General features: G+C 64.6%; 50 protein-coding genes and 1 pseudogene (2 of these 51 cut by a window edge). 31 read left to right on the top strand and 20 right to left on the bottom strand.

Annotated elements, in window-relative coordinates:
* Positions 1-122, bottom strand: the beginning of a protein-coding gene (locus THL1_RS28645; protein WP_335721235.1) for a ferredoxin family protein. 193 nt of this gene lie to the left of the window's left edge; 122 of the gene's 315 nt are visible here — the first part of the coding sequence; its start codon is at positions 120-122; its stop codon lies off the left edge, out of view.
* A 361-nt stretch (positions 123-483) separates the two neighbouring features.
* On the opposite strand from THL1_RS28645, the gene THL1_RS02060 reads away from it, so the two are divergent.
* Together THL1_RS02060 and THL1_RS02065 are read left to right on the top strand one after the other, a co-directional pair.
* Positions 484-1,011, top strand: coding sequence for a glutathione S-transferase family protein (locus tag THL1_RS02060; RefSeq protein WP_237234757.1), 528 nt, complete (start codon positions 484-486; stop codon positions 1,009-1,011).
* A 317-nt stretch (positions 1,012-1,328) separates the two neighbouring features.
* Positions 1,329-2,006, top strand: a complete 678-nt coding sequence (locus THL1_RS02065) for a DUF2780 domain-containing protein (RefSeq protein ID WP_069081726.1) — start codon at positions 1,329-1,331, stop codon at positions 2,004-2,006.
* An 18-nt stretch (positions 2,007-2,024) separates the two neighbouring features.
* Here THL1_RS02065 and THL1_RS02070 read toward each other — a convergent pair whose 3' ends face one another.
* Positions 2,025-2,924 (bottom strand): acyltransferase, encoded by a 900-nt coding sequence (locus THL1_RS02070; RefSeq protein WP_069081727.1) that lies wholly within the window; start codon positions 2,922-2,924, stop codon positions 2,025-2,027.
* Between the two features lie 153 nt (positions 2,925-3,077).
* Here THL1_RS02070 and THL1_RS02075 point away from each other — a divergent pair, with 153 nt between their 5' ends.
* The 6 genes from THL1_RS02075 (at position 3,078) to creD (ending at position 9,278) form a co-directional block, all read left to right on the top strand.
* Positions 3,078-4,316, top strand: coding sequence for an HD-GYP domain-containing protein (locus THL1_RS02075; RefSeq protein ID WP_069081728.1), 1,239 nt, complete (start codon positions 3,078-3,080; stop codon positions 4,314-4,316).
* 62 nt (positions 4,317-4,378) lie between these two features.
* Positions 4,379-4,891: an ATP-dependent zinc protease gene (locus tag THL1_RS02080; protein ID WP_069081729.1), complete on the top strand. Its 513-nt coding sequence runs from the start codon at positions 4,379-4,381 to the stop codon at positions 4,889-4,891.
* Positions 4,892-4,950: 59 nt separating this feature from the next.
* Complete coding sequence (gene creB / locus THL1_RS02085; protein WP_069081730.1) at positions 4,951-5,637, top strand: two-component system response regulator CreB; 687 nt, start codon at positions 4,951-4,953, stop codon at positions 5,635-5,637.
* A complete protein-coding gene (gene creC, locus THL1_RS02090) occupies positions 5,637-7,067 on the top strand; it encodes a two-component system sensor histidine kinase CreC (protein WP_069081731.1) in 1,431 nt (476 codons plus the stop codon). Before creB ends, creC begins: the two co-directional genes overlap by 1 nt.
* Positions 7,068-7,253: 186 nt before the next feature.
* A complete protein-coding gene (locus THL1_RS02095) occupies positions 7,254-7,688 on the top strand; it encodes a CBS domain-containing protein (protein WP_069081732.1) in 435 nt (144 codons plus the stop codon).
* Between the two features lie 240 nt (positions 7,689-7,928).
* A complete protein-coding gene (gene creD / locus THL1_RS02100) occupies positions 7,929-9,278 on the top strand; it encodes a cell envelope integrity protein CreD (protein ID WP_069081733.1) in 1,350 nt (449 codons plus the stop codon).
* A 107-nt stretch (positions 9,279-9,385) separates the two neighbouring features.
* On the opposite strand, the gene THL1_RS02105 is transcribed toward creD, so the two are convergent.
* From THL1_RS02105 to THL1_RS02115, 3 genes are all read right to left on the bottom strand, one after another.
* The gene (locus THL1_RS02105; protein ID WP_069081734.1) at positions 9,386-10,009 is read right to left on the bottom strand and encodes a glutathione S-transferase family protein; all 624 of its coding nucleotides are present in this window, start codon (positions 10,007-10,009) and stop codon (positions 9,386-9,388) included.
* A gap of 96 nt (positions 10,010-10,105) precedes the next feature.
* Positions 10,106-10,810: a 3'-5' exonuclease gene (locus THL1_RS02110; protein ID WP_069081735.1), complete on the bottom strand. Its 705-nt coding sequence runs from the start codon at positions 10,808-10,810 to the stop codon at positions 10,106-10,108.
* Complete coding sequence (locus tag THL1_RS02115) at positions 10,807-12,741, bottom strand: putative nucleotidyltransferase substrate binding domain-containing protein (protein ID WP_069081736.1); 1,935 nt, start codon at positions 12,739-12,741, stop codon at positions 10,807-10,809. Before THL1_RS02115 ends, THL1_RS02110 begins: the two co-directional genes overlap by 4 nt.
* 245 nt (positions 12,742-12,986) lie before the next feature.
* On the opposite strand from THL1_RS02115, the pseudogene THL1_RS02120 reads away from it, so the two are divergent.
* Positions 12,987-13,427, top strand: a pseudogene (locus tag THL1_RS02120) (response regulator); the annotation flags it as partial.
* A gap of 188 nt (positions 13,428-13,615) precedes the next feature.
* Here the strand turns inward: THL1_RS02120 and THL1_RS02125 are convergent.
* On the bottom strand, positions 13,616-15,793 hold the full coding sequence (locus THL1_RS02125; protein ID WP_069081738.1) for a malate synthase G: 2,178 nt from the start codon (positions 15,791-15,793) through the stop codon (positions 13,616-13,618).
* A gap of 307 nt (positions 15,794-16,100) precedes the next feature.
* On the opposite strand from THL1_RS02125, the gene THL1_RS02130 reads away from it, so the two are divergent.
* A complete protein-coding gene (locus THL1_RS02130) occupies positions 16,101-16,547 on the top strand; it encodes a GNAT family N-acetyltransferase (protein WP_069081739.1) in 447 nt (148 codons plus the stop codon).
* A 35-nt stretch (positions 16,548-16,582) separates the two neighbouring features.
* Complete coding sequence (locus THL1_RS02135) at positions 16,583-17,101, top strand: glycine cleavage system protein R (RefSeq protein ID WP_069081740.1); 519 nt, start codon at positions 16,583-16,585, stop codon at positions 17,099-17,101.
* Positions 17,102-17,215: 114 nt separating this feature from the next.
* Here the strand turns inward: THL1_RS02135 and rarD are convergent, their stop codons facing one another.
* The 5 genes from rarD to THL1_RS02160 form a co-directional block, all read right to left on the bottom strand.
* Entirely contained in the window at positions 17,216-18,103 is an 888-nt protein-coding gene (gene rarD, locus THL1_RS02140) for an EamA family transporter RarD (protein ID WP_069081741.1), read from the bottom strand.
* A 202-nt stretch (positions 18,104-18,305) separates the two neighbouring features.
* Positions 18,306-19,280, bottom strand: a complete 975-nt coding sequence (locus THL1_RS02145) for a serine/threonine protein kinase (protein ID WP_069081742.1) — start codon at positions 19,278-19,280, stop codon at positions 18,306-18,308.
* A 75-nt stretch (positions 19,281-19,355) separates the two neighbouring features.
* Positions 19,356-20,120 (bottom strand): TOBE domain-containing protein, encoded by a 765-nt coding sequence (locus THL1_RS02150; RefSeq protein WP_069081743.1) that lies wholly within the window; start codon positions 20,118-20,120, stop codon positions 19,356-19,358.
* A 66-nt stretch (positions 20,121-20,186) separates the two neighbouring features.
* Positions 20,187-20,915: a ComF family protein gene (locus tag THL1_RS02155; RefSeq protein WP_069081744.1), complete on the bottom strand. Its 729-nt coding sequence runs from the start codon at positions 20,913-20,915 to the stop codon at positions 20,187-20,189.
* A gap of 35 nt (positions 20,916-20,950) precedes the next feature.
* Positions 20,951-21,244 (bottom strand): hypothetical protein, encoded by a 294-nt coding sequence (locus THL1_RS02160; RefSeq protein WP_069081745.1) that lies wholly within the window; start codon positions 21,242-21,244, stop codon positions 20,951-20,953.
* A gap of 226 nt (positions 21,245-21,470) precedes the next feature.
* Between THL1_RS02160 and bioB the strand changes: the two genes are divergently transcribed.
* From bioB to THL1_RS02210, 10 genes are all read left to right on the top strand, one after another.
* Positions 21,471-22,529, top strand: a complete 1,059-nt coding sequence (gene bioB, locus THL1_RS02165; protein ID WP_069081746.1) for a biotin synthase BioB — start codon at positions 21,471-21,473, stop codon at positions 22,527-22,529.
* A gap of 83 nt (positions 22,530-22,612) precedes the next feature.
* Positions 22,613-23,794: an 8-amino-7-oxononanoate synthase gene (gene bioF / locus THL1_RS02170; protein WP_069081747.1), complete on the top strand. Its 1,182-nt coding sequence runs from the start codon at positions 22,613-22,615 to the stop codon at positions 23,792-23,794.
* A complete protein-coding gene (locus THL1_RS02175; protein WP_069081748.1) occupies positions 23,787-24,512 on the top strand; it encodes an alpha/beta fold hydrolase in 726 nt (241 codons plus the stop codon). The genes bioF and THL1_RS02175 overlap by 8 nt, the downstream gene beginning before the upstream one ends.
* The gene (bioC, locus tag THL1_RS02180; RefSeq protein WP_069081749.1) at positions 24,505-25,320 is read left to right on the top strand and encodes a malonyl-ACP O-methyltransferase BioC; all 816 of its coding nucleotides are present in this window, start codon (positions 24,505-24,507) and stop codon (positions 25,318-25,320) included. The genes THL1_RS02175 and bioC overlap by 8 nt, the downstream gene beginning before the upstream one ends.
* 1 nt (position 25,321) lies before the next feature.
* Positions 25,322-26,017 carry a dethiobiotin synthase gene (bioD, locus tag THL1_RS02185; protein WP_069081750.1) on the top strand — a complete coding sequence of 232 codons (696 nt, stop codon included), beginning with the start codon at positions 25,322-25,324 and terminating at the stop codon, positions 26,015-26,017.
* Between the two features lie 63 nt (positions 26,018-26,080).
* Positions 26,081-26,332, top strand: a complete 252-nt coding sequence (locus THL1_RS02190; RefSeq protein WP_069081751.1) for a hypothetical protein — start codon at positions 26,081-26,083, stop codon at positions 26,330-26,332.
* 283 nt (positions 26,333-26,615) lie between these two features.
* Positions 26,616-28,421, top strand: coding sequence for a phenylacyl-CoA dehydrogenase (locus tag THL1_RS02195; RefSeq protein ID WP_069081752.1), 1,806 nt, complete (start codon positions 26,616-26,618; stop codon positions 28,419-28,421).
* 305 nt (positions 28,422-28,726) lie between these two features.
* Positions 28,727-30,019, top strand: coding sequence for a GGDEF domain-containing protein (locus tag THL1_RS02200; protein WP_069081753.1), 1,293 nt, complete (start codon positions 28,727-28,729; stop codon positions 30,017-30,019).
* 231 nt (positions 30,020-30,250) lie between these two features.
* Positions 30,251-32,047, top strand: coding sequence for an acyl-CoA dehydrogenase C-terminal domain-containing protein (locus THL1_RS02205; RefSeq protein WP_069081754.1), 1,797 nt, complete (start codon positions 30,251-30,253; stop codon positions 32,045-32,047).
* Between the two features lie 188 nt (positions 32,048-32,235).
* A complete protein-coding gene (locus THL1_RS02210) occupies positions 32,236-34,014 on the top strand; it encodes an acyl-CoA dehydrogenase C-terminal domain-containing protein (protein WP_069081755.1) in 1,779 nt (592 codons plus the stop codon).
* 609 nt (positions 34,015-34,623) lie between these two features.
* On the opposite strand, the gene THL1_RS02215 is transcribed toward THL1_RS02210, so the two are convergent.
* From THL1_RS02215 to THL1_RS02225, 3 genes are all read right to left on the bottom strand, one after another.
* Complete coding sequence (locus THL1_RS02215; RefSeq protein ID WP_069081756.1) at positions 34,624-35,418, bottom strand: carbon-nitrogen hydrolase family protein; 795 nt, start codon at positions 35,416-35,418, stop codon at positions 34,624-34,626.
* 14 nt (positions 35,419-35,432) lie between these two features.
* Positions 35,433-37,115: a flavin monoamine oxidase family protein gene (locus THL1_RS02220; protein WP_069081757.1), complete on the bottom strand. Its 1,683-nt coding sequence runs from the start codon at positions 37,113-37,115 to the stop codon at positions 35,433-35,435.
* A gap of 302 nt (positions 37,116-37,417) precedes the next feature.
* A complete protein-coding gene (locus tag THL1_RS02225) occupies positions 37,418-37,885 on the bottom strand; it encodes an Lrp/AsnC family transcriptional regulator (RefSeq protein WP_069081758.1) in 468 nt (155 codons plus the stop codon).
* 321 nt (positions 37,886-38,206) lie between these two features.
* Here THL1_RS02225 and THL1_RS02230 point away from each other — a divergent pair, with 321 nt between their 5' ends.
* Positions 38,207-38,659, top strand: a complete 453-nt coding sequence (locus tag THL1_RS02230) for a YMGG-like glycine zipper-containing protein (RefSeq protein ID WP_069081759.1) — start codon at positions 38,207-38,209, stop codon at positions 38,657-38,659.
* Position 38,660: 1 nt separating this feature from the next.
* On the opposite strand, the gene THL1_RS02235 is transcribed toward THL1_RS02230, so the two are convergent.
* Positions 38,661-39,773, bottom strand: a complete 1,113-nt coding sequence (locus tag THL1_RS02235) for a CapA family protein (RefSeq protein ID WP_069081760.1) — start codon at positions 39,771-39,773, stop codon at positions 38,661-38,663.
* A gap of 243 nt (positions 39,774-40,016) precedes the next feature.
* On the opposite strand from THL1_RS02235, the gene THL1_RS02240 reads away from it, so the two are divergent.
* The gene (locus tag THL1_RS02240) at positions 40,017-40,274 is read left to right on the top strand and encodes a DUF2790 domain-containing protein (RefSeq protein ID WP_069081761.1); all 258 of its coding nucleotides are present in this window, start codon (positions 40,017-40,019) and stop codon (positions 40,272-40,274) included.
* A gap of 204 nt (positions 40,275-40,478) precedes the next feature.
* Positions 40,479-42,605, top strand: coding sequence for a TonB-dependent receptor (locus tag THL1_RS02245; RefSeq protein ID WP_193791642.1), 2,127 nt, complete (start codon positions 40,479-40,481; stop codon positions 42,603-42,605).
* A gap of 205 nt (positions 42,606-42,810) precedes the next feature.
* Here the strand turns inward: THL1_RS02245 and THL1_RS02250 are convergent, their stop codons facing one another.
* Positions 42,811-43,377 carry a tetratricopeptide repeat protein gene (locus THL1_RS02250; RefSeq protein ID WP_069081762.1) on the bottom strand — a complete coding sequence of 189 codons (567 nt, stop codon included), beginning with the start codon at positions 43,375-43,377 and terminating at the stop codon, positions 42,811-42,813.
* A 146-nt stretch (positions 43,378-43,523) separates the two neighbouring features.
* On the opposite strand from THL1_RS02250, the gene THL1_RS02255 reads away from it, so the two are divergent.
* From THL1_RS02255 to THL1_RS02275, 5 genes are all read left to right on the top strand, one after another.
* Positions 43,524-44,432, top strand: a complete 909-nt coding sequence (locus tag THL1_RS02255) for a LysR substrate-binding domain-containing protein (protein WP_069081763.1) — start codon at positions 43,524-43,526, stop codon at positions 44,430-44,432.
* Positions 44,433-44,638: 206 nt separating this feature from the next.
* Entirely contained in the window at positions 44,639-45,613 is a 975-nt protein-coding gene (locus THL1_RS30050; RefSeq protein ID WP_069081764.1) for a fimbrial protein, read from the top strand.
* 325 nt (positions 45,614-45,938) lie between these two features.
* Positions 45,939-47,228 carry an NAD(P)/FAD-dependent oxidoreductase gene (locus THL1_RS02265; protein ID WP_069081765.1) on the top strand — a complete coding sequence of 430 codons (1,290 nt, stop codon included), beginning with the start codon at positions 45,939-45,941 and terminating at the stop codon, positions 47,226-47,228.
* Between the two features lie 33 nt (positions 47,229-47,261).
* Entirely contained in the window at positions 47,262-47,819 is a 558-nt protein-coding gene (locus THL1_RS02270) for a helix-turn-helix domain-containing protein (protein WP_069081766.1), read from the top strand.
* Between the two features lie 26 nt (positions 47,820-47,845).
* A complete protein-coding gene (locus THL1_RS02275) occupies positions 47,846-49,198 on the top strand; it encodes a glutamine synthetase family protein (RefSeq protein WP_069081767.1) in 1,353 nt (450 codons plus the stop codon).
* Positions 49,199-49,297: 99 nt separating this feature from the next.
* Here THL1_RS02275 and THL1_RS02280 read toward each other — a convergent pair whose 3' ends face one another.
* Positions 49,298-50,203 carry a LysR family transcriptional regulator gene (locus THL1_RS02280; RefSeq protein ID WP_069086386.1) on the bottom strand — a complete coding sequence of 302 codons (906 nt, stop codon included), beginning with the start codon at positions 50,201-50,203 and terminating at the stop codon, positions 49,298-49,300.
* Between the two features lie 111 nt (positions 50,204-50,314).
* Between THL1_RS02280 and THL1_RS02285 the strand changes: the two genes are divergently transcribed.
* On the top strand, positions 50,315-51,397 hold the full coding sequence (locus tag THL1_RS02285) for a polyamine ABC transporter substrate-binding protein (protein WP_069081768.1): 1,083 nt from the start codon (positions 50,315-50,317) through the stop codon (positions 51,395-51,397).
* Positions 51,398-51,460: 63 nt separating this feature from the next.
* Positions 51,461-52,423 carry an agmatinase gene (gene speB / locus THL1_RS02290; protein WP_069081769.1) on the top strand — a complete coding sequence of 321 codons (963 nt, stop codon included), beginning with the start codon at positions 51,461-51,463 and terminating at the stop codon, positions 52,421-52,423.
* Positions 52,424-52,643: 220 nt separating this feature from the next.
* Here the strand turns inward: speB and THL1_RS02295 are convergent, their stop codons facing one another.
* From THL1_RS02295 to THL1_RS02305, 3 genes are all read right to left on the bottom strand, one after another.
* Positions 52,644-54,200: an acyl CoA:acetate/3-ketoacid CoA transferase gene (locus tag THL1_RS02295; protein ID WP_069081770.1), complete on the bottom strand. Its 1,557-nt coding sequence runs from the start codon at positions 54,198-54,200 to the stop codon at positions 52,644-52,646.
* 155 nt (positions 54,201-54,355) lie between these two features.
* The gene (locus tag THL1_RS02300; protein ID WP_069081771.1) at positions 54,356-55,744 is read right to left on the bottom strand and encodes a GntP family permease; all 1,389 of its coding nucleotides are present in this window, start codon (positions 55,742-55,744) and stop codon (positions 54,356-54,358) included.
* A 277-nt stretch (positions 55,745-56,021) separates the two neighbouring features.
* Positions 56,022-56,492, bottom strand: partial view of a sigma-54 interaction domain-containing protein gene (locus THL1_RS02305; protein WP_069081772.1) — the 3' end only. 993 nt of this gene lie beyond the right edge of the window; only the last 471 of its 1,464 coding nucleotides appear in the window; the start codon falls outside the window, past its right edge — the gene reads right to left on this strand; its stop codon occupies positions 56,022-56,024.

The following is a 56,492-nucleotide window of genomic DNA, read 5'->3' on the forward strand; positions in this document are numbered from 1 at the left end:
GCATCGACGGGACATACATCGACACAGCGCGTGGATTTACACGATACGCATTCAGCGGCCACCACGTATGGCATAAGACGTTCCTTCGTCATGTCAGGATTCGGCACTGCCTGGTGCGTCATTCAAGGGGTGCCGGTGGACATATAGTTTCGTCGTGGCGGAAGTGTGTCACCTGTAGAAAGATATAGTTTCGTTATTGCATGGCGTATGGCGGCGCTTGAATGGGTCTATTGGTCCTTTATTTGGGTGCGAATATTCTGGTTAACTTGTCCGTGCTGTCGGACACTTACTTTCGCATTTCTATATAGAGCTGCTAATATTCGCCTCGGCAGGGATATCAAAAGGAACGCCTATGTACCGTCTTTACTACTCACCGGGTGCCTGTTCGCTGGCGGTCCATATTTTACTGGAAGAACTGGAGTTGCCCTTCGAACTGGAGTTGCGTTCTGCATTGAAAGGCGTCGGACCCAGACACCTGAGTACTTGTCGATCAACCCCAAAGGTCGAGTACCCGCTCTGCAATCAAGTTCAGGGAACATCGGTGGCGTCAGCGGTGTCCTGACCGAACTGCCGGCCATATTGCTTTTTCTTGCTTTTCAGCATCCCGAAAGCCATCTCGTTCCACGCGAGCCTGGAGCGCTGGCACGTTGCGTCGAGTGGTTGAACTGGTTGTCGGGTACCGTTCATACGCTGGCATACGGCCAGATCTGGAGACCTCAGCGAGTCATTGATGATCCGGCGTGCTTTACCGATGTCGTGGCCAAGGGAATGAAGAATGTCGCGCGGGACTACGCCTTCATCGAACACCAGTTGCAGGCAATGCCCCTCACTGAAACCTACACCATCGTTCATCCCGTGCTTCTGGTGTTCTGGCTTTGGGGCAAATGGATCAATCTGGATATGAACGGAGAGTATCCGGTGTGGGCCCAAACCATTCGTCTTGTCGTCGAGCGACCGGCTGTTCGACGAGCGTTGGCTACCGAAGGTATTGATCTGAGCCTGTTCGCTTGATCATTCAGCCGGGCTCTATGCGCTGGGGCCGATCGGTATTTTTGGGTGTGTGGCACGCGGGTCGGTCGGCGGACTTGTCGTAGGGGCCAATTCTCTTGCCAAGCGGACCGAAGGTCTGCCTTGTGGGGGCGAGTGGGGTTTGCCGTACCGGCCTTGGCGAACGAACGCGCTCCCTCCAGGCGGGTCTCAGGTCGACGTTGCGTCGAACCGACGGACTGCCGGGAACACCGACCCTGGTGCCGCAGTCATAACGCCGAGTCTCCGCTCACAGTCCGGTACGTAGTGTTCCGGCGCGGACTTTTCCTTGAGGTCGACCTATGCACATTCCCCGAAGCCTGACCCTGGCCGCCCTGCTCAGCCTGGCTGCCAGCCCGGTGTTCGCCGTTACTCTGGGCGATGTCGTCGCCGCCGCTGCTGCCAGTGGTGCGGGCAGCCGGGAGGAGCAGGCGCCGGGTATTGCGCCCGCGGAATCGGCGGCGTTGCTGGAGCAGTTGGGCGGCCAGTTGCAGATCACCCCGGAACAGGCCCTGGGCGGCGCGGCCGCGCTCTTCGGCCTGGCGCGCAACAACCTGCCTGCTGACCAGTTCGCGCAACTCGACCAGGCGGTGCCAGGCGTTGGTGTGCTCACCGACCCCAATACCCGGGGCCTGCTCAGCAGCATCGGCGGACTGCTTGGACAGCAGGCGGGCAATACGGGGGCGCTGGGCAGTTCGCCGGGCGTGCTGGCGGGGCAGCCGATGAACAGCATGGCCGACGTCGGTCAGGCATTCGGTTCGCTGGGCATGGATAGCGGTCTGATCGGGCAGTTTGCGCCGCTGATCCTGTCCTTCCTGGGCCAGCAGGGTCTGGCCAACAACCTGCTGGAAAGCCTGGGCAATCTGTGGAAGTGGACCATTCCGCCAGTGACTCCGGGATTGCAGCAGGCGCCCGTGCAGCAGACCCCGGTACAGCAGATGCCCGTGCAGCCGGCGCCGGTGAACGGCCTGTCGACCTGAGCCCCGTTCGAGGCCTGCTCAGCGGGCCTCGCCCAGTTCCCCGCGCAATTGGCTGATGCGCGCATCCTTCTCTTGCCAGAGCTGGCTGACCCAGGTCTGCACGTACTGGCGGAATTCCCCGTCGTTCTCGTAATCACCCTGCCACAGGGCCGGGTCCAGTTCGCGCGTGCGGATGTCCATGATCACCCGTGGCACCCGGCCGGACAGCAGCGCCCAGAAACCGGGCACGCCCTTGCCGGGGTAAACGAGGGTGACGTCGAGGATGGCATCCAGCTGTTCACCTAGCACTGCCAGCACGAAGGCCACGCCGCCGGCCTTGGGTTTCAGCAGGTGCCGGTAAGGCGAGCCCTGCCTGGCATGCTTGGCAGGGGTAAAGCGCGTGCCTTCGAGGTAGTTCACCACGGTCACCGGCAGGCGCTTGAACTTCTCACAGGCGGCCTTGGTGATCTCCAGGTCCTTGCCTTTCATCTCCGGGTGCTTTTCGAGGAAGGCCTTGCTGTGGCGCTTCATGAAGGGATAGTCGAGCGCCCAGAAGGCCAGGCCGAGGAACGGCACCCAGATCAGTTCCTTCTTCAGGAAGAACTTGAAGTAGGGCGCCTTGCGGTTGAAGGCCTGGACCAGCGCGGGAATGTCCACCCAGGTCTGGTGGTTGCTGATGACCAGGTAGGAGGTGTCGCTGCGCAGGCCCTCGCCGCCACGGATGTCCCAGTGGGTGGGGGTCAGCAGGGAGAAGACGCGCTTGCAGTTTTCCGCCCAGGTTTCGGCGATCCACATCACGCCACGCGAGCAGGCATCGCGCAGTGGCTGGCCGGGCAGGATGAACTTGAGTAGGGCGATGGCCAGCATCGGGCCGATCAGGATCAGGGTGTTGAGCAACAGCAGCAGGGTGGTGGCGATTCCGGTCAGCAGTGGCCGCATGGGTCTTCGGCTCCTCGTCCTCTGGTGTGCGGGTCATGATACTCAGTCACCGCCGATGCGACGAGCGGTCGGCCCGGGATACGGGCGCCTGTATGTGCCGTGCCGGGGTGGATTATGCTGTCGCCCTGATATCGCCTGCCTTGCGAACTTCTCGTGCTGAAACGAATAGCCGTCACTGATCTGCGGATCGGCATGTACATTCAGGAACTGTGCGGCTCCTGGATGGACCATCCGTTCTGGAAAACCAGCTTCCTCCTCGCCAGCGGCAAGGACCTGCAACGTATCCAGGACAGCGCCGTGGGCGAGGTCTGGATCGACACCGCCAAGGGGCTGGACGTGGACGCGGGGGAAAGCGCCGAGCAGGTCGATGCCCAGGCCGAGAGCCAGCTGCAGTCGGCGCAGCAGCAGCCCCTGGCCGAAAGAGTCGAGCCCGTCAGCCTGGACGAAGAAGTGGGCCGCGCCCTGCGCCTGTGCGCCCGCTCCAAGCAGGCGCTGGTGGCGATGTTCAACGACGCCCGGCTCGGCCACGCGGTGGAGGTGGCCCAGGCCGAAGCCCTGGTGGAGCAGATCACCGAATCGGTGATCCGCCATCCCAATGCCCTGATCAGCCTGGCGCGGCTGAAAACCAGTGACGAATACACCTACATGCACTCGGTAGCCGTCTGCGCCCTGATGGTTGCCCTGGCGCGCCAACTCAGGATGGATGAGGAGCAGGTGCGCGAGGCAGGTCTGGCAGGCCTGCTCCACGACATCGGCAAGATGGCCGTGCCGCTGGAGTTGCTGAACAAACCGGGCAAGCTCACCGACGGCGAGTTCATCGAGATGCGCAAGCACCCCACGGCCGGGGCTCGCATCCTGCTGGACAGCCGCCAGGTCAGCGCTGCCATATTGGACGTCTGCCTGCACCACCATGAGAAGTACGACGGCTCGGGCTACCCGCACCGTCTGGCGGGCGAGAAGATCAGCCTGCTGGCGCGCATGGGGGCGATCTGCGACGTGTACGACGCCATCACCTCTGACCGCCCCTACAAGAAGGGCTGGAGCCCTGCCGAAGCGCTGCGCAAGATGGCCGAATGGACCAAGGGCCACTTCGACCCCCTGCTGTTCCAAGCCTTCGTCAAATCCGTTGGCATCTACCCCACCGGCTCGCTGGTCCGTTTGGAGAGCGGCCGTCTCGGCGTGGTGCTGGAGCAGCACCCCTCCTCGTTGCTCACGCCCTGGGTGAAAGTGTTCTTTTCGGCGCTCTCCAGGGGGCCCATTCCCCAGGAGGTGGTCGACCTGTCCAGGGGCGACCGCATCCTGAGCCGCGAGTCTCCGGAGGAGTGGGGTTTCAAGCAACTCGATGAACTCTGGAGCGGCGTGACAACGGGGCGCGGCTCCATCTTCGACTGAATTCGAACCATTGGCCGTCAGGCCAGTCCCAGAACCGTACCCCTCAACCAGGAGATGCTGCGTTGAAACCCCTGATTGCCCTGCTTGCCCTGGTGGCACTGCCCGCGATGGCCGCCCAGGAACCCACCCTCTACGGCCGCTATGAATACGTGCGTCTGCCGGAGATCGGCCAGACCCTCAAGGCCAAGATGGACACCGGCGCCCTGACCGCCTCGCTCTCGGCCAAGGACATCGAACTGTTCAAGCGCGACGGCGAGGAATGGGTGCGCTTCCGCCTGGCCACCAAGAGTGCGGATGAGACGCTGTACGAGCACCGTCTGTCGCGCATCAGCAAGATCAAGAACCGCGCCGATGAGTTGGGCGAAGAAGACGAGGCCCCCTCGGCGGAGATTTCCAAGCGTCCGGTGGTGGACATGGAAATGTGCCTGGGCGGCGTCAAGCGTACGGTGGAGGTCAACCTCACCGACCGCTCCAGCTTCAACTACCCGCTGCTGATCGGCGCCAAGGCCCTGCGCGAGTTCAAGGCCGCCGTCTACGCTGGACGCAAGTTCACTGCCGGCAAGCCTCAGTGCTGATTGACGGGGAGAGGGCCCTGCGGCACTTTCCCCTGTCACCTCCATGAGCCGGGACGCCCATGCCGCACATCCTCATCGTCGAAGATGAATCCGCCATCGCCGACACCCTGGTCTACGCGCTCGAAGCCGACGGCAATGCCACCACCTGGCTGAGCCTTGGCGGTCCGGCGCTGGAGCTGTTGCGCCAGCAGCCGGTGGACCTGGTGATACTCGACGTCGGCCTTCCGGACACCAGCGGCTTCGAGCTGTGCAAGGCGCTGCGGCGTTTCTCCGAGGTGCCGGTGCTGTTCCTCACCGCACGCAATGCCGAGATCGACCGGGTGGTGGGTCTGGAGATAGGCGCGGATGACTACGTGGTGAAACCCTTCAGCCCCCGCGAAGTGGCCGCGCGGGTGCGTGCCATCCTCAAGCGCACGGCGCCCCGCGAGTCGGCACCTGTACCCGCCGCCAACGGGGTCTTCCAGGTCGACGCCGAGCGTGTACGCATCCTCTACCACGGCCAGCTCCTCGGTCTGACGCGCCACGAGTTCCGCCTGCTCCAGGCCCTGCTGGCGAAGCCCGAACGGGTGCTCAGCCGCGAACAATTGCTGGATGCCCTGGGCGTGGCCGCCGACGCCGGCTACGAGCGCAATATCGACAGCCACATCAAGAGCCTGCGCGCCAAGCTGCGCCAGGTGGCGCCGGCCGCCGAACCCATCCAGACCCATCGAGGCCTGGGCTACAGCTACTCACCGGGCCACGCCTGATGCCTCTGGGCATTCGCATCTTCCTGGTCTACTTCCTCTTCGTCGGGCTGGCCGGCTGGTTCGTGCTCAGCACGGTGATGGATGAAATCCGCCCCGGCGTGCGGCAGTCCACCGAGGAGACGCTGGTGGACACCGCCAACCTGCTGGCGGAAATCCTCCATGACGACGTGCGCGCCGGCACCCTGAACCAGGGCCGCCTGCCCGAGCTGCTGGGTGCCTACGGCGAGCGCCAGCCGGGGGCGGATATCTGGGGCGTGCGCAAGACGCGGGTCAACCACCGCATCTATGTCACTGATGCCCGTGGTGTGGTGCTGCTGGACTCCAGTGGCGCGGCGGTGGGCCAGGATTACTCGCGCTGGAACGACGTCTACCTGACGCTGCGCGGCCAGTACGGCGCCCGCTCCAGCCGGGAAGACCCGAATGACCCGGATTCCTCGGTCATGTACGTGGCCGCCCCCATTCGCGATGGCGACCGCATCATCGGCGTCGTCTCGGTAGCCAAGCCCAACGCCTCGCTGCAGCCCTACATCGAACGTTCGCAGCGGCGTCTGGCCTGGCTCGGTGCCGGGTTGATCGGCCTGGGTCTGCTGGTGGGCGGCTTGCTCTCCTGGTGGCTCAGCCGCTCGCTGCGTCGCCTTCGCGACTATGCCCAGGCGGTGAGCGAAGGCCAGCGCGCCGAGCTGCCAGGCATGAGCGGCGGCGAGCTGCGGCAACTGGCGATTGCGGTGGAGCGCATGCGTACCCAGCTGGAAGGCAAGGCCTACGTCGAGCGCTACGTACACACCCTGACCCACGAACTGAAGAGTCCGCTGGCAGCCATTCGTGGCGCCGCCGAGTTGCTGGAAGGCGAGATGCCGGCCGAACAGCGACAGCGTTTCGTGGCCAATATCGGCAACGAAGGTGCGCGCCTGCAGCAACTGATCGAGCGCCTGCTCAATCTGGCCCAGGTGGAACAGCGACAGGGCCTGGAAGAGCGTGTGGCGGTGCCGCTTCGTGAACTGGCCGAGGAGCTGCTGCAAGCACAGGCGGCGCGTATCGAGAGGACCGGCATCAATGTGGAGAACCGGATCGCACCAGGATCGTGCGCAGTCGGCGAGCGTTTCCTGCTCAGCCAGGCCCTGGCCAACCTGCTGGACAACGCCCTGGATTTCACCCCGCCCGGCGGCCTGCTGTGGCTGGACGCGGTGCGCGAAGGCAGCTGGCTGGAACTGCGCCTGTTCAACCGGGGCGAGCCCATCCCCGCGTTCGCCCTGCCGCGTCTTACTGAACGCTTCTACTCCCTGCCGCGCCCTGCAACGGGGCGCAAGAGCACGGGGCTCGGCCTCAATTTCGTGCAGGAGGTGGCCGGGCTCCATGGTGGACATCTGCAGGTGACCAATCGCGAAGGCGGCGTGGAAGCCTGTCTGCGACTTCCCTTCGTCGCGGATTGACATGCGGCCGCCGCCCGGCGACGCCGGCCGCACTGGCCTTCGGCTATAAATTGATCAGGACGGCGCCCTGACTTTTGGCGGGCGTCGCGACCCTGTAACCCGATTTTGGCTTGATTCTTGATGCGGCCCTTTTGCACAGCGCCGAGCTTCGACTACAAGAAACACAGGCCCTTCAGGAGCTGCCGGATGAAAACAGTCGCCGAGATTCTCAGAGCCAAATCCCACACCCAGCTGTTCAGCGTCGAGCCCACCACCACCGTTCTGGAAGCTGCCCTGTTGATGGCCGACAAGGATATTGGTGCGTTGGTGGTGATGCAGGGCGGGGAGCTGGTCGGCATCGTCACCGAGCGTGACTTCGTGCGCCGCGTCGCCGCACTGGAACGCTCCGCCTACGCCACCACCATCGAAGAGGTGATGACCTCCAACCTTTTCGTGGTGACCCCGCGTGATAGCAACCAGTACTGCATGCAGCTGATGACCGAGAAGAACCTGCGCCATTTGCCCGTGTTGCAGGACGGCAAGCTGGTGGGGCTGCTCTCCATCCGCGACCTGGTACGCGATATCACCGCCGAACAGGAAAGCCTGATCCATCATCTGGAGCAGTACATTCGCGGGGCGTAGGCAACGCTTCCCGATCAGGAAAAACCTGTGGGAGCGAATTCATTCGCGATGGCGGGCAAAGCCTGCCCTGATACATTTGGGGAAGCTGCGCATCCCTTTCGCGAATGAATTCGCTCCCACAAACAAGCCAATACTCTGAATCCGCTACCACCCCATCCTCACACAATCTCCACATTCCCCCCATAACCCCGCCACGGGCGCTCCCCAGACTCTTCCCATCCCAACACAAGGAGAGTCGCCATGACCCGTACCCTGGGTTTCAAGCTGGGCACCATCGCCCTGTTGATGCTGCTACTGATGATTCCGCTGATGCTGATCGACGGTCTGATCAACGAGCGCCAGTCCGCGCGAGATGGGGGGCTGGCCAACATCGCCCAGAGCTCCAGCTACAGCCAGCGGATCACCGGACCCATCCTGGTGGTGCCCTACACGCGCACCGTGCGCGAGTGGAAGACCTATGAGCAGACCGGCCAGCGCCATCTGGAAGAGCGCGAGGTCAGCAGCCGGCTGTACTTCCTGCCGGAGCGCTTCAGCCTGACCGGCAGCGTGGACACCGAATTGCGCGCCCGTGGCATCTACAAGGCGCGCTTGTACAAGAGCGATAGCCAGATCAGTGGGCAGATCTTGGTGCCGGCTAACTACGGCATTAGCGACAACCTGGCGGATTACCGCTTCGAGCAGCCCTTCCTCGCCGTCGGCATCAGCGATATCCGGGGTATCGGCAATGCCCTGAAACTGCACATCAACGGCCAGACCCTGGATTTCCAGCCCGGCAGCGGTGATCGCCTGCTCAACGGTGGCGTGCATGTGCCGCTGGCGGCCCTGCAAGCCGGGGTGCGGCAGAGCCTGGACTTCGCCTTCGACCTCAAGCTGCAGGGCACGTCCAGCCTGAGCGTGACGCCGGTAGGACGTGATTCGCGGGTGGAGCTGAGTTCGCCCTGGCCGCACCCGAGCTTCATTGGTGAGTTCCTGCCCAGTGAGCGCAGTATCAACGCCAAGGGCTTCAGTGCGACCTGGCAGACCAGCTTTTTCGCCACCAACCTGCAGGAGGCGCTGGCCGAATGCGTGAGCCAGCAGCAGTGCAATGCGTTCTACTCCCGCGACTTTGGCGTGAGCTTCGTCGACCCGGTGGATCAGTACCTGAAGACTGACCGCGCCATCAAATACGCCCTGCTGTTCGTTGCCCTGACCTTCGCCGGCTTCTTCCTGGTGGAAGTGCTCAAGCGCCTTGCGGTGCACCCGGTGCAGTACGGCCTGGTGGGCCTGGCCCTGGCGTTCTTCTACCTGTTGCTGTTGTCGCTGTCCGAGCACCTGGAGTTCGCCGTTGCCTATGCCATCTCTGCGTCGGCTTGCGTGGCGCTGGTGGGCTTCTACGTCAGTCATGTGCTGCACAGCTGGGTGCGCGGCTGCGGTTTTACTCTGGGGCTTGCGGCGCTCTACGGGATGCTCTACGGCCTGCTCAGCGCCGAGGACTACGCGCTGCTGATGGGTTCCCTGCTGGTGTTCGGCCTGCTGGCCTGCGTGATGGTGCTGACCCGCAAGCTCGACTGGTACGGCGTCGGTCGTGCCCATCCGGCCAGTGGCCACTGAGGAAGGGCAGGGCGATGGGCGAATTCGGCGGCTGCTTCCTGCTCGGCCTGGTGATGTTGGCGCTGGGCAGGCTGTTCAACGCCAGCCTGCCCCGCCCAGGCCCGATATCAGTGAACAGGCGCCGTGGCCTGCAGCGAAGGACGCTGGGCGACGGTTGAATACCAGTTGGCCAGTTTCGGGTAGTCGCGACGCCAGTTCAGACCGGGCATGCGGAAGTCCAGGTAGCCCAGGGCGCAAGCCGCGCTGATGGCGGCCACGTCGAAACGCTCACCGAGTTCGTCGGCGGCCTGCTCGAAGGTTTCCAGGGCGCGGTCGATTTTGCCGCACTGGCCCAGGACCCAGTCGTCCCAGCGCTTGTCTTCCGGGCGCAGAAAGGTTTCGTAGCGCACCAGAATGGAGGCATCCAGCACCGCGTCGGCCAGGGAGGCCAGCGTCAGTCGCCGCCAGCGCGCGGCACCGTCGCGGGGAATCAGGGGCTCACCGTCGTGCTGGTGGTCGAAGTAGTCGAGGATCACGCGGCTGTCGTGCAACACGCTGCCATCGGCCAGTTGCAGGGCCGGGATCTTGCCGGCGGGGTTGTGCTCGTTCACCTCGGCACTGGGGTTCACTGGGGTCAGGGTCACGCCATGGAGGCTGACCGCGTCCAGTTGGCCGGTCTCGTGGAGCAACACCATGACCTTGCGGACATACGGGGACGTGGGGGAGAAGAACAAGGTCAGGCTGGCGCTCATGCGGAGTCCTCGGCGGCTGCGATGGTGCAATGGCGCAGTTATACCGCATTGGATTGCCGCCGGGCAGACGGGGGGGCTTTGGCCGGGAGGCTAGCTTCAGAGCGCGGGCGCGTGTTGCCGGCGTTGCCAGCGGGCCAGTTCGGAGGCCAGCGCGGCAGGGCTTTCCAGGCCGTGGCGGCGGGCGCGGCTGAACAGGATCAGGGTGATCTCGGCGGTGACCAGGGCATCGGCGCTGGCGTTGTGGCGTTGCTGGACCTGCAGGCCGAAGTAGTCCACCCATTCATCCAGGCCGCCGTTGCGTATGCCGGCTTCGGGGCAGAGCATCGGCGCCAGTTCGGCGATGTCGAGGAAGCAGTGGCGCAGGCGGTAGTCGAGGTCCTGCTTGAGGGCGCGGCTCAGCATGCGCTGGTCGAAGGTGGCATGGAAGGCCAGCAGCGGGCTGTCGCCAAGGAACTCCATGAACCCCAGCAGGGCTTCGGCCGGCGCCACGCCAGCCGCCAGTTCACTGGGGGCGATACCGTGGATCAGCACGCTGGAGCTGAGCTTGCCGGTGTCGCGCTGCAGGGTGCACTCGAACGGATTGCCGAGGTCGATGGCGCCGTCGTCGATGCTCACCGCGCCGATGGACAGCACCAGGTCGCGGCTCATGTTCAGGCCGCTGGTTTCCAGGTCCAGGACCACGAAGCGCTGTTCCCGCAGGGGGCGTTCGTCCAGTGGCAGGGGCTCGGGCAGGTCATCGCGGCGGGCAGCGATGACCGGGTCCAGTGGCGTGCGGCGGGAGAACCAGGGAAAACCGTTCATAGCTGATAACGTAGCGCCAGGCTGGATTGCAGGCGCTGGGCCTGACGGAAGGACTCGCGCAGGATGCGCCGGTCCAGGTGGTTGAGGGTGTCCGGATCGAGCCGATTGGAGTACGGCAGCCCTTGCCGCGCCTGGTGCTGGTGCTGCTGCATGCGGGTCTGCTGGATGAAGTGGTAGGCCTCTTCATAGGCAGCGCCGTCCTGGGCGTCCACCACTTCCCGTTCCACCAGTTGGCGCAGGCGCTCCAAGGTGCCGCAGGCACTGATGCCGTGGGCCAGCGCGAGCAGCCGGGCGCCGTCGACGAAGGGCGTCAGGCCCTGCACCTTGAGATCGAGGGTATCTTTCTCGGCGCCTTTGCGGGCCACCACGAAATCACGGAATCGCCCCACCGGCGGGCGCTGGCGTAGGGCGTTATCGGCCAGCATGCGCTGGAACAGGCTGTTGTCGGCCACCAGGACCAGCAGCTCCCGCTGCAACGCCTCGCAGCCTTCGGGGGGACCCCAGACGGCGCGCAGGTCGAAGTAAATGGAGGAGCCCAGCAGGTTTTCCGGCGTCGCCTCGCGGACGAAGCTGGCGAAGCGCCGGCTCCATTCGCTGCGCGACAGGCAGAGCTGCGGGTTGCTCGCCATGATGCCGCCCTTGCACAGCTCGAAGCCGCACTGCGCCAGGGACTGGTTGATGCGTTCGGCCAGCGGCAGCAGGCGCCCGCGAATGGAGGCCGCTTCCACCGCGTCGGCTGCCTCGAAGAGGATGCCGTTGTCCTGATCGGTGTGCAGGGTCTGCTCGCAGCGCCCTTCGCTGCCGAAGCACAGCCAGGTGAAGGGGATGCCCGGGTCGCCCATTTCCTCGATCGTCAGCTCGATCACCCGGCACACGGTGTGGTCGTTGAGCAGGGTGATGATGCGGGTGATCTGGGTGGAGCTGGCGCCGTGGGCCAGCATGCTGTCCACCAGGCGCTGGATTTCGCCGCGCAGGGCCGCCAGGGTCTCGACCCGCCCCGCGTGGCGGATGGTCCGCGCCAAGTGCACCAGGTCGACCCGCTGCAGCGAAAACAGGTCGCGCTCGGAGACCACCCCCAGCAGGCGCTCGCCACTGACCACGCAGACGTGGGCGATGTGCCGCTCGGTCATGGCCAGCGCGGCGTCGAAGGCGCTGGCTTCAGGCGGCAGGTGGAAGGGCGCCTGGGTCATGATTTCGGCGATGGGCTGGGCGAGGTCGGCGCTGGCGTCGGCGATCACCCGGCGTAGGTCACGCAGGGTGAAGATGCCCAATGGGCGCTGCCCGGCATCGACTATCACGATGCTGCCGACCTGCTGCTCGTGCATCAGCCGCACGGCATCGCGCAGGGGCAGTTCCGGCCGGCAGGCGATGGGCTGGCGCACCGCTAGTTCGCCCAGGCGGGTATCCAGGGAGTACTGCGCGCCCAGGGTTTCCACCGCGCGCAGCTGCACTTGCTGGTTAACCTGGTCGAGCAGGCTGCTGACCCCGCGCAGGGCGAAGTCGCGGAAGGCGTTGGACAGGGCGAAGAGCTTGGCGAAGGCCGCCTTGCCCAGCAGCAGGCAGAAGGTGTCTTCGCCGGCCAGGTGCTCGGTGCGGGTGGCGCGCTCGCCCAGCAGCGCGGCCAGCGGAAAGCACTCGCCGCGGGCGATCTCGAACGTGGTCTCGGTGCCACGTCTGGCCGAATGCGGGCGTTCCCCCACCACCCGCCCCTGCTTGACGATGTAGAAGTGCTCTACCGGCCCGTCCTGGGGTTTGATGATGGACTCGCCAGCGGCATAGAAGCGCAGCAGGCAGTGTTCGACGAGGAAGGCGAGGTGGGCGCTTTCCATCTGGTTGAAGGGCGGGTACTTCTGCAGGAACTCCATGGTGCCGTGGATGTTCTGCATGACCGCCTGCTTGCCGGCCTGGGCAAAGGCATCTGCCTTGTTCATGGACCTGCCTGCTGGTTCTTGTTAGAGGGTTCATGCTGCGCGTGACAGCCGGTGACTCAAATTGGACGTAAGTCTAAAAGCCGGCAAGGGGCTGGAGGCGACGACCGGTGCGACCGTTCGGCGGAAGATGCGCTCCGCACGGGAACTTGCCTGCATTTTTTGCATCCGACCAGCGTGCCCCGTGCTAAAGCTTATTAGCGAGGGGAGCTGGGCCTGCTAGGGAAGGCCCCTTCGAGGACGACCCCATGAGTTACGGTGACCTGCTGAGCGAGGCCGAACTGCAAGCGCTTGATGAAATCATGCGCGTGCCCAGTGCGCCGCCCAGCGTTCTGCTGGTGGATGACGACGAATCCGGACGCGATGCCTTGGCCGATGCACTGGTGGCCCAGGGGATTCCGTGCATCACCGCGGACAGCGGCGAACAGGCCCTGGCACTGCTGGTTACCCGACCCTCCATCGGCCTGATGATCACCGAACTGCACATGCAATGCGGCAGCGGCCTCGAGTTGGTGCGCCAGGTGCGCCAGTCGGCCCGAGCGAGCCTGCCGGTGATCATCGTGTCCGGCGACGCCGACGTGCGGGATGCCATCGAGGCAATGCACATGAAGGTGGTGGACTTCCTCCTCAAACCGGTGGACATGACACGGTTCACCAACCTCGTGCGCAATGAACTAGGCACCCCGCCGGAACCTAAGGCCCCTCCACCGGAGGTGCGACCCAGGCCGGCGAAAGCGAAAACCAAAGCGAAAGTCATCGCGCTGAAAAGCGCTTGAAGGAACCGCCAGGGACAGGCGGTTTTTTTATGCCTGGCGAATGAAGCCGACCGCCCCAAAAAGAAAAACCGCCCCGAAGGGCGGTTTTTCATGGGCGGGTCTTACAGGCCGTTCTTGGCCTTGAACTCGCGGCGACGACGGTGCAGGACCGGCTCGGTGTAGCCGTTGGGCTGCTTGGTGCCTTCCACCACCAGTTCCAGCGCAGCCTGGAAGGCCACGTTGCCTTCGAAGTTCGGCGCCATCGGGCGGTACAGCGGGTCGCTGGCGTTCTGGCGGTCGACCACGGAGGCCATGCGTTCCAGGCTCTCGACGATCTGCGCCTGGCTGACTACGCCGTGACGCAGCCAGTTGGCCAGCAACTGGCTGGAGATACGCAGGGTGGCGCGGTCTTCCATCAGGCCGACGTCGTTGATGTCCGGCACCTTGGAGCAGCCGACGCCCTGGTCGATCCAGCGGACCACGTAGCCGAGGATGCCCTGGGCGTTGTTGTCCAGTTCGTTCTGGATCTCGTCGGCGGTCCAGTTGGTGTTCGGCGCCAGCGGGATGGTCAGGATGTCATCCACCGAGGCCGGAGCGCGCTTGGCCAGTTCGGCCTGGCGGGCGAACACGTCGACCTTGTGGTAGTGCAGTGCGTGCAGGGTGGCGGCGGTCGGCGACGGGACCCAGGCAGTGTTGGCGCCGGCCATGGGATGGCCGATCTTCTGCTCGAGCATGGCGGCCATCAGGTCCGGCATGGCCCACATGCCCTTGCCGATCTGCGCCTTGCCCTGCAGGCCGGTGGCCAGGCCGACGTCGACGTTGTTGTTTTCGTAGGAGCCGATCCACTTTTCGGTTTTCATGGCGCCCTTGCGCACCATGGCGCCGGCTTCCATGGAGGTGTGGATTTCATCGCCGGTGCGGTCGAGGAAGCCGGTGTTGATGAACACCACGCGCTCGGCAGCGGCCTTGATGCAGGCTTTTAGGTTGACGGTTGTGCGGCGCTCCTCGTCCATGATGCCGACTTTCAGCGTGTTGCGCGAAAGGCCCAGCACGTCTTCGACGCGGCTGAAGATTTCCGCGGCGAAGGCCACTTCCTCCGGACCGTGCATCTTCGGCTTGACGATGTACATCGAGCCGGTGCGGGTGTTCTTGCGGCTGGTGTTGCCTTTCAGGTTGTGCAAGGCGATCAGGCCGGTGAACAGGCCGTCCTGGATGCCTTCCGGCACTTCGTTGCCAGCGGCGTCGAGGATGGCCGGGTTGGTCATCAGGTGACCGACGTTGCGCACGAACAGCAAGGAGCGGCCGTGCAGGGTCAGCTCGGAGCCATCGGCTTTGGTGTAGACGCGGTCCGGGTTCATGGTGCGGGTGAAGGTCTGGCCGCCCTTGCTGACAGCTTCAGCGAGGTCGCCCTTCATCAGGCCCAGCCAGTTGCGGTAGACCACGACCTTGTCGTTGGCATCGACGGCGGCAACGGAATCTTCGCAGTCCATGATGGTGGTCAGTGCGGACTCCATCAGCACGTCCTTCACGCCAGCGGCGTCGGTCTGGCCGATGGGGCTGGACGGGTCGATCTGGATTTCGAAGTGCAGGCCGTTGTTCTTCAGCAGCACGGCGGCCGGTTTGGCAGCGTCGCCCTGGACGGCGATGAACTGGGCGGCATTCTTCAGGCCGACTTCGTTGCCGTTCTTCAGGGTCACGGCCAGTTGGCCGTTCTTCACGACGTAGGCGGTGGCGTCGACGTGGGAGGCGCCTTCCAGCGGCGCTGCTTCGTCGAGGAAAGCGCGAGCGAAGGCGATCACCTTGTCACCGCGAACCTTGTTGTAGCCCTTGCCCTTCTCGGCGCCGCCTTCTTCGCTGATGGCGTCGGTGCCGTAGAGGGCGTCGTACAGCGAGCCCCAGCGGGCGTTGGCGGCGTTCAGGGCGAAGCGCGCGTTCATCACCGGCACCACCAGCTGCGGGCCGGCCATGCGGGCGATTTCTTCATCAACGTTCTGGGTGGTGGCCTGGAAGTCGGCCGGTTCCGGCAGCAGGTAGCCGATCTCCTGGAGGAACGCCTTGTAGGCCACGGCGTCGTGAGCCTGGCCGGCACGCGCCTGGTGCCAGGCATCGATCTTGGCCTGCAGTTCATCGCGTTTGGCGAGGAGGGCTTTGTTCTTCGGAGCCAGGTCGTTGATGACGGCTTCCACACCGGCCCAGAACGTCTCGGCCGCAATGCCGGTTCCGGGGATGGCTTCGTTGTTCACGAAGTCGAACAGGACTCTGGCGACCTGAAGGCCACCGACTTGAACGCGCTCAGTCATTGCTTGCCTCACTCTGCTCAATATCCGCTCGGACCGGGGCTTTCCCTTCTTGTAGTCCGAAGCGCGGCATACTACATGAAGCCGTCGTGAAAATCAGTGGGGTCGCGTCGCTATGCGACTAAAAGCTGGTTTACGGTCACAACGGCGGACAGAATGGTCGCAAAAAAGTGGCGCTTTGTTCCAGTTAAATCTGAAAAATGTACACGATTTATTTTTCGGAAGAACTGCGACAGGCCGTCGCACGGTCTACCGAGCCATTTTTTTGGGGCTTTTCTATACTCCTGCGAATTCGACCAGGAGCCCTTCCATGCCCGTACACGCCGCCACGTTCCACGATCTTGACGACCTGTCCCAGCTCTTCGCCGGGTACCTGGCGTTCTACCAGGTGCCCCGTCCGTTGCCGGAAGTCCGCGATTTCCTGCAACAGCGCCTGGACCGCGGTGATTCGACCCTGTTCATCGCCCGCGACAGCGATGGCGCGGCGCAAGGGTTCGCCCAGTTGTATCCCTTTCTCTCGTCGCTGGCGCTGGCACCGGCCTGGTTGTTGAGCGATCTTTATGTAGTGCCTGCTGCCCGGCGCATGGGCGCGGGCGAAGACCTGATGAACGCCGCTCGCGCCCATGCCGAACGCACCGGCGCTTGCGGCATCCAGCTGGAAACCGCGAAGACCAACCTTGCCGGCCAGGCGCTGTACGAGCGACTGGGCTATGTGCGGGACGAGGTCTTCTTCACCTACTGGCTGAGCCTGGCCTGAAGCCTGCTGCCGGTTGCCAATATAAGGAGTCGAGCGTGGATCATTTGGTATTGACGGTCATAGCGGCGGACCAGCCCGGGCTGGTGGAACGCGTCGCGCAGTGCATCGCCGCCCACGGCGGCAACTGGCTGGAGAGCCGCATGTCGCGCATGGCCGGGCAATTCGTCGGGATCTTGCGGGTAGCGGTTCCGGCCGAGGGCTATGACGAGCTGGTGGAAGGGCTGCAAGGCCTGAGCGCCCATGGCATCCGAGTGATGCTCGCGCAGAGCGGCATCGAGCCCGCCTGCACGTGGAAGCCGATCTTGCTCGACCTGGTGGGCAATGACCGGCCGGGGATTGTCCGGGATATCACGCGCCTGCTGGCGGAACTGGGGGTGAACCTGGAAAGCCTGGTCACCGAGGTGATGCCGGCGCCCATGAGCAGCGAACCGCTGTTCCATGCCGAGGCGGTGCTGGCGGTGCCGCTGACCCTGTCACTGGACGTGTTGCAGGCCAAGCTGGAGAGCCTGGCGGACGAGCTGATGGTGGAGCTGAACCTGCACCAGGACAAGTGAGCTGTTGGTAGGTTGGTCTGAGCTTGCGAAGCCCAACGTGCCTGCTACGAAGGCGTCCGTTGGGCTTCGCTTCGCTCTGACGGAACGCCGCCCGCACCAACCTACAGGAGCGTCTCAGGAGTTGCGTCGCAGGGTGAGCCAGGCGTCGACGCTGTAGATCGCCAGGCCTGCCCAGATGAAGCAGAAGGCCAGCAGCTTGCTCGGGTCGAAGTGTTCGCCGAAGAGGAAGATCGCCTGCAGCATCACCAGGGTCGGCGCCAGGTACTGAAGGAAACCCAGGGTGGTGTAGGGCAGGTGGCGCGCAGCGGCGTTGAAGCACACCAGGGGGACCAAGGTGATCGCGCCGGCTGCGATCAGCCAGAGGGCTTCGGGCGTCGACCAGAAACTCGCCTGGGCGGAGGTGGCGGTTGGCGTCAGCAGCAGCCAGCTGATGGCCAGCGGCAGCAGCAGCCAGGTTTCCACCACCAGGCCTGGCAGGGCTGCCACCGGCGCCTGTTTGCGGATCAGCCCATAGAAACCGAAGGTCAGCGCCAGGGTCAGGGACACCCAGGGCAGCGCACCCACTTGCCAGATCTGCTGGGCCACGCCGACGGCCGCAAGCATCACGGCAACCCACTGCAGGCGGCGCAGGCGTTCACCGAGGATCAGCATCCCCAGCAGCACGTTCACCAGCGGATTGATGTAGTAGCCCAGGCTCGCTTCCAGCATGCGACCGTTGTTCACTGCCCAGACGTACACCAGCCAGTTGCCGGCGATGAGCATGCCGCTGGCAGCCAGTACGCCGAAGCGCCTGGGGTTCTCCCGCAGTTCCCGCAACCAGCCGGGATGTTTCCAGACCAGCAGCAGGGCGGCGCCGAACAGGGCAGACCACAGCGCGCGATGGACGATGATCTCCAGCGCTGGAACGTTCTGGATAACTTTGAAGTAGAGCGGAAACAGTCCCCAGATGATGTAGGCGGTGAGCCCCAGGATATACCCGCGTCGCGGGTCGGCGGTGGCCATGGAATGTCCTTGCTTAGGCAGCTAACGAGTGGTGCGACATTCTAGTTGGCGCCGTTATGGCTTGTCTGTGTGCTCAGGTTTTTTCGCAAGGCTGTGCAAGCGAAACGCGTAAGGGCTTCTTTACGGCCGGGAGCAGCTTGCCCTGTGGGAGCGATTTCAATCGCGAATGAATTCGCTCCCACTTGGGGAGTGGAGGCGAAAATCAGAACAGCCGCAGCGGCTCTTCGTCCAGCGCCGCCCGTTGTTCGCGCAGGGTGAGGATCTGGTCGCCCCAGTAGCGTTCGCTGCCGAACCAGGAGAAGTGCATGGGGAACGCCGGGTCGTCCCAGCGGCGGGCGATCCAGGCGCTGTGATGCATCAGGCGCAGGGCGCGCAGTCCTTCGATCAGGGGCAGTTCGCGCGGGTCGAAATCATGGAATTCCTGATAGCCGTCCATCAGTTCGGAAAGCTGGACGAGACGTTCCTGGCGATCCCCCGCGAGCATCATCCACAAATCCTGCACCGCCGGGCCCATGCGGCAGTCGTCCAGGTCCACCACATGGAAGACCTCATCGCGGCACAGCAGGTTGCCGGGGTGGCAGTCGCCGTGCAGGCGGGTCGGTTCGTATCGCACCTCGGCGAACAAACGGTCCAGGCGCTTGAGCAGGTCGCGCGCCACCGATTCGTAGGCCGGGAGCAGGCTGCGGGGAATGAAGCCGCCTTCCAGCAGGGTTGCCAGCGACTGGTGGCCGAAGTTGTCCACTGCGAGGGTTTCGCGGTGCTCGAAGGGGCGTGCGGCGCCGACGGCGTGGAGGCGGCCGAGCAGTTGGCCCAGGCGGTACAGCTGGTCCATGTTGCCCGGCTCCGGTGCGCGGCCACCACGACGGGGGAAGAGGGCGAAACGGAAGCCTGCGTGTTCGAACAGGCTTTCGCCGTCGCGGACCAGGGGCGCTACCACGGGCACCTCGCACTCGGCCAGTTCGGCGCTGAAGCTGTGCTCTTCGTGAATCGCCTCGTCGCTCCAGCGCTGGGGGCGGTAGAACTTGGCAATCAGTGGCTCGGCGTCTTCGATGCCCACTTGGTAGACGCGGTTCTCGTAGCTGTTCAGCGCGAGGATGCGCATATCGCTGAGGAAGCCAAGGCTTTCCACGGCATCCAGAACTAGGTCGGGGGTGAGGTCATCGAAGGGGTGGGACATGGGTAGCTCCGGCAGTAAGGCGCCCAGTCTATCCCTATCGGCGCACGATCGGCTGCGCGACCGTGAACAGGCCCGTTAGAGCGCAGTGCCAAGCAGTACCTGGCCGGGCGCGAACTGCGCACGCACGCTGTTGCCAGCCTTGAGGCCGAGCTGGGCCAGGCGCTCGGGCTCGACCAGCGCACACAGCGTCTGGCCGTTGGCGAGATCGATGCGTACCTCGCTGGGGCCGTCGTCGGCGTCGAGGATCTCCGCAATCTGCCCCTGCAACTGGTTCAGGGTCTCGTCGGGCTGTTCCGCCAGGGATTGCAGGCGTAGCCAGCCGGCCTTGATCAGGGCAACCACGCTGCGGCCCGGGGCCAGTTCCAGCTTTTCGGTGCTGTCGTGGGTGATCTGCGCCGAGAGCCGCACGCCACCGGACAGCTCGAGGGTGACCAGGTCGTTGCGGCCCTTCGATTCAACAGCGAGCACGCGGCCACTCAACTGGTTGCGGGCGCTGGTGCGCAGCATCAGGCGGCCCAGCAGCTCCAGGTCTTGCTCGCTTTCGGCGCTTTCCAGCAGGCGTGCCTGCAGGCTTTCCAGGCGCTTGTAGAGGGCCAGTAGCCGCTCGCCTTCGGCGGACAGCCGTGCACCACCGCCACCCTTGCCGCCTACCGAGCGCTCCACCAGAGGTCTGTCGGCGAGGTTGTTCAGCTCGTCGATGGCGTCCCACGCGGCCTTGTAGCTCAGGCCGGCAGCCTTGGCGGCGCGGGTGATGGAGCCTTGCACGGCGATCTGCTCCAGCAGCGCCAGGCGCTGCGGACGGCGGGTAAGTTGCTGGGTGAGGGCGCTGGTCAGGCTCATGGGCGAACGGATTCGTCAGTGTGTCTGGCGCGCAGGCTGCTCCCGCGCATTAGTTGCGTCAAGCTTTCAGAGGTCGCCGGGCCGAGGCGTGCGAGCCAGGCAGTAGATGTCCACCCGCGCGGCGCCCGCGCGCTTCAGCAGGCGCGCGAGGAAGTGGGCGGTCGTACCGGTGGTCAGCACGTCGTCGACGATGGCCAGGTGCAGCCCGCGTACCTCCGCGCGTTCGTCCAGGGCAAAGGCTCGGCGCAGGTTGCGCCGTCGGGCGGCGGCATCCAGTCCCTGCTGGGGTGGCCCATCCTCGACACGTTTCAGCCAACCCTCCTGCAGCGGAAGTTGCAGTTCGTCGCTCAGCCAGCGAGCCAGCATCTGCGCCTGGTTGAAGCCGCGCTGGCGCAGGCGGGCCGGTGCCAGGGGCACCGGCAGCAGGGCGTCGGGATGCGGCAGGCCGTCGTGGAATGCGTGATCGAGGTGGCGGGCCAGCATGTCTCCCAGCAATCTGCCGAGGGGCCAGCGGCCCTGGTGCTTGAAGCGGGTGATCAGGCTGTCCACCGGAAAGCCGTAGCGCCAGGGCGCCTCCACCCGGTCGAACGGCGGCGGTCGTTTCAGGCAGTCACCGCAGGGCAGGCCCTGGGTGGGCAAGGGCAGGGCGCAGATGGCGCAGTGACCGAAAAGCCAGGGCAGTTCCGCTTCGCAGCCGGCGCAGATGGGCAACGCGCTGCCAGGGCCATGGCAGAGCAGGCAGCCAGGTGTATGGCGAAGCCAGGCTGGTCGCAGCCGGGCGAGCAGTGAACGCATGGTCCCCTCCTTGGGACTTGATTCAGGACAGGGGCTCAGACGATCAGCCAGCTCATCACGACCAGGCCCAGAAAGGTCAGCACCAGGCCGCCAATGATGGATTTGCGGATAAAGGCGCGGACGCCGCTGTAGAGCAGGAGCAGGCCGATGATCAGCAGGATCAGGCTGAAGAACGAGACGTCCATGCCAATGGCCCGTGCCAGGCCGTTGAGAAAGTCGTTGATAGCCTGGCCAATGCTGTCGAGTACGCCGGACAGCAGGTCGACGACAAAACGGATGACGGTGCCGATTATTTGGCCGAGCCACTCGAAAAATCCTTCGGTACGCATTGCGGTGTAGTGCTCCTTCAGCGGCGGGGCTGCCTGGATTGGAGCGTCGCCGGGGGTCGGGGTTCAGTTGCTGCTATTGATTAATAAATGATCAGATGTCGACCTGTGTCGCAAGACTGGTTGACAGCGTCTCAGCTCCACATATGATGCCCTAAGCCTGAATTCCCGGATTCCGCGTCCGGGTATCCCTGACAAGAGGCGCCACACAGCGTCGAAGGAAACCTCCATGAGTGCAACCGCATCCATCGCTACCCGTCACGACTGGTCCCTCGCCGAGGTGAAGGCACTGTTCGAACAGCCGTTCAACGACCTGTTGTTCCAGGCCCAGACCGTTCACCGCGCGCATTTCGACCCGAACCGGGTTCAGGTTTCCACCCTGCTGTCGATCAAGACCGGCGCCTGCCCGGAAGACTGCAAGTACTGCCCGCAGTCCGGCCACTACAACACCGGCCTGGACAAGGAAAAGCTGATGGAAGTGCAGAAGGTCCTCGAGGCCGCTGCCGAAGCCAAGGCCATCGGCTCCACGCGCTTCTGCATGGGCGCTGCCTGGAAGCACCCGTCCGCCAAGGACATGCCTTACGTACTCGAAATGGTCAAAGGCGTGAAGAAGCTTGGCCTGGAAACCTGCATGACCCTCGGTCGCCTGGATCAGGAGCAGACCCAGGCGTTGGCCGAGGCTGGCCTGGACTACTACAACCACAACCTCGACACCTCGCCGGAGTTCTACGGCAACATCATCACCACCCGCACCTACAGCGAGCGCCTGCAAACCCTGGCGTACGTGCGTGAGGCGGGAATGAAGATCTGCTCCGGCGGCATCCTCGGCATGGGCGAGTCGGTAGACGACCGCGCCGGCCTGCTGATCCAGCTGGCCAACCTGCCTGAGCACCCGGAATCGGTACCGATCAACATGCTGGTCAAGGTCAAGGGCACTCCGCTGGCGGAGGAGAAGGACGTCGACCCGTTCGACTTCATCCGCACCCTGGCGGTAGCGCGCATCATGATGCCGAAGTCCCACGTGCGCCTGTCCGCCGGCCGCGAGCAGATGAACGAGCAGATGCAGGCCCTGGCCTTCATGGCCGGCGCCAACTCGATCTTCTACGGCGAGAAGCTGCTGACCACCACCAACCCGCAGGCAGAGAAAGACATGCAACTGTTCGCCCGTCTCGGCATCAAGCCGGAAGAGCGCGAAGAGCATGCCGACGAAGTTCACCAGGCCGCCATCGAGCAGGCCCTGGTGGAGCAGCGCGACTCGCAGCTGTTCTACGACGCCGCCTCTGCCTGACGCGTTACGTCTTCTCCCCTCTCCCCCGGCCCCTCTCCCGCAAGCGGGAGAGGGGAGATTTCTCTCCACCGCACCCGACGCCCATGCCTTTCGACCTCGCCTCGCGCCTAGCCGCCCGCCATGCGGACAACCTCTATCGCCAGCGTCCGTTGCTGGAAAGTCCCCAGGGGCCGCAGGTCGTGGTGGATGGCCAGCCCATGCTGGCCTTCTGTTCCAACGACTACCTGGGCCTGGCCGACCACCCCGAGGTGAAGGCCGCGCTGCAGCGTGGCGCGGAGCGTTGGGGTGCCGGTGGCGGTGCCTCGCACCTGGTGATCGGCCATAGTGGCCCGCATCACGAGTTGGAACTCGCTCTGGCCGAGTTCACTGGCAGGCCGCGCGCGCTGCTGTTCTCCACCGGCTACATGGCCAACCTGGGCGCGGTCACCGCGCTGCTCGGCAAGGGTGATACCGTGCTGGAGGATCGCCTCAACCACGCCTCCCTGCTGGACGCTGGGCTGCTCTCCGGGGCGCGTTTCTCACGCTACCTGCACAACGATGTGGAGAGCCTCGCCAGCCGCCTGGAGAGAGCCGAAGGCAATACGCTGGTGGTGACCGACGGCGTGTTCAGCATGGACGGCGACCTGGCCGATCTGCCCTCCATCTGCGCCGCTGCCAAGGCCCGCGGCGCCTGGGTCATGGTGGACGACGCTCATGGTTTCGGCCCGCTGGGCGCCAGTGGTGGCGGCATCGTCGAACACTTCGGCCTGGGCCTGGAGGATGTGCCGGTACTGGTGGGCACCCTGGGCAAGGCCTTCGGTACGGCCGGTGCCTTCGTCGCCGGTAGCGAGGAGCTGATCGAGACGCTGATCCAGTTCGCCCGTCCTTACATCTACACCACCAGCCAGCCCCCGGCCGTCGCCTGCGCCACCCTGAAGAGCCTGGAACTGCTGCAACGGGAAAACTGGCGCCGTGAGCACCTGGACAAGCTGATTCGTCGCTTCCGCGAAGGTGCCGCCGAGATCGGCCTGACCCTGATGGACAGCCCGACGCCCATCCAGCCCATCCTGATCGGCGACAGCGCCCGCGCACTCAAGCTTTCCGCCTTGCTGCGCGAGCGCGGCATCCTGGTCAGCGCCATCCGCCCGCCCACCGTGCCGGCGGGCAGCGCGCGGCTGCGCGTGACGTTCTCCGCCGCTCACAGCGAAGAGCAGCTTGAATCCTTGCTGAATGCCCTGGCCGAATGCTGGGCAACCCTGGCGAAGGAGGAAGCCCCCGATGCGTGAGCGCCTGATTCTGCTGCCCGGCTGGGCCATTGGCCCGGCCGCCCTCGAACCCCTGCGCGAAGCCCTGCTGGAGCGTGCGCCGCATCTGACGGTGGACATTGAGCCGCTGCCCTCCCTTGAGCAGGCCGGCGCCTGGCTCGATGAGCTGGATGCACGACTGCCGCAAGACAGCTGGCTGGCCGGCTGGTCCCTCGGCGGCATGCTGGCCGCCCAACTGGCCGTCCGCCGTGGCGGTGCCTGCCGTGGCCTGATCGGGCTGTGCAGCAACATGGCGTTCCGCGAACGCGACGATTGGCCTCGCGCCATGTCACAGGAAATCTTCGCGGCCTTCCACGAGGCGTGCCGGCTCGATCCGGCGCAGACCCTCAAACGCTTCACCATGCTGGTGGCCCAGGGTGCGCGGGATGCCCGTACGCTGGCGCGCCAGCTGCAAGTCACCCAGCTGCCCACCGAGCCCAAGGTGCTGGACGCCGGCCTGCGCCTGCTGGATGTGCTGGACATCCGCGCGGCCATCCAGGGCTACAGCGGCCCGCAACTGCACCTGTTCGCCGGGCGCGATGCGCTGGTGCCGGCCGCCGCCGCGGAGGCGCTGCTCGACTGGTTGCCGGATGTGGAAGTGCAGGTCTTCGCCGATGCCAGTCACGGGCTGCCCCTGGAGCAGCCGGACGCCGTGGCGGCGGCCATCCTCGGCTTCATGCGCGAGGGTGACGATGACTGATTCGCGAATCGCCGCCGAGGCCGAAGGGCACCTGCCGGACAAGCGCCAGGTGGCGGCTTCCTTCTCCCGTGCGGCGAACAGCTACGACAGCGTTGCTGCATTGCAGCGGGCGGTGGGCAGCGAGCTGTTGCGCCGCTTGCCGGAAACCTTCGTGCCGCAGCGTTGGCTCGATCTGGGTTGCGGCACCGGTTACTTTTCGCGGGCCCTGGCCGAACGCTTCCCCGACAGTGATGGCCTGGCGATGGACATCGCCGAAGGCATGCTGCGCCATGCCCGCCCGCTGGGGGGCGCCGGACAGTTCGTCGCGGGCGATGCCGAGCATCTGCCGCTGGCCAGTGGTTCCCAGCAACTGATCTTCACCAGCCTTGCCGTGCAATGGTGTGCTGACTTTGCCGCCGTGCTCGCCGAGGCTCGCCGCGTGTTGCAACCGGGCGGCGTGTTCGCCTTCAGCAGCCTGTGCGTCGGCACCCTGCAAGAGCTGCGCGACAGCTGGCAGGCGGTGGACGGCTTCGTCCACGTCAACCGCTTCCGTCGCCTGGAGGACTACCAGGACCTCTGTTCTGCCAGTGGCCTGCTGCCGCTGGACCTGGGGAGCGAGCCCGAGGTGCTGCATTACGCCGACCTGCGCACCCTGACCCATGAACTCAAGGCCCTCGGCGCCCACAACCTCAACCCGGGTCGCCCTGGCGGGTTGACCGGTCGGGCGCGCATCCTCGCGCTGGTGGACGCCTATGAGCGCTTCCGCCAGCCCCAGGGCCTGCCAGCGACCTACCAGGTGGTCTACGGCGTACTGAAAAAGGAAGACTGACATGGCGGCGGCTTACTTCGTCACCGGTACCGATACCGAGATCGGCAAGACCACCATCGCTGCGGGCCTCCTGCATGCCGCGCGGGCCAAGGGATTGTCCACCGCTGCGGCCAAGCCCGTGGCTTCGGGGTGCGAGGACACCGCCGACGGTCTGCGCAACGGCGACGCCCTGGCCTTGCTGGGCGAGTGCTCGCTGCCGCTGACCTACGAGGAGGTCAATCCGCTGGCCTTCGCGCCGGCTATCGCGCCGCACCTCGCCGCTCGCGAAGCCGGCATTCAGCTGGATGTGGACACCCTCGCGGGCCCGGTGCGCCGTGTCCTGGCCAAGGGTGCCGACTTCAGCCTGGTTGAGGGGGCGGGCGGCTGGCGCGTGCCGCTGGCGGGCTCCGCCAATCTGTCCGACCTGCCCATCGCCCTCGGCTTGCCGGTCATCCTGGTGGTCGGTGTGCGCCTGGGTTGCATCAATCATGCGGTGCTTACCGCCGAGGCGATTCAGCGCGACGGCCTGAGACTGGCCGGCTGGGTGGCCAATGTGGTCGACCCGCACACCTCGCGACTGGAAGAAAACCTCGCCACCCTCGCCGAACGCCTGCCGGCGCCGTGCCTGGGCCGCGTGCCGCATCTGGCCGAGGCATCCCCGGCTGCAGTGGCAAGCCACCTCGACCTGGCGCTGCTGGGTACCTTCATCCCGCGTTGATTGCGCAGGTCCGTGCCGCCTGCTTCAATTGCCGGCATCGCCCAATGAGTATCGGTATCTGCCATGGAAATCCCGAGTAGTGGCTTCAGCGCCGGTCTTGGCGCCATCCAGTCCGGCCTGCGCCGCCTCGACCAGACGGCGGGTGAAATCGCCAGCACCAATGTGCGCTCTGCCGATGCGTCGACGCAGAGCAGCGCTGAACTGGCGGGCAACCTGGTCGAGCTCACCGTCTCCAAGCTGCAGACCCAGGCCGGCGGCAAAGTCGTCGCCACCGCCGACGACGTGCTCGGCACCCTGATCGATACCCACGCCTGATCCCCCTGCCGCCGTCCGTCGCGGCCCATTCCATTTCCTGTCGAATCGCGGCGTCCGTCCGGGCGCTGCCTTGCTGTTTCTTGATCTTTACTGTCTGAAGGCGGGGCCTTCGGCTACCTGCCAGGGGTGTGACTGGCCGGTCGGGCGCAGCGCTTGACAAGGTTTTGGCGTAAACGTATGTTTCAAACGCATGTTTGATTGCTCCCGCGATCACCACCAGATGCCGCAAGCGACCGGCGCTCCGGTCAGCTGAACTAGGAACCCACCGCAGAGGTTTACCGCTATGCCTGATTACAAGGCCCCCTTGCGTGATATCCGCTTCGTTCGTGACGAGTTGCTCGGCTACGAAGCGCACTATCAGAGCCTGCCTGGCTGCCAGGACGCCACCCCGGACATGGTCGACGCCATCCTTGAAGAAGGCGCCAAGTTCTGTGAGCAGGTGATCGCTCCGCTGAACCGTGTAGGTGACACCGAGGGCTGCACCTGGAGCGAGTCCGGTGTGAAGACGCCGACCGGCTTCAAGGAAGCCTACAAGCAGTTCGTCGAAGGCGGCTGGCCGAGCCTGGCCCATGACGTCGACCACGGTGGTCAGGGCCTGCCGGAATCCCTGGGCCTGGCTATCAGCGAGATGGTCGGCGAGGCCAACTGGTCCTGGGGCATGTACCCCGGCCTGTCCCACGGCGCGATGAACACCCTGTCCGCCCACGGCACCGACGAGCAGAAGCACACCTACCTGACCAAGCTGGTATCCGGCGAGTGGACCGGCACCATGTGCCTGACCGAGCCGCATTGCGGTACCGACCTGGGCATGCTGCGCACCAAGGCCGAGCCCCAGGCTGACGGTTCCTACAAAGTTTCCGGCACCAAGATCTTCATCTCCGCCGGTGAGCACGACATGGCCGATAACATCGTCCATATCGTTCTGGCCCGCCTGCCCGATGCCCCGGCTGGCACCAAGGGTATTTCCCTGTTCATCGTTCCGAAGTTCATGCCGAACGCCGATGGTTTGGCTGGCGAGCGCAACGCCGTTTCCTGCGGCTCCATCGAGCACAAGATGGGGATCCACGGCAACGCGACCTGCGTGATGAACTTCGACGGCGCGACCGGTTACCTGATCGGCCCGGCGAACAAAGGCCTGAACTGCATGTTCACCTTCATGAACACCGCTCGCCTGGGTACCGCGCTGCAAGGCCTGGCCCACGCCGAAATCGGTTTCCAGGGTGGCATCAAGTACGCTCGCGAGCGTCTGCAAATGCGTTCCCTGACCGGTCCGAAAGCGCCGGACAAGGCCGCCGACCCGATCATCGTCCACCCGGACGTGCGTCGCATGCTGCTGACCATGAAGGCCTTCGCCGAAGGCAACCGCGCCATGGTCTACTTCACCGCCAAGCAGGTGGACATCGTCAAGTACAGCCAGGACGAAGAGCAGAAGAAAGCGGCCGACGGCCTGCTGGCCTTCCTGACCCCCATCGCCAAGGCCTTCATGACCGAAGTGGGCTTCGAGTCCGCTTCCCATGGCATGCAGATCTATGGTGGCCACGGCTTCATCAGCGAGTGGGGCATGGAGCAGAACCTGCGCGACTGCCGCATCTCCATGCTGTACGAAGGCACCACCGGCGTTCAGGCGCTCGACCTGCTCGGCCGCAAGATCCTGATGACCCAGGGCGAAGCGCTCAAGGGCTTCACCAAGATCGTGCACAAGTTCTGCCAGGCCAACGAAGCCAACGAATCCGTGAAGGAATTCGTCGAGCCGCTGGCCAAGCTGAACAAGGAGTGGGGCGAGCTGACCATGAAGATCGGCATGGCCGCCATGAAGGATCGCGAGGAAGTGGGTGCCGCTTCGGTGGACTACCTGATGTACTCCGGCTACGCCTGCCTGGCCTACTTCTGGGCCGACATGGCTCGCCTGGCTGCCGAGAAGCTGGCCGCTGGCGAAGGCGACGCCGCCTTCTACAAGGCCAAGCTGCAGACTGCCCGCTTCTACTTCAAGCGCATTCTGCCGCGTACCCGCACTCATGTCGAAACCATGCTGTCCGGTGCCAACAACCTGATGGACCTGGCCGAAGAAGATTTCGCCCTGGGTTACTAAGGTTCAGTGCGACACGAAGAGCCCGCCGATTCCAGGCGGGCTTTTTCGTTTCACTCGCGCTGAAGTTCCGTCCGTAGGGTGCGCCGTGCGCACCTGGGATCCTGCGTGGGACTTTTGGTGCACACGGCGGCACCCTACGGGGCGGCTTTCGAGTTTTCGCGAATGAATTCGCTCCCACAGGCATTGATCCCACCACGCTTCCCGTGAAGAGGTTGGCACCTGTCCTCGTGCTTGCTGCCCATGTCTGTGCAATCATATCGCCATCTCGATTTTCCCCCGTCTTTCGAATCCCAGGATCAGACCCCGTGCGGCCTCGAGTGTCCTATCGCGTCAGCCATTTCCTGCCTCCCTTGCTGCTGGTGGTCGCAGGCGGCGTGGCAGGCACGCTGTCGGGGATGAACGAGTTCTTCACTTCCCTTTTCAACGTGCTGCCCACCTTGCTCCTGCTGCTGGGCGGGGCCTTCTGTTCGGCTTACGGGCGCGTGCGCCAGGTCGCCCTGTTGCTGGTGGTCTACCTCGCCTACTACCAGTTGGATACCCAGGTCGATTACTACCAGGCAGAGCGAGTCGTTCGAGAAGACGCCGGGTTGGTGTTCCATTTGGTCAGTCTGTTTCTTCCTGCGCTTTACGGTCTGTTCGGCTGCTGGGAGGAGCGCACCCACCTGCTGCAGGATTTCGTCGCCCGAGGTGCAGTGCTGCTGGCGGTGCTGGGCGTGGTGGTGGCACTCGGCAGCCATTACCCGGATGTCCTGCTTAGCTTCGTCGGCAAGGTCCACTGGCCCCTGCTGCACGGCAGCTGGATGACCCTGGTGCAACTCGCCTACCTGGCATTCGTCGTGGCTCTGGCGGCCCTGCTGGTCACCTATCTGCGCCAGCCGCGACCGCAGCATGCTGCGCAGCTGCTGGGCCTGCTCGGCCTGTTATGGATGCTGCCCAGGGTATTTGTGCTACCCCATGCCCTGCACGTGATGAGCAGCATGGTGATGCTCGCCTTGACCGCCTCGGTGGCCCATGAGGCCTACCAGATGGCCTTCCGCGATGAGCTCACCGGGTTGCCCGGCCGCCGGGCGCTGAATGAGCGGCTGCGGCGTCTCGGCCGCAACTACGTGCTGGCCATGACCGACGTCGACCACTTCAAGAAATTCAACGACACCTATGGCCATGACGTGGGTGACCAGGTGCTGCGCTTGGTCGCCAGCCGCCTGCGCAAGGTGGGCGGCGGTGGCAAGGCTTACCGTTATGGCGGTGAAGAATTCACCATCCTCTTTCCCGGCAAGTCGGTGGACGAGTGCATGCCCCACCTCGAGGCTGTGCGCCAGGCCATCGAGCAGTACCAGATGCACCTGCGTGACCCGGGGAGCCGGCCGAAAAGCGACGAGGCCGGTCGTGCCAGGCGCGGCAATGCCAATGGGCAAACGGTGTCGGTGACCATCAGCATCGGCGTTGCTGGGCGAGACGCCGAGCAGCGCACCCCGGAAGAGGTGATCAAGGCTGCCGACCAGGCGCTGTACAGCGCCAAGAGCGCCGGGCGCAATCGGGTGTTCCGTCATGGCGAGAACCGTCGCGGAGCGGTGCGGGTGAAGCGCGCCACGAGCTGATGCGGGCACTTATGACGTTCCATTCAGCAGCGGCAGCGTCATTGTGGGGCGAGTAGGGGCAAAGTAGGGTCCTTATTGATTGTTGCGATCTCGCGAGCTAGAGAAGAGCAAGGCGAGATCGGCTGAGGAAGCGGAGTTTACGACCGTAACTGAGCATTCCGAAGCCGCTCTCAACGCAGCTATTCCGACGCGCAGCAGATCGTGATACCGCCCCTCAAGGAGAACCCTGCCATGCCCGACTACAAGGCCCCGCTGCGCGACATCCGCTTCCTCATCGACGAAGTCTTCGACTATCCGGCCAGCTATGCCGCGCTGGGGGCGAGTGACGCCACCCCGGACATGGTCGCGGCGATCCTCGAAGAAGGCGCCAAGTTCTGCGAGCAGGTGCTCTCGCCGATCAACCGCTCCGGCGATGAAGAAGAGTGCCAATGGCAGGACGGCGTGGTAACCACGCCCAAGGGCTTCAAGGAAGCCTTCGCCCAGTACGTCGAAGGCGGCTGGAACGGACTGGCGGCGGACCCGGCCTACGGTGGCCAGGGCCTGCCCCATTCCCTCGGCCTGATCATCAGCGAGATGGTCGCCTCGGCCAACCAGTCCTGGGCCATGTACCCGGGCCTGACCCACGGTGCCATGTCGGCCATCCACGCCCACGGCAGCGAACAGCAGAAGCAGACCTACCTGACCCGCCTCACCGAAGGCCGCTGGACCGGCACCATGTGCCTGACCGAGCCCCATTGCGGCACCGACCTCGGCATCATCAAGACCCGCGCCGTGCCCCAGGCCGACGGCAGCTACGCGATCTCCGGCACCAAGATTTTCATCTCCGCCGGTGAGCACGACATGAGCGAAAACATCATCCACCTGGTGCTGGCCAAGCTGCCCGACGCGCCGGCCGGCACCAAGGGCATTTCCCTGTTCATCGTTCCGAAGTTCATGCCGAACGCCGATGGTTCGGTCGGCGAGCGCAATGCCGTGTCCTGCGGCTCCATCGAGCACAAGATGGGCATCAAGGCCTCGGCCACCTGCGTGATGAATTTCGACGGCGCCACGGGCTTCCTCATCGGCGAAGCCAACAAGGGCCTGAACTGCATGTTCACCATGATGAACCACGCCCGCCTCGGCACCGGCATGCAGGGCCTCTGTCTCGGCGAGGCCAGCTACCAGGGCGCCGTGCGCTACGCCAACGACCGCTTGCAGATGCGCGCCCTCACCGGGCCCAAGGCGCCGGACAAGGCGGCCGACCCGATCATCGTGCACCCCGACGTGCGTCGCATGCTGCTGACCATGAAGGCCTTCAATGAAGGCAACCGTGCCTTGGCCTACTTCACCGCCCAGCAACTGGATATCGCCCACCGCAGCGACAGCGCCGAACAGCGCGAAGCGGCAGATAACCTGCTGGCCTTCCTTACTCCCATCTGCAAGGCCTTCATGACCGACTCCGGCCTGGAAGCCACCAACCTCGGCATGCAGGTATTCGGCGGCCATGGCTACATCCGCGAGTGGGGCATGGAGCAACTGGTGCGCGATTGCCGCATCGCGCCCATCTACGAGGGCACCAACGGCATTCAGGCACTCGACCTGCTCGGCCGCAAAGTGCTGGGTAGCCAGGGCAAGCTGTTGCGTGGTTTCACCAAACTCATCCACACCTTCTGCCAGACCCAGGCCGAGCATCCGCGCCTCAAGGCCCAGGTGGCCGAACTGGCGCGTCTCAACCAGCAGTGGGGTGAACTGACCCAGAAGGTCGGCATGGCCGCCATGAAGAACCCCGACGAGGTGGGCGCCGCCGCGCTGGATTACCTCATGTACTCCGGCTACATCACCCTGGCCTACTTCTGGCTGCGCATGGCCGTGGTGGCCGATGGCAAGCTGCAAGCGGGCGAGGGCGACAGCGCCTACTATCAGACAAAGCTGGCGACCTGCGACTTCTACTTCAAGCGCCTGTTGCCGCGCACCGAAGCCCACCGGGCGGCGGTGGAAGCGGGCAGCGATTGCCTGATGCAGTTGCCGGCCGAAAGCTTCAGTTTGTAACGTACTGATAGACGGTCGAAGGCCCGCCTGGTGCGGGCCTTTTTCATGATGCGAATGCATATGACCAGTTGTGAATTATTGGTCATGTTAGGACTCTATGTCTCTAGAGTGTTGCTCATGTACACTGCGGACCTCTTCCGTGAAACCGGCCGCCCTAGGCCACCTGTGAGTGATTGCGAGGTTTGCACATGGCTGACTACAAAGCGCCCCTGCGCGATATGCGCTTCGTCCTCAATGAAGTCTTCGAGGTGGCCAAGCTCTGGGCCGAACTGCCGGCCCTGGCCGAAGTGGTCGATGTCGAGACCGCCTCTGCCATCCTGGAAGAAGCCGGCAAGGTCACCGGTGGCGTGATCGCCCCGCTGAACCGTAGCGGCGACGAAGAAGGCTGCCAGTGGAAAGACGGCGCCGTGAGCACTCCGGCCGGTTTCCCCGATGCCTACAAGACCTACGCCGAAGGCGGCTGGGTTGGCGTGGGTGGTGACCCCGTCTACGGTGGCATGGGCATGCCCAAGGTCATCTCCGCCCAGGTGGAAGAGATGGTCAACTCGGCCAACCTCTCCTTCGGCCTGTACCCGATGCTGACCGCTGGCGCCTGCCTTTCGCTCAACGCCCACGCCAGTGAAGAACTGAAGGAAAAGTACCTGCCGAACATGTACGCAGGTGTCTGGGCTGGCTCCATGTGCCTGACCGAACCCCATGCCGGTACCGACCTCGGCATCATCCGCACCAAGGCCGAGCCCCAGGCCGACGGCAGCTATAAGATCAGTGGTACCAAGATCTTCATCACCGGCGGTGAGCACGACCTGACTGAGAACATCATTCACCTGGTGCTGGCCAAGCTGCCCGATGCCCCGGCCGGTCCGAAAGGCATCTCCCTGTTCCTGGTGCCGAAGGTCATGGTCAACGCCGACGGTTCCCTGGGCGAGCAGAACGCCGTGTCCTGCGGCTCCATCGAACACAAGATGGGCATCAAGGCCTCGGCCACCTGCGTGATGAACTTCGACGGCGCCACCGGCTACATCATCGACGCCCCGAACAAGGGCCTGGCCGCCATGTTCACCATGATGAACTACGAGCGCTTGGGTGTTGGCATCCAGGGCCTGGCGTCCGGCGAGCGTTCCTACCAGAGCGCCGTGGAGTACGCCCGCGAGCGCATCCAGAGCCGCGCCCCGACCGGTCCGGTCGCGAAAGACAAGGCCGCCGACCCGATCATCGTCCACGCCGACGTACGCCGCATGCTGCTGACCATGAAGGCAGCCAACGAAGGCGGCCGGGCCTTCTCCAGCTACGTCGCCATGCAGCTGGACACCGCCAAGTTCAGCGAAGACGCTGTCGTGCGTAAGCGCGCCGAAGAAATGGTCGCCCTACTGACCCCCGTGGCCAAGGCCTTCCTCACCGACCTCGGCCTGGAAACCACCGTCCACGGCCAGCAGGTCTTCGGCGGCCACGGCTTCATCCGCGAGTGGGGCCAGGAGCAACTGGTGCGCGACGTGCGCATCACCCAGATCTACGAAGGCACCAACGGCATCCAGGCCCTGGACCTGATGGGTCGCAAGGTCGTGGGCAGCGGCGGCGCCTTCTACAAGCACTTCTCCGACGAGATCAAGGCATTCGCCAACAGCGCTTCCGCCGAGCTGGCCGAATTCACCGAGCCACTGAAAGCGGCTGTCGCCAACCTCGACGAACTGACCGCCTGGGTCCTGGATCGCGCGAAGAACAACCCGAACGAGATCGGCGCCGCCTCGGTTGAGTACCTCCACGTGTTCGGCTACACCGCCTATGCCTACATGTGGGCGCTGATGGCCCGCGCTTCGCTGGGCAAGGAAGGTCAGGACGACTTCTACGCCAGCAAGCTCGGTACCGCGCGCTTCTACTTCGCTCGCCTGCTGCCGCGCATCCACTCTCTGACCGCTTCGGTCAAGGCTGGCAGCGAGTCGCTCTACCTGCTGGACGCCGCGCAGTTCTAAGCGCTACTCCGGAACGACGAAGCCCCGCCAGTGTGGGGCTTCGCTTTTTTCGGTCCCCCCACAGGTATCCCTTACCGATCGCTTGCTTAGTCGTTTTTTCCTGGTGCAATAAGTCGGTCCTGGCTAATTGCCAAATCGTGTAAGCATTGGCTTACAAGCACTGGTGGCTATGGCTCCTTCCGGGCGCCTGGGGGCGGGGCTAATCTTCACACCATTGGACGTCGCGCAGGAAGCGCATTGCAAAACAGGGATACGCCGGATTTCCGCCAGGATGGCGGTCGGATCAGGGATGTCGGGACACAGTCTGCAAAACCTCGCTTCGGCGAGGTTTTTCTTTTTTAGCGTCCTGGAAATACCTGGAGCAGCATTCCTTCGCTTCCACCACGCGTTCCAGCATCGAGCGCAGCAACTCCAGAGTCGCCTGCTGGATCACTTAACCGGGACGCATGCGGCGCTGACTTGATGTTCCCCTTTCTATTGAGAGAGGGCGGATGGGGACGCTTGTGAGAGCGGTTTCAATCGCGAAAGGACCGATGCGCGGTCCCCTTTGCTGTTCGTTCGGGCCTGAGGCCCGGATTCGCGAATGGACTCGCTCCCACAAGATTCAAATCAGGCCAGCGAGCCGTACAACTCCGCCCGCCGATCCTTGAGGTAGGTGATGCTCGCCCGCGAAGCCTCCAGCGTGTCCCGCTTGAGGTCGGCGAAGGCCAGGGTTTCCTCGCGGCCACACACGGCCGCCTGGCTTCCGTCCGGTGCAGAAACGCTGGAGAGGCCGCAATAGCGAATCTGCCCCTCGCCGCCACAGTAGTTGGCGTAGGCCACATAGCACTGGTTCTCGAAGGCGCGGGCACGGACCAGCACGTCGCAGACGAAATCGAATGGCTCCATGTTGGCGGTCGGCACCAGTACCGCATCGGCGCCGGCAAGTGCCAGGCGCCGCACGTTCTCCGGGAACTCCACGTCGTAGCAGATCAGCATGCCCAGCTTCCAGCCGTTCAGTTCCAGCAGCGGATAGTCATCGTCGCCGGCGCTGAACATGCTGTTGTCCAGTTCACCGAAGAGGTGGGTCTTGCGGTAGTTGCCGAGGCACTGGCCCTGGGCGTCGATCAGTTGCACCGAATTGAAGAGGGCACCGTCAGCGCTGCGCTCCGGGTAGCCGTAGAGAATGGCGATGCCATGCTCGCGGGCGATCCCGGCCACCCGTTCGGCCCAGGCGCCGTCGCGGGCTTCGGCCAGGGCACTGACTGCGTCCAGGCCGATGTTGTAGCCGCTGAGGTACATCTCCGGCGTAATTAGCAGCGCCGCGCCGCGCCTGGCCGCCTCGGCCGCCCGCTGCTGCAGGCGTTCGAGGTTGGCCGCAGGTTCCAGCGGCAGAGGTGGACACTGATAGAGGGCGATGCGCATGGGCGTCTCCTGGCTCAGTCCGGCAGGGCGATGGGGCCGAGTTCGGCGAACGTGTCGCCGGGACCGGGGTTTTCGGCCGGGGTGCTGCCGCCAAAGTGTTTCATGATGCCCCACACGGCGTTGAGCGAGGTCTGGACCGCCCCTTCCACCCAGGCCGGGGTCCAGGACACGTCGTCACCAGCGATGAAGATGCCGCGTTGTTCGGCGGGCATGTCGTCCTGCATGAAGTGCGCGTACATGCGCTGGTTGTAGCGGTAGTGGCCCGGCAGCGCGCCCTTGAAGGCGCCGAGGAAGTGCGGGTCCGACTCCCAGGAAATGGTGATCGGGTCGCCGATGATATGTCCGGCGATGTCCACGTCCGGGTAGATCTTCTTCAGCGCGTCCAGAGCCAGCTTCACGCGCTTCTCCACCGGGTGCGGCAGCATCTTCAGTGCGTCGCTCATCCACGAGTAGGACAGGCAGATGACGCCTGGCTTGTCGTCGCCGTTGTCGAACAGGTAGGTGCCGCGGGTGAGGCGATCGGTCAGGGTCATGCTCAAGGTGTCGCGACCGGTTTCCGGGTTCTTGTCCTTCCAGAACGGGCGATCGACCATCACGAAGGTCTTCGATGACTGCATGTAGCGGGTGCGGTCCAGGGCCATCCACATCTTCTGCGAGAAGAGCGATTCCTCGCATTCGATCTGGGTGGTCAGCAACCAGCTCTGGCAGGTGGCGAGCACCGCGGCGTAATGGCGGGTGTCACCCCAGTTGTCGGTGACCGCGAGGCGGCCATCGGCGGCACGGGCGATGCGCTTCACGCCGGGACGCGCCGCGCCGTTGTGCAGGGACGCCAGGCTGGTGCCGGCCGGCCAGTGCACGCAGCTTGAAGGGGCGTGGCGCCAGATGCCCATGGGGACCTGCTGCACGCCGCCGACGATCAGGTGCTGGTTGTCGTCGCAGGCGGTCATCACCACGCGGAAGATTTCCAGCATCGAGTTGGGGAAGTCGGAGTCCCAGCCGCCGGTGCCGAAGCCCACCTGGCCGAACACCTCGCGGTGGTGGAAGGACAGCTTGGCAAAGGCCTTGGAACTGGCGACGAAATCGTAGAAGGTGCGGTCGTCCCACAGTGGAACCAGGGTGTTCCACAGCTCCTTCAGGCGCTTCACATCGCGGTCGCGGATGGCCTGCTGGATGTCGCCGAACCGGGCACCGTCTTCCAGCGCGTCGGCCCAGGCGTCGGCCACTTCCTGGAACAGCGCCGGCAGGTCGGCCAGCTGCTCGGCGTAGTAGGTCTTGCCCTCGATATCGATCACCGTGCTGCCCGAGGCCGGAGTCAGCGGGTTGGGGAAGGGCTGGGTCTTGAGGCCAAGCATGTCCACGTAGTGGTAGAAGGCGGTGGAAGACGCCGGGAAGCGCATGCCGCCCAGCTCGGCGATGATGCCGTCGGTACCTTCGAAAGTCTGCGAACGCAGGCGCCCGCCCATTTTCGAGGCTTCGTACACCACCGGCTTGAGGCCCATCTTCATCAGCTCATAGGCCGCCACCAGGCCGGCGATGCCGGCCCCGACGATAGCCACCTCGGCTCCGTGCTGCTCGGCGGGAATGCTGCCCAGGCCAGCCGGATGCTGAATCCAGTCATCGAAGGCGAAGGGGAAGTCCGGGCCGAAGATGGTGATGGGTTTCTTGCCGTCGGCGGGGTGACGATTGTTGTTGTTCATGATGGACCTTGAAGGCGGTGAGAGGGGCTGCCGAACGGGGCAGCGTTGCAGGCCATTCTAGGGAGTGCCAATTTCGTCCATAAGAAGCAGAGTGTCGTCATTTAGTAGTAATGCAACGAAATATGACGATCAAGTTGTGCTGAATGACGAAAAAGGCTTGCGTGCGCTTTCCATCAGGGTAGCCAGTGGAGAGAGCGAAGTTCGTAGGTTGGTCCGAGCTGCGCGAGGCCCAACATGTGGAGTCAGGCCGCCAATCGTTGGGTTTCGCTGCGCTCTAGCGGAACGCCGCCCGCACCAACCTTCTACGTGGCGGTCGGTGCCAGCGGCTGGCCGCGGTCGATCTTGCAACTGAGGATGATCGAGGTGGTGGTCTTCTCCACCCCGTCGACGCTGCCGATCAGGTCCAACAGCTCATCGAGGCGCTCGGGTGAGTCGGCGCGCAGCCAGGCCACGTAATCGAACTCGCCGCTCACGGCGCAGAGCACCTGCACCTGTGCCATGCCGGTCAGGCGCCGCAGCACGTCTTTGCCGCTGCGTGGCTTCACCGTGATGCCCACGTAGGCCTGCAGTCCGCCATCGGCCACGCGCTGGCCCAGACGCACGCCGTAGCCGGTAATGACCTGGGCTTTCTCCAGCCGCGCCAGGCGCGAGGTCACCGTGGTACGCGCGATTCCCAGGCGCCGGGCAAGCATGGCCACGCTCTCGCGGGCGTTGATCTGCAAGGCGGCGATCAACTGGCGATCGATTTCGTCGAGGGGCAGGTCGGACATAGTGGGCTCGGCGTGGGACGTTGCTAGGCTTTGCACGAAAACTGCCTGCGCTCGGTGATGCTGCGTTGAAATCGGCCTCAGAATGCTCATTTACAAGCGGTAAACTGTGCTTCTTCGGCCAATTTCGCCTTGCCTGACCTTCGCTCGGCGACTTTTCGTACAAACCCTTAGAAGGTTAGCGGGTGTGCAAGGCTACCTGAAGCGTGGCGGCCGCGCCCACTGGTCGGTGCTGGCATCGCGGCAGTGGGGGGAGGTCCAGACTGAACGGGACATGACCGGCGCTACGCCGGCCCCATTCACTTTCGCGGGAGTCTCGTCACCATGAGCCCCATCGCATCCTGCCGCTGGACCCTGCTGGCCTCGCTCGTCTGCCTGCCTGTCTTCGCCGAAACCGTGGTGCCCCTGCAGGGCCAGACCCAGCAGCAAATCCAGCAGGACATCGCCAACTGCCAGGCCCAGGCCGGCAGTTCCGCGAGCACCACGACCTCCGCCCCGAGCGGCGGTCGTGTTCGGGGCGCCGCCACTGGTGCGGTGGCGGGGGCCGCGGTCGCGCAGTCGCGCAGCAACAACTTCGACCGGATCGATGATGACCTGCAGCAGGAATACCGGCAGGAACGGGCCAAGGACGCGGCGGTAGCCGGGATGGTGGTCGGCGGCTCGCGCCAGCGCCAGGAACGCCGGCAGGACCGCCGCGCCAACGAGCAGGCCAGCAGTACGGCCTCCTCGGCCTACATGAGTTGCCTGCAGCAGCGGGGTTACCAGGTCACGCCCTGATCTACCAGGCCAGCGTGAAGTCGTGGTCCGGCCCGGGTTGCAGGGTGCAGCCGCGGTTACTGCATTCCCGCTGTAGCGTTTCGCGCACCCAGCGGCGGTCCGCGTGCCCTGCGCGTTCGATACGGAACCGGCGGATCCGGGTTGGCACCAGTTCCAGGGAGAGCAGACGCCCGCTGGCGTCCAGGGTGGGGAAGTAGAGCAGGCCGAGTTCGCCGTGGAAGGGGCCGTAATCCTGGATGCCTTCATAGTCGTTCAGCAGGTCGCCGCAGCCGTAGAGGATCAGGCGCTCGCGGTAGAGTTCCAGGCCTTTGATGTGGTGCGAGGAATGCCCGTGCACCAGATCGACGCCAGCATCGTCGATCAGCCCGTGGGCAAAGCGCACCTGCTCGGGCGGTACGTCAAACCCCCAGTTGCCGCCCCAGTGGATGGAAACGATCACGCGGTCGCCGGGTTGCTTGTGCGCCTGGATGCGCGCAGTCAGGGCCGCGAGCCCCGGCGTCGACAACTCGGGCAACCAGGCGACGCCCGAACGTCGCGACCTGGCCGCCCATTCTGGCGGAACGCCGCAGTCCGGCGTGCACAGGCCGAACACCAGCAGGCGCGAGCCATCTGCCAGGGGCAGCGCGGCCGGGGCTTCGGCGGCCCGTAGGTCGCGGCCTGCGCCGGCGCCGCATACGCCGTTCCGCGCAAGGGCCGCCAGGGTGTCCGTCAGGCCGACTCGGCCCCAGTCCAGCACATGGTTATTGGCCAGCGCGCAGCAATTCACCCCGGCGGCGAGGATCGCCGGGAAGTTTTCCGGGGTCATGCGGTAGTTGATGCCCTTGTCTTCCGGAGTGCCGCGCCGGGTTACGGCGGTTTCCAGGTTGATCAGGCGAACCTGGGGCTGGCGCTGCTCCAGTTCGGCCAGCGCATCACCCCAGATGTAGGGGTAGTCGACGGGGCGGGGCAGGGGACCATGCAGGCGCTCGGCAAGCCGTACATAGCCGCCCGTATCCTTGACGTAGGGTTCGTACAGCAGAGGGTCGCCGGGATGGGGCAGTAGCGCGTCAATACCCCGCGCGGTCATCACATCGCCGGCGAGAAACAGGGTGAGGGCCTGAGTTGGAGCGGGCATCGGCTACCTCCCGGTTTCGGCGGCTATCTGCCGGGGCGGCGCGTCGCCCGGTCAGGGAACGATAGACCCGGCCGGGCAAGGACGAGTGACCGTCGGGCGGCGAGGATTATTGCGTGCCGCGGAAAAGCGCTTTCAGCAAAGCCGTCTTTTTCGTCCGCTTGCCCTGGAGTGGAATGGGCGCATGGGCCGAGACGCATCGCTAGGCGATGCCCGGGCCTTCCAAGGCAAACCAGGAGTTCCAGTATGAACCGTGCAATCACCACCCGTACCACCCTGCTTCTCGCCGTCCTGGCCAGTGGCAGCGTCTTCGCCGCCAAATCCGCCGACGCCCTGTCCTACAGCTACGGCATGCCGCTGGATGTCGCCCGTGTCATCTCCATCGACGAGCCGAGCCCGCTGACCTGCGAAACCATCCAGGCGAAGATGACCTATGTCGACTCCAAGGGCGAAGAGAAGTCCGTGACCTATCTGAAAGCGTCCAGCGCCTGCGCCAGCAGCTGACGCAGGCAAGGATTACACCCGGCTACCGCTCCGAAGCGGGATTCAGCCGGGTGTTCAAGCGCTGCTACGGGTTTCCTCAGGGATCTGTCCGGCGTAGCGACAGAATGTTCTGATCATGGCAAAGGAATCTAAATACAAATATGTAAGTATTTCCTTATATAGTGAGAATTGTTACCATTTGATTCTCATTCAAATAAGGAGCTCATGGTGGTCAAAAAGCGTATTGCCCCGGCATCCCTGCCGATGCTGGGCCTGCTGGTAATCCCTGCTGTTCAGGCCGAATCCAAGGAAGCATTGGCCATCCCGGCGACCTCCGTCACCAGTGCCTATGAACAACAGAGCTACAAGGCCACCGAGAGCCGCAGCGCGTTGAAAATCGATGCGCCGCTGCGCGATATCCCCCAGACCGTCAACGTGGTCCCCGAAAGCGTGATCAAGGACCAGGGTGCCCAGTCCATGGAGGACGTGCTGAAGAACGTGCCCGGCGTTGGCCTCTCCAACGGCGACGGCCAGCGCGACCAGGTCACCATCCGGGGCTTCAGTGCCATCGGCGACATGTATATCGATGGCATCCGTGACGACGCCCTGTACTTCCGCGACCTCTCCAACATCGAACGCGTCGAAGTCATCAAAGGCCCGGCTGCCGTGCTGTATGGCCGTGGCTCTTCCGGCGGCCTGATCAACAGCGTGAGCAAGAAGCCCGGTTTCGATCCCAAGCAGGAAGTCGGCGTCAGCTTCGACAGCGAAGGCAAGCGCCGCACCCAGTTCGATGCCGGCTGGGCCGATGAGCAGCAGCGCGACAAGGCGTTCCGCCTGACCGGCGCCTTCGAGGACAGCGACACCTTCCGCGACGATGGCTACATCGACCGCAAGGCCATCGCGCCTTCCGCCTTCTTCAAACTCTCCGACGACCTGGAGCTGAACCTCGGCGCCACCTACCTCTATGACAAGCGCCTGATCGACTTTGGCATTCCGGCCCTCGGCAACCGTCCGGTGAAGGTGGATCGCGAGAAGCGTTTCGGTTCCGGCGATGCGGACCAGGACTACGCCCGCAGCGAGGTGTTCTCCTTCACCGCTGGCCTGGACTACCGGATCAACGACGATCTGACCCTGACCAACACCACCCGCTACTACCACTACGACCTGGACCGCAACAACACGCTGGCAGACAGCAGTGCGACCCGCTTCGTCACCGCGCCCAATGGCGAGCTGCTGGTGAAGCTGAACCGCGGCAACGTGGCCCGCGACGAGTACGGTACCTTCAACCAGACCGAGCTGAAGCAGCAGGCACAACTGGCCGGCATGCAGCACAACTTGCTCTACGGCCTGGAGCTGGGCTTCCAGGACAAGTCCCAACGCGTGTTCAACCAGAACAACGTGGCCCGGGTTCCGGTCTACCGCGACGCCCTGGTACCGGTTCCGGAGCGCGCCAGCAACCTGTCTTCCAAGGGCACCAACTACCAGGAAACCGCCGGCTTCTACGTGCAGGACCTGATCGAGCTGACCGACCAGTGGAAGGCCCTGCTCGGCGTGCGCTACGACGTCTTCGGCCAGGAATACGACGACAAGCGCGTGCAGAACGTCGACCTGGACCGTACCGACAAGACCTGGAGCCCGCGTGCCGGCCTGGTGTATCAGCCGGATCAGGTCCAGTCCTACTACGTGTCCGTCAGCCGCAGCTACCAGCCCTCCGGTGAGGTTTTCGCGATCGCGCCGACCAACCAGCACCTGGAACCGGAAGAAACCACCAACTATGAAGTGGGCGCCAAGTGGGACCTGCTGGACAACCGCCTGGCCGTGACCGCGGCGGTGTTCCGTCTCGAACGCACCAACATGAAAACCAGCGACCCGGCCAACCCGAACCTCACTATTCTCGCCGGCGAGCAGCGCACCGATGGCTTCGAGGCCACCTTCAGCGGCCAGATCACCGACAAGTGGAATGTGTACGGCGGTTACGCCTACCTGGACGCGGAAATCATCAAGTCCAACAGCAAGACCAACGGTGTCGCCAACGAAGGCCAGACGCCCACCCTGACTCCGCGCAACAGCGCCAATCTCTGGCTGGTACGTACCCTGACGCCGGAATGGCGCCTGGGCATGGGCGCCAACTACGTGGACGACCGCTACACGGCGCTGGACAACAAGGTGGTCATGCCCAGCTACACCACCTTCGATGCGGCGCTGCTCTACGGCGTGCCGCAGTGGGACATGGCCATCCGCCTGCACAACATGTTCGACCGGGACTACTACGCCTCCGCTCACGGCTCGGTTGACCTGATCACCCCCGGTGCGCCGCGCACTCTGGAGGTCAGTGCCAACTACCGGTTCTGATCGAAGAGCGAAAAAACGCCCGGCATCTGCCGGGCGTTTTTGTTTGTGGGGCATGGTCGAGAACCCGCGTCCGCGATCCTGTTCACCTCCACAGCGACTGGTGGGCCGTAGGGTGCACCGTGTGCACCGAAACCTTGTGCAGGACGCCCGGTGCGCGCAGCTCACCCTATAGGAGCAGACCTGCGGCCCGCCTGGCGGGAAGGCTTCAGTTGGTCTGCAACTTCTTCAATGCCTCGCAACTCGGTGCGTACTGCTTGTCGCACGCGCTCTGGAACAGCGCGCGGGCCTGGTAGGGGTCTTGTTTCAGGCCTTCGGCGCCCTGGGCGTACATGCTGCCGAGCACGTGCTGGGCCATGGCGTTACCGGCGGCGGAGGCCTGGCCGAGGTACTTGTGCATGGCGCGCTGGTTGGCGAAGGCGGGGTCGGTGCGGCCGGTGTAGAGGAAGGCCAGGCTGAAGGCCGACTGGGCATGCCCCTTGTCGGCAGCCTGCTTCCACCAGTACTCGGCCTGTTTGAGGTCCTTCTGCGGCTTGCCGACGAAGTAGAGGCTGCCGAGCCGGTACTGGCTATCGAGGTCGCCGCGCATGGCCTGTTGGCGAACTCGCTCGAACTCGCTGGCCTGCGGGTCTTGCGGGGCAGTGGCCGGTGCCGGGGCCTGGGGCTGGCTCGCGGGCGGCGGGGTGGCTGGCTGCTGTTGCTGCTGGACGCACGCGCCGAGCAGGGCCAGCGCGGCGATGCAGATAAGGCGCGGCAGGGCGCGTTGGATGGACATGGATCGGGTTCTCCCTGGCAGGTCAGGGGAGGGTAGTTGCATCCGCGGGCTCCGTCACCAGCGGCGAGCAGCGTGCGCAGTGTCACTGCTCGACTCATGCAAAAAATCCGGGTATCAAGCGAAGGATATTGGCTCGGGAGTCACAAATGAAAACCACGCTGGACGAGCTTCAGGCCTTTACCGCCGTGGTCGACACCGGTTCCATCACTGCCGCAGCCGAGCAACTGGTGCAGACTGCCTCCGGCGTCAGCCGCGCCTTGAGCCGGCTGGAAAGCAAGCTCGACGTCACCCTGCTGCGCCGCACCACCCGCCGCCTGGAGCTGACGGAGGAAGGCGAGGCATTCCTGGCCCAGGCGCGCCGCATCCTCGCCCAGGTCGAAGAAGCAGAAGAACACATGGCCTTGCGCCGGCAGAAGCCCGCCGGGCGCTTGCGGGTCAACGCCGCTTCGCCCTTCATGCTGCATGTCGTGGTGCCGCTGGTGGCGGGCTTTCGTGAGCGCTACCCGGAGATCGAGTTGGAACTGCATACCAGCGACCAGATCATCGACCTGATCGAGCACCGCACCGACGTCGCCCTCCGCCTGGGCACGTTGCGCGATTCCTCCCTCCATGCTCGTCCCCTTGGCCGCAACCGTATGCGGGTCCTGGCCAGTCCCGCCTACCTCGCGGCCCATGGCGAACCAACGTCGGTTGAGGTGTTGCAGGAGCACTGCCTACTGGGTTTCACCCACCCGGAAACGCTCAACCACTGGCCCCTGCGCCATGCCCAGGGCGACAGTCTGCAAATCACGCCGACGATCAAGGCGTCCAGTGGTGAAACCCTCCGCCAGTTGGCGCTGGCGGGCGTCGGAATCGTCTACATGTCGGATTTCATGACCCAGGCCGACCGTACTGCCGGGCATCTGGTGGAGCTACTTGCCGAGGCGACCCGCGAGGTCCATCAGCCGATCAACGCCGTCTACTACCGCAACACCGCCCTGGCTTCGCGCATCACCTGTTTCCTCGACTATGTGAGCCAAAGCCTGAAGGACGAGGACTGGCTGCAGGTCGGCTGACCGTTGGATGGCCTGGTGGAAACGCCCTACAAATAGTTCGGAAGTTTCCGATATTTATAGTCAAGTTGGTTCGTTAACCTTCCTGGGCTCTGGAAGGCTGCCTCGGGTTGCAGGCCATTTCGGCTGCTGGGTAGCCTGGGAAGGTGAGCTGATTGCGTAATAGTTGCTCTCTAAGGTTTCTCTGTAGCACCAGCCTGACTGTGTCGATGTTCGTATTCATACAGCAGTCGGCAGGGGCTTCGGATTTCTGTACCTGGGAAGGCAAGCCTGCGAACACCAACTTCACGCTCTGGCTCGACGACGAGGTGCTGAAGTTCGACAAGTACACGGCCATCGGTCAGCCGATGCTGACGAAGTCACTCAAGAATAACGCGGTGCCCCTGGGCACCTTGACCTGCAGCAAAGCGCCGAACGCGCACCATTACCGGTTATCCGGGCTGACTTTGGTGAACGGCTATACGAACGTATTCAGTAGCGGCATCCCAGGGATCGGAATCAGAATCGTAAGTGGCGGAGAGACTGGCGCCGTTACGTCCTATGGCGGCTACCTGCCGACTTTCGACAACTCGGTCTACGGCCCCTATACACCCCGCACAACCTTCGATCTGCAACTGATCAGGACTGGCCGGCAAGTTGGCTCCGGCTCCCATTTTCTGGGCTTCCGAATAGATATGGGCAGCGCGTACGCCTCGACGATACCTATCTACCGGGCAAGCTGGTCGTTCGCCAGCACCCTCACGGTTATCAATGAGTCCTTGTACGCGAGTTGCGAGCCGGTCAAGCCGGTGGACCGTGTCGACATGGGGGTGGTTCTGAGTAGCGATTTGCAGGCTGGCCGGGCTCCGGTACAACCGTTCTCCTTCGATGTGCGGTGCCAGGGGCTTGATAAACCCAACCATCGGGTTCGTGCCTATTTCGACGGCAGCTCGCCTCGGGCCGGCATACTCGAGACCCAGACAGGCGAAGGGCGGGTGACGGGGGTGGCGGTTGCCCTGAAAGATGCTCAAGGCCACGCGCTAACTTTCGGCAGCAGGAATCTTCACCAGCTTGCACTGACAGGCCAGGATGCCGAGGGTCACCTCTACCGCTTCACCGGCACTGCCCAGTACGTCAAGACCGGCCAGTCCTTCACGACCGGCAAGGCGGATGCATCCCTGACCTATGTGCTGGATTACAACTGACTGGCCGCGCTCAGGCGATGGGGGAGACGGTCGTTCGCGCGTTTGCTAGGGCGCGTGCGTACATCGCACCTCAATGGCGGGACATCGCGCAGCCCGATACGGAGACCGCCTGTGAGATGCAGATCATTCGCTGACGGCCGGTCTTCGCCGAAGCTCGCCCTGTTCGGAATTCTCTTCGCTCATCCTGCGTAAGGGGCAGATTAATCGGGGATTTCACAAGGATTTGCGCGTTTCGTTGTTTATTTCGAACAAAATAGCTTGGCTTTGTGAATAATTATGTGTAGATTTTCATGAAATTAACAATTCATAATTTCATGAGGCTTCCATGTTCAAGCAGTCCGCCCAGCATGTCGGCACCTACTACGCCCGCACCTACAGCGGCAGCCTTCCGCTGCGTCCGACCCAGGCCGGCAGCGAGGAGACCGATGTCCTGATCATCGGCGCCGGTTTCAGCGGCCTGCACGCGGGCCTGCGCCTGGCGCTGGCCGGCAAGCGCGTAACCCTGCTGGAGGCCAGCCGCGTGGCGTGGGCCGCGTCGGGTCGCAATGGCGGGCAGGCGCTGCTGGGCTGGTCCTGTGATATGCCGCCGCTGGAGAAGGCGCTGGGGCTGGAACGTACCCGCCGCCTGTGGGACAGCATGCGCTGGGCTGCCGGCGAGATGCGCGAGCTGCCAATCCGCCACGGGTTCGATGTGGATTACCGCGTCGGCAGCCTCTGGACCGCGGTGATGGAGCGCCGGGTGAAGTCCCTCGAAGAAGCCCAGGAAGATGCCATCCACAAATGGGGCTACGACAGGATGCGCCTGATCGGCCGCGAGGAGCTGACCGAGTGGATCGACAGCCCGCGCTACCAGGCCGCGCTCTACGACCCGGAGGCGGCCCACCTCAACCCGCTCAAGCTGGCCCAGGGCCTGGCCGCCGCCATCGAGGCCGCCGGCGGGCGCATCTACGAGCAGAGCCAGGTGCTGGAGTACCGTGAAACGCCGTCCGGCTATGTGGCCCGCACCGCCCAGGGCGAAGTGCGCGGCAACATTCTGGTGATGGCCTGCAATGCCTACGTTGACCGCCTCGATCGCCAGCTCTCCAGCCGGCTGCTGCCGGTAGGCTCCTACCAGGTGGCCACCGCGCCGCTTGACCCGGAACTGGCGCGCTCGCTGCTGCCGAAGAACAGCTGCGTCATCGACAACCAGTTCGTCCCCGACTACTTCCGCCTGACCCCCGACCACCGCCTGCTGTTCGGTGGCGGCTGCACCTACCTGGGCGGCTTGCCCAAGGACGTGCCGGCGGCCACGCGGCCCTACCTGGAGCGCGTGTTCCCGCAGCTCAAGGGCGTGGACATCGAGTTCGGCTGGGGTGGTCACATCGACGTCAGCATGAAGCGCACCCCGGACATCGGCCGTGAAGGTTCGCGCTACTGGCTGCAGGGTTTCTCCGGCCACGGAATCCTGCCGACCCTGGCCGGTGCCAAGGCGGTGAGCGACGCCATCCTCGGCAACGACGACCTGCTCGACCTCTATCAGGCCATCGGCAATCCGCGCTTTCCGGGGGGCTCCCTGCTGGCGGCGCCGCTGGAAGCCGCTGGCAAGGCCTATTACCGGTTGAGAGATGTGATTTAAGGTCGCGCCTTTCGAGAACGACCGGAGCGCCCCATGGAAAAGAAAGACGAAATCGAAGGCCTCGCGATCCTGATTCGCGACCTGCGCAAGCACAAGAACGTGACCCTGGGCGAGCTTGCCACGCGCATTGACCGCTCGGTGGGCTTCCTCTCCCAGGTGGAGCGCGGTCTGTCTCGTCCGACGGTGGCAGACCTGACCGCCATCAGCGAGGCGCTGGGCGTTCCCACCACCTACTTCTACTACCTGAACAAGCCCCGCGAGACGCCCTGGGTGACCCGCCCGGGCGAGCGCCGCACGCTGTACTACGCCGGTGGCATCACCGATGTGCTGGCTTCGCCCACCATGTCTGGCGGCTTTTCCATGCTGGAGAGCCACCTGGCACCCGGCGCCACCAGTGGCGAAGGTCATCTGGACGACAGCTCCGAGCAGGGCGGTTTCGTGCTCGAAGGCGAGCTGACCGTCTGGTACGGCGATGACGCCGCGCCCGTGACCCTCTACCCGAACGACAGCTTCCAGCTGCCGCCCCATGCCCAGTTCCGTTACGCCAATCTTTCCGACAAACCAACGCGGGTGCTTTGGGTGTTTACCTGAAGCGACAAGCTCGCAGGACCGCAGTGATGACAACAACAAACCAGTACCCCGACCTGCTCAGCGAAGTACGTGCTTTCCGTGCGCAGTACCCGGACGTTCGCTATGTCGACCTGATCTGCCTGGATATTCCCGGCCACTTCTACGGCAAGCGTTACCCCGTGGAAATGGTGGAGAAAGTGGCCGCCGGCAGCCCGCTGAAAGTGCCGCAGAACTGCGTGCTGCTGGGCACCCAGGGCGGGCTCTACCCCATCGGTGACTACTGCTTCGCCGACGGTGATCCGGACGCCCCGCGCCGTCTGGTGCCCGGCACCCTGAAGCCTGTGAGCTGGGAGAAGGAGCCGCTGGGCCAGATGCTCATCACCTCCGACGGTACTGAAGCGCCCATCGAATTCGAGCCCCGCGAGGTGCTGGCGCGCGTGCTGCAGCGCCTGGAAAAGCGTGGAATTCGTCCGGTGGTGGCCTTCGAACTGGAGTTTTACCTGTTCGACCGCAAGCTCAAGGACGGCCTGCCGCAGTTCCCCCGCGATCCGCTCTGCGAGGACGAGGACGACCAGCCGAACATGCACATCGAGCGCCTGTCGCGGTTCTCCAGCGTGCTGCATGAAATGGTCGAGGCTGCCAACGAGCAGGGCGTTGCCGCCAACGTCATTACCGCGGAGCTCGGCCCGGGCCAGTTCGAGATCAACTTCGGCCATTGCGACGACGGCCTCAAGGCTGCCGACTGGGCCGCCCTGTTCTGCCGCAGCACCCGTGGCGTGGCGATGAAGCACGGCCATCGCGCCAGCTTCATGAGCAAGCCTTACCTGAACGCGCCGGGCAGCGGCATGCACGTGCACGTCAGCCTCTATGACCGTTACGGCAACAACCTGCTGGCCGCCAACGACCAGCGTCCGCTGCGCCACGCGGTGGCCGGTTGCCTGGATCTGCTGCCGCACTGCATGCCGATCTTCGCCGCCAACCACAACGCTTTCCGCCGCTACGGTGCCATGGTCAACGCCGCCAGCCGCGCCAGCTGGGGCTTCGAAGACCGCGATGCGTGCATCCGCATCCCCGAGTCCGACGGCCGCAACCTGCGCATCGAACACCGCCTGGCCGGCGCAGACGCCAACCCTTACCTGGTGCTGGCGGCCATCCTCACCGGCATGGAACACGGCCTGGACGCAGCCCGCGACCCCATCGCCCCGCTGAACGAAGACCGTGCAAGCGGCATCGACTTCCCCAAGGACATGCTCACCGCCGTGACCGCCATGCGCAGCCACCCCGTGGTGAACGAAGGCCTGGGCAGCGAATTCGTGATGGTTTATTGCGAGAACAAGCGCCAGGAGTACCTGGACTTCATGAACGAAGTCAGCGCGCGGGAGTACCGCTGGTACCTGTGAACTCGGAGCCCATGTAGGTTGGGCAGAGCGCAGCGAAGCCCAACATGGCGGCCTGCCTGATGTGCCGCATCGTTGGGCCGCGCTGCGCTTGGCGCCAACCTACGGCGAGTCGGCGCCGAAGGCCTTCAGCAAATCCTCCACGAAAGCCACCTGCGCTTCACTCGGTTGCCGTCCGCGATGGCGGGTGAGGTGGAACTGCACGCGGTAGCCGGTCTCCTCCGGCAGCAGCGCCCGTAGCTGCCCACTGGCCTCCCAGGGCTCGGCGATGTGTTCCGGCAGGTAGCCGATATGCGCCCCGGAAAGCACGAACGCCAGGCTGCATTCCACCTGCTCGGTGCGCGCACTGCTGGGGCCGCTTTTAAAGGGCTGCCGGGCTTCTTCGAAGCGGTAGGGGTGATGCACCAGGTCGCAGCTGGAAATATCCTCCAGACCTACCTCGGCGCGGTCGAACAGCGGATGCCCGACCCCGCAGAACAACCGTTGCTGTTCACTGAACAGCGGCTGGTAGTCCAGCGCCGCCTGGGTGCCGGAGAAGTAACCGATGGCCAGGTGCAGTTGGTCCTGCAGCAGGCGCCGCTCCAACTCGGCGGGCATGGCGCTGATCAGCTCGAACTGCACCGCCTGGTTGCGTTGGCGAAAGCGCCCGATGGCCGCGCCCAGGCGTTGAAGGACCTGGTTGTCGAGGGATTCGGAAAGGCCGATGCGCAGCTCGCCCAAGAGCAGGCCGGACATGCCCCGGGCTTCCCCCTTGAACGTCTCGATGGCGCCGAACAGCTTGCGCGTGGCGGCCAGTACCTGCTCGCCCTTCGGGGTCAGGCGGAAACCCGCCTTGCCGCGTTCGCAGAGGCGGAAGCCCAGGCGCGTTTCCAGCTTGGCCATCTGCGTGCTGATGGTGGACTGGCCGATGCCCAGTTCGCCCTGGGCCGCGCTGAAGCCGCCGCTTTCCACCACCATGACGAAGATGCGCAGCAGTTGCAGGTCGAGGTCGTGGAGCTGGCTGAGCATGTCGGCACCAAACATTGATAGTTATAGATGCCAAAGTAGAACACTTCATATTTATCCAAAGCAAAGCCCGGCGCAGCATGGCCCCACCTGCAACCCCCCCAGGAGCCCATCATGCGTTGTCCCTTGTTGCTTGCCGCCCTGTTCGCCTGCGCCTTGCCCGTACAGGCCGAAGACAAGGCGCTGAACCTCTACAGCTGGTCGGCCTACATCCCCGAGAAGGCCCTGCAAGGCTTCAAGACTGAGACCGGCATCGACGTCAAATACGACATCTTCGACAGCGCCGAGGCCCTCGACGCCAAGCTGCTCACCGGTGGCAGTGGTTATGACGTGGTCTTCCCCGCCAGCAGCGGCCTGGCCCGCGCCATCCAGGCCAAGGCGGTGCAGCCCGTGCAACGCGAGCGCCTGAAGAACTTCGCCAACCTCGATGCCGAGCTGCTCGCCAAGCTGGCCACCGTCGACCCCGACAATCGTTTCGGCGTGCCCTACACCTGGGGCACCGTGGGCCTGGGTATCAACAGGGAAGCGGTGGCCAAGCGCGTTCCCGATGCGCCGCTGAACAGCCTCGACCTGCTGTTCAAGCCGGAATACGCCAGCCTTCTCAAGGACTGCGGCATTGCCGTGATCGACTCGCCGCAGGAGGTGATCAGCGTCGCCCTGCATTACCTCGGCAAGGCCCCGTACAGCACCGACAAGGCTGACCTCAAGGCGGTACAGGAGCTGTTCGCCCAGTTGCAGCCTAATGTGCGCTATGTAGGCGCCGGTAAGCACATCAACGACCTGGCCAAGGGTGAGATCTGCCTGGCCCTGACCTACAACGGCGATGCCGCCATCGCGGCCGACCAGGCCCGCCAGGCGAAGATGCCCTTCGAAGTGATCTACCGGATTCCCCGCGAAGGCACGCTGATCTGGTTCGACACCATGGTCATCCCCTCCGACGCGCCGCACCCCGAGGCCGCCCATGCCTTCATCGATTACATGCTGCGCCCCGAGGCCATCGCCGAGCTGACCAACAGCCAGTTCTTCGCCAACGCCAACAAGGCCGCTACCCCACTGCTGGCGCCCGAGGTGGCCGGCGATCCGGATATCTACCCGAGCAAGGACGTGCGCGACCGTCTGTTCGGGGAGCAGATCCAGTCGCTCAAGGACCAGCGCGCCCGCACCCGCCTCTGGACTAGTTTCCGTACCCAGTACTGATTGCCCTCTCCCCCAGCCCCTCTCCCTGAAGAGGAGAGGGGAGCCAAACCGATGGAGCCCGATATGGACCACGCCTTCGACAACGATCAGGCCATTACCCGCGACAGCCTTTACGGCACCGCAGCCGAACCCACCTATGCCGGCATCACCAGCTTCATGCGCCGCCGCTACAGCCGCGACCTGCGCGGCGTCGATCTGGTGGTGAGCGGGGTGCCCTTCGACACCGCCACCACCAACCGTCCCGGCAGCCGCTTCGGGCCGCGCGCCATCCGCGCCGCCTCGGTGCAGATGGCCTGGGCCCGGCATTACCCCTGGGAGTTCGACCCCTTCGACCACCTGGCGGTGATCGACTACGGCGACTGCGCCTTCGACCACGGCACCCCGCAGGACACCCCCGAGATCATCCAGGCCCATGCGGCGCGCATTCTCGAATCCGGCGCAGCCATGCTCACCCTGGGCGGCGATCACTTCATCAGCTACCCGCTGCTGAAAGCCCACGCGGCGAAGCACGGCCCGCTGTCGCTGATCCACTTCGACGCCCACAGCGATACCTGGCCGGACGAAGAGGTGAAGCGCATCGACCACGGCACCATGTTCTATCACGCCGCCTGTGAGGGCCTGGTGGACCCGTCGCGCTCGGTGCAGGTGGGCCTGCGTACCACCAATGACGACGTGATGGGCTTCCAGGTGCTGGATGCCCGCGAAGTGCATCGGCACACGCCGGAGCAGATCGCCGAGCGCATCCGCGCGCGGGTGGGCGACAACCCGGTGTACCTGACCTTCGACATCGACTGCCTTGACCCCGCCTTCGCACCCGGCACCGGCACGCCGGTGTGCGGGGGGCTTTCCAGCCACCAGGCGCTGGAAATCCTCCGCGGCCTGCGCGGCATCAACCTGGTAGGCATGGACGTGGTGGAAGTCGCGCCGCCCTACGACAACGCCGAAGTCACCGCCCTGGCTGGCGCGACCCTGGCGATGGAGATGGTTTGCCTATACGCGGCGCGGCATAAGCTCGGGATGAAGTAAGCGGTCCGGTGTAGGGTGGAAATCGCTCTTCATTTCCACCATTCGGCGATCGACCGGGCCGCGAATGGTGGACCAGTGGAGCGTGGTCCACTGACTCGGACGTCCGATGGAGCGCGGACTGGCTCCCCTCGCCCTTCAGGGAGAGGGGCTGGGGAGAGGGTAGCGGAGGTCGAAAAAAGACGCGGGCCCAACCACGGGCCCGCGTTTTCACGCACGAAATCTATGGGGTGATCAGTTCACGCAGCCCGATGCGCGCCTCGCGGAACAGCCGCGCATCCATCAATGTCGGTTCGCGCACGATGGGGCGGAAATCCATGCGTTGCAGGATGTCTCGCTCCAGGTCGACGCCGGGGGCGATCTCGATCAGTTCCAACCCCTCAAGGGTCAGGCGGAACACACAGCGCTCGGTGACGTAGAGCACTGGCTTGCCCGACTCGGCAGCCAGCCTGCCGGCGAAGGTGCGGTGTTCCACCTCGCGGACGAACTTGCGCACCTCACCGTCCTGCACGATGCGCAGGGCGCTGTCTTCGATACGGATGTCCTGTTGGCCGGCGCTGAAGGTGCCGACAAAGACCACCGCCTTGGCGTTCTGGCTGATGTTGATGAAGCCACCGGCGCCGGCCAGGCGGGTGCCGAAGCGCGAGACGTTGAGGTTGCCCTCGGCATCGGCCTGGGCCAGGCCGAGGAAGGCAATGTCTAGGCCGCCGCCGTCGTAGAAGTCGAACTGGTAGGGCTGGTCGATCAGCGCGCTGTGATTGCTCGCCGCGCCGAAGTCCAGGCCGGAGGCGGGCACGCCGCCGATCACGCCGGGCTCGGCGGTCAGGGTCAGCAGGTCGATCACGCCTTCCTCGGCGGCTACCGCCGCGACTCCTTCGGGCATGCCGATGCCGAGGTTGACCACCGCGCCCGGCGGCAGCTCCAGGGCGGCGCGGCGGGCGATCAGCTTGCGCAGGTCGAGCGGCATGGGCGCCAGGCTGTCCACCGGTACCCGCACTTCGGCGGCGAAGGCCGGGTTGTAGGCGGTGGCGAAGGTCTGCTGGTGGTTCTCCGGGCTGGCCACCACCACGCAGTCGACGAGTATGCCGGGGATCTTCACATCACGCGGGTTGAGTGAATCCCGCGCAACCACGCGCTCCACCTGGGCGATCACCAGGCCGCCGGAGTTGCGCGCGGCCATGGCGATGGCGAGGCTCTCGATGGTCAGCGCCTCGCGCTCCATGGAGAGGTTGCCGTCCTCGTCGGCGCTGGTGGCGCGGATCACCCCGACGTGAATCGGGAAAGCCTTGTAGAACAGATAGTCGTCGCCCTCGATGGGCATGCGTCGAACCAGTTCCTCGGTGGTCCGTGCATTGAGCTTGCCGCCACCGAATTCGGGGTCGACGAAGGTGCCCAGGCCGACCTTGGAAAGCTGACCCGGCTTGCCTGCGGCAATGTCGCGGAACAGCTGGGAGATCACCCCCTGGGGCAGGTTGTAGGCCTCGATACGGTTTTCCACCGCCAGCTTTTGCAGGCCCGGCACCAGGCCCCAGTGTCCGCCGATCACCCGGCGTACCAGACCTTCGTGGGCCAGGTGGTTGAGGCCACGGCGCTTGCCGTCGCCTTGCCCGGCCGCGTACACCAGCGTCAAATTGCGGGGCGCCTGTTCGGCGGCGAAGCGCTGTTCCAGGGCGATGGCGATTTCCTCGGCGAAACCGATGCCGACGAAACCACCGGTGGCCAGGTTTGCGTTGTCCGGAATCCGGGCCACCGCTTCGGCGGCGCTCATCACTTTGCTCATGGTGTTCCTCGAGCTATGCAAACGGGGTGTGGAAACTGTAGGGGCGAATTCATTCGCCATGCGGGACAACGTCCTGCCCCGGGGTCTTGAGGGGGCCCCTGTGCGGCCCTTGGCGAATGAATTCGTCCCTACAAAAGAGCCGCCTGGGTGCAGTATCAGAAACTGCCGAACGCGGTCCCCAGCACGATCACCAACACCAGCGGCACCACCGGCAGCAAGGCGCTGGTCATGAACACGTACTTGTAGGAGTCGCGGTGGGTCAGCTTGCAGATGGCCAGCAGGGTGATTACCGCGCCGTTGTGCGGCAGGGTGTCGAGGCTGCCGGAAGCCAGCGCGGCGACCCGGTGCAACAGCTCGGGGCTGATCCCGGCGGCATTGGCCATTTCCAGGTACTGCGCGCCAAGGGCCTTGAGGGCGATGGACATGCCGCCGGAGGCCGAGCCCGTGATCCCGGCCAGTGCGCTGACCGTCAGGGCTTCGGACACCAGCGGGTTGCCCGGCGCGACGTTGAGCAGGAAATCGCGGATCACCACGAAGCCGGCCAGGGAGGCGATCACGCTGCCGTAGCCCACTTCGGAGGCGGTGTTGAGCACCGGCAGCATGGCGCCGAAGGTGCCGTCGTTGACACTCTTCTTCAGGTTGGTCCAGTGCCGCCAATGCAGTGCCACCAGCAGGGTGATGGCGGTGGTGAGGGCGATGATGATGGCCCAGATGCCGATCAGCGACTTGGCGTCCTGCAGCCCGCCGAACTCAGGCTTGGCCAGGTAGCTGGTGTCGATGCCGGGCAGGTAGACCTTGGCCATCAGGAAGTTCAGCACGATGACCACCAGGATCGGCAGCAACGCCAGCCAGAAGCCGGTGCTCGGCTGGGTATCCTGACCCTGCGGATCGTCGGCATGCTCGCCATAGCCTTCACCAGCGGCAATCAGCTTGCGTGCTTCGTTGTTCAGCCACCAGGAACCCAGGGCGAAGATCACCACGCCAGCGAGCAGGCCAAGGCCGGGAGCGGCGAAGGTGTCAGTACCGAAGAAAGGGATCGGGATGGCGTTGGTGATGGCTGGGGTGCCGGGCAGGGCCGTCATGGTGAAGGTGAAGGAGCCCAGGGCGATGGCGCCCGGCAGGATGCGCTTGGGAATGCCCGCCTCGCGGAACAGCGCCGCGCCGATGGGATAGACCGCGAAGGCCACCACGAACAGCGAGACGCCACCGTAGGTGAGGATGCCGCAGGCGATGACGATGGCCAGCACGGCGCGGGAGCTGCCGATCTTGCTGACGATGCCGTGGGCGATGGCGCGGGCGGACCCCGAGTCGTCCATCAACTTGCCGAAGATGGCCCCGAGCATGAACAGCGGGAAGAACTGGATCAGGTAGCCGCCGAGCGCCTTCATGAAGACCTGGGTGTAGGTCGGCAGCAGCAGCGCCGCGTCGCCGGCGAACAACACCGCGAGCAGGGCGAGCAGGGGCGCGAGAAGCAGGACGTTGATGCCTCGGTAGGCGAGGTACATCAGCAGAGCGAGAGAAATCAGGATTCCTAGGGTGCCCATGGGGACTTCCTTCTTGTTGTTGTTTTCCGCTGCGTCGGGGCGGCGTGTAGGAGGCGTTAGAGCGAAAGCTGTGCCAGAAGTGGGTTTTTGGCTCTGTAACGGCTCTGGGACAGGGTTTCTGAGAACCCAGGAGGGCTTGGATGGTCGTGATGTGATTGTCCAGAATTCTGGGCGGTGACCAGGTATCTGGACGTTATTCGGGTGGGCTGTCCATAAAGCTGGACGCTCAGGAAGGGTTCAATTCGCTCCCACAGGACGTCTTCCTGGAATCTCCTGCCTACAACCCATGCACCTGCAACTTGTTGTACAGGCTCGCCCGGGCGATGCCGAGCTGTTCGGCGGCCTGGGTGCGGTTGCCGTTACAGGCGGCCAGGGCGGCCAGGATGGCCTGGCGTTCAGCGGCGGCCATGCTGTCGGCCAGGGGGCGGACCTCGCCGGTGACAGGCGCGGGCGGTGGTGCAGGGGATGCAACGGGAGCGCCGGCCGGCAGCGGATTTACCAGCAGGGCGCGAAGGGTCTCGGCGCCGAGGGGGCCGGCGTCGCTGCTCATCTGGGCCCGTTCCAGCAGGTTGCGCAGTTCGCGCACATTGCCCGGCCAGGGCTGCGCCTGGAGCAGTTGCAGGGCGTCTGCGGCCAGCTCCAGGGGCGGCTGGCCGGAGCGGCTGGCGATGTCGTCCAGCAGGTGTTCGATCAGCGCCGGCAGGTCTTCACGCCGTTCGCGCAGGGGCGGCAGGCGCAGGGCCAGCAC

This window comes from Pseudomonas sp. TCU-HL1 (assembly GCF_001708505.1).
In the GTDB taxonomy this organism is placed as follows: domain Bacteria; phylum Pseudomonadota; class Gammaproteobacteria; order Pseudomonadales; family Pseudomonadaceae; genus Metapseudomonas.

What these genes read in the sequence shown, in the direction of transcription:
- THL1_RS02070 (WP_069081727.1), bottom strand. Translation starts at nt 2,924, where the DNA reads ATGCGGCCACTGCTGACCGGAATCGCCACCACCCTGCTGCTGTTGCTC.
- THL1_RS02130 (WP_069081739.1), top strand. Translation starts at nt 16,101, where the DNA reads ATGCCCGTACACGCCGCCACGTTCCACGATCTTGACGACCTGTCCCAG.
- THL1_RS02205 (WP_069081754.1), top strand. Translation starts at nt 30,251, where the DNA reads ATGCCCGACTACAAGGCCCCGCTGCGCGACATCCGCTTCCTCATCGAC.
- THL1_RS02235 (WP_069081760.1), bottom strand. Translation starts at nt 39,773, where the DNA reads ATGCCCGCTCCAACTCAGGCCCTCACCCTGTTTCTCGCCGGCGATGTG.
- rarD (WP_069081741.1), bottom strand. Translation starts at nt 18,103, where the DNA reads ATGGCCACCGCCGACCCGCGACGCGGGTATATCCTGGGGCTCACCGCC.
- THL1_RS02190 (WP_069081751.1), top strand. Translation starts at nt 26,081, where the DNA reads ATGGAAATCCCGAGTAGTGGCTTCAGCGCCGGTCTTGGCGCCATCCAG.
- speB (WP_069081769.1), top strand. Translation starts at nt 51,461, where the DNA reads ATGGACCACGCCTTCGACAACGATCAGGCCATTACCCGCGACAGCCTT.
- bioC (WP_069081749.1), top strand. Translation starts at nt 24,505, where the DNA reads ATGACTGATTCGCGAATCGCCGCCGAGGCCGAAGGGCACCTGCCGGAC.
- THL1_RS02225 (WP_069081758.1), bottom strand. Translation starts at nt 37,885, where the DNA reads ATGTCCGACCTGCCCCTCGACGAAATCGATCGCCAGTTGATCGCCGCC.
- THL1_RS02210 (WP_069081755.1), top strand. Translation starts at nt 32,236, where the DNA reads ATGGCTGACTACAAAGCGCCCCTGCGCGATATGCGCTTCGTCCTCAAT.
- THL1_RS02155 (WP_069081744.1), bottom strand. Translation starts at nt 20,915, where the DNA reads ATGCGTTCACTGCTCGCCCGGCTGCGACCAGCCTGGCTTCGCCATACA.
- THL1_RS02150 (WP_069081743.1), bottom strand. Translation starts at nt 20,120, where the DNA reads ATGAGCCTGACCAGCGCCCTCACCCAGCAACTTACCCGCCGTCCGCAG.
- THL1_RS02145 (WP_069081742.1), bottom strand. Translation starts at nt 19,280, where the DNA reads ATGTCCCACCCCTTCGATGACCTCACCCCCGACCTAGTTCTGGATGCC.
- THL1_RS02195 (WP_069081752.1), top strand. Translation starts at nt 26,616, where the DNA reads ATGCCTGATTACAAGGCCCCCTTGCGTGATATCCGCTTCGTTCGTGAC.
- THL1_RS02220 (WP_069081757.1), bottom strand. Translation starts at nt 37,115, where the DNA reads ATGAACAACAACAATCGTCACCCCGCCGACGGCAAGAAACCCATCACC.
- bioF (WP_069081747.1), top strand. Translation starts at nt 22,613, where the DNA reads ATGCCTTTCGACCTCGCCTCGCGCCTAGCCGCCCGCCATGCGGACAAC.
- THL1_RS02255 (WP_069081763.1), top strand. Translation starts at nt 43,524, where the DNA reads ATGAAAACCACGCTGGACGAGCTTCAGGCCTTTACCGCCGTGGTCGAC.
- THL1_RS02270 (WP_069081766.1), top strand. Translation starts at nt 47,262, where the DNA reads ATGGAAAAGAAAGACGAAATCGAAGGCCTCGCGATCCTGATTCGCGAC.
- creB (WP_069081730.1), top strand. Translation starts at nt 4,951, where the DNA reads ATGCCGCACATCCTCATCGTCGAAGATGAATCCGCCATCGCCGACACC.
- THL1_RS02285 (WP_069081768.1), top strand. Translation starts at nt 50,315, where the DNA reads ATGCGTTGTCCCTTGTTGCTTGCCGCCCTGTTCGCCTGCGCCTTGCCC.
- creC (WP_069081731.1), top strand. Translation starts at nt 5,637, where the DNA reads ATGCCTCTGGGCATTCGCATCTTCCTGGTCTACTTCCTCTTCGTCGGG.
- THL1_RS30050 (WP_069081764.1), top strand. Translation starts at nt 44,639, where the DNA reads ATGTTCGTATTCATACAGCAGTCGGCAGGGGCTTCGGATTTCTGTACC.
- THL1_RS02230 (WP_069081759.1), top strand. Translation starts at nt 38,207, where the DNA reads ATGAGCCCCATCGCATCCTGCCGCTGGACCCTGCTGGCCTCGCTCGTC.
- THL1_RS02115 (WP_069081736.1), bottom strand. Translation starts at nt 12,741, where the DNA reads ATGAACAAGGCAGATGCCTTTGCCCAGGCCGGCAAGCAGGCGGTCATG.
- THL1_RS02215 (WP_069081756.1), bottom strand. Translation starts at nt 35,418, where the DNA reads ATGCGCATCGCCCTCTATCAGTGTCCACCTCTGCCGCTGGAACCTGCG.
- THL1_RS02065 (WP_069081726.1), top strand. Translation starts at nt 1,329, where the DNA reads ATGCACATTCCCCGAAGCCTGACCCTGGCCGCCCTGCTCAGCCTGGCT.
- bioD (WP_069081750.1), top strand. Translation starts at nt 25,322, where the DNA reads ATGGCGGCGGCTTACTTCGTCACCGGTACCGATACCGAGATCGGCAAG.
- THL1_RS02125 (WP_069081738.1), bottom strand. Translation starts at nt 15,793, where the DNA reads ATGACTGAGCGCGTTCAAGTCGGTGGCCTTCAGGTCGCCAGAGTCCTG.
- THL1_RS02245 (WP_193791642.1), top strand. Translation starts at nt 40,479, where the DNA reads ATGGTGGTCAAAAAGCGTATTGCCCCGGCATCCCTGCCGATGCTGGGC.
- bioB (WP_069081746.1), top strand. Translation starts at nt 21,471, where the DNA reads ATGAGTGCAACCGCATCCATCGCTACCCGTCACGACTGGTCCCTCGCC.
- THL1_RS02110 (WP_069081735.1), bottom strand. Translation starts at nt 10,810, where the DNA reads ATGAACGGTTTTCCCTGGTTCTCCCGCCGCACGCCACTGGACCCGGTC.
- THL1_RS02300 (WP_069081771.1), bottom strand. Translation starts at nt 55,744, where the DNA reads ATGGGCACCCTAGGAATCCTGATTTCTCTCGCTCTGCTGATGTACCTC.
- THL1_RS02275 (WP_069081767.1), top strand. Translation starts at nt 47,846, where the DNA reads ATGACAACAACAAACCAGTACCCCGACCTGCTCAGCGAAGTACGTGCT.
- THL1_RS02280 (WP_069086386.1), bottom strand. Translation starts at nt 50,203, where the DNA reads ATGCTCAGCCAGCTCCACGACCTCGACCTGCAACTGCTGCGCATCTTC.
- THL1_RS02240 (WP_069081761.1), top strand. Translation starts at nt 40,017, where the DNA reads ATGAACCGTGCAATCACCACCCGTACCACCCTGCTTCTCGCCGTCCTG.
- THL1_RS02175 (WP_069081748.1), top strand. Translation starts at nt 23,787, where the DNA reads ATGCGTGAGCGCCTGATTCTGCTGCCCGGCTGGGCCATTGGCCCGGCC.
- THL1_RS02105 (WP_069081734.1), bottom strand. Translation starts at nt 10,009, where the DNA reads ATGAGCGCCAGCCTGACCTTGTTCTTCTCCCCCACGTCCCCGTATGTC.
- THL1_RS02095 (WP_069081732.1), top strand. Translation starts at nt 7,254, where the DNA reads ATGAAAACAGTCGCCGAGATTCTCAGAGCCAAATCCCACACCCAGCTG.
- THL1_RS02295 (WP_069081770.1), bottom strand. Translation starts at nt 54,200, where the DNA reads ATGAGCAAAGTGATGAGCGCCGCCGAAGCGGTGGCCCGGATTCCGGAC.
- THL1_RS02160 (WP_069081745.1), bottom strand. Translation starts at nt 21,244, where the DNA reads ATGCGTACCGAAGGATTTTTCGAGTGGCTCGGCCAAATAATCGGCACC.
- THL1_RS02250 (WP_069081762.1), bottom strand. Translation starts at nt 43,377, where the DNA reads ATGTCCATCCAACGCGCCCTGCCGCGCCTTATCTGCATCGCCGCGCTG.
- THL1_RS02265 (WP_069081765.1), top strand. Translation starts at nt 45,939, where the DNA reads ATGTTCAAGCAGTCCGCCCAGCATGTCGGCACCTACTACGCCCGCACC.
- creD (WP_069081733.1), top strand. Translation starts at nt 7,929, where the DNA reads ATGACCCGTACCCTGGGTTTCAAGCTGGGCACCATCGCCCTGTTGATG.